We start from the raw sequence: 55,237 nt of genomic DNA, 5'->3' as shown, positions 1-55,237 counted from the left end.
GACCGCCACCCCGTACGGCACGTTCGTGGTCGCCACCGACCTGACCGAGGTCAATGAGATCACCCGGCGGCTCGTCTTCATCGAGCTGCTGGGCGGCGGCGGCATCGTGCTCATCCTGGCCGTGGTGGGCGTCACCATCGTGCGGCGCAGCATGCGGCCGCTGGTCGAGATCGAGCGGACCGCCGGCACCATCGCCGCGGGCGAGCTGGGCCGCCGGGTGCCCGACGGCGACTCGCGCACCGAGGTCGGGCGGCTGGCCACGGCGCTCAACGGGATGCTCGCGCAGATCGAGAGCGCGTTCGCGGCGCGCTCGGCCTCGGAGGAGGCCGCCAGGCGCTCCGAGGACCGGATGCGGCAGTTCGTCACCGACGCCTCGCACGAGCTGCGCACCCCGCTCACCTCGATCCGCGGCTTCGCCGAGTACGCCCGCCAGAACCCCGGCGCCGACCCGGCCGAGCTGATGCAGCGGGTGGAGAACGCGGCCGGCCGGATGACCCTGCTCGTGGACGACCTGCTGCTGCTCGCCCAGGTGGACCAGCACCGCCCGCTCAAGATGCGCCCGGTGGACATGCTGGCGCTGGCAGCCGACGCGGTGCAGGAGGCGCGCATCCTCGCCCCCGACCGGCAGATCGACCTGGACGTCGTCGGCGGCGCCGCGCTCATCGTCTCCGGCGACGAGGTGCGGCTGCGCCAGGTGGTCGGCAACCTGACCTCCAACGCGCTCATCCACACCGAGGAGGGCACCCCGATCACCGTGCGGGTCGGCGCCGGCGACGGGACGGTCTTCCTGGAAGTGGCCGACAAGGGGCCCGGACTCAGCCCCGACCAGGTGGACCGGGTCTTCGAACGCTTCTACCGGGCCGACTCTGCCAGGTCCAGGCGGCGTTCCGGCGAGGACCGGGGCAGCGGGCTCGGCCTGGCCATCGTGCAGGCGCTCGTGCAGGCGCACGGCGGCACGGTCGTGGCGCGGAGCGCGCCCGGCGAGGGCGCCACGTTCCGCGTCGAACTCCCACTCGCCTTGGAGTGAGCCTTCAGCGTTTCCTCAGGTCACTGGGCCACCCTGAGAGGGTGAGCAAACCCGAGGCGCTGATCATGGTGGTGGACGACGAGCCCAGCATCAGGGACCTGCTCTCGGCGAGCCTGCGTTTCTCCGGGTTCGAGGTGGTCACCGCCGCCGACGGCAACGAGGCCGTCGAGGTCGCCAAGCGGACCGGCCCCGACCTGGTGGTGCTCGACGTCATGCTGCCGGACCTCGACGGGTTCGAGGTGGCCAGGCGGATCGACGCGCCGGTGCTGTTCCTGACCGCCCGCGACGCCACCGAAGACAAGATCGCCGGGCTGCGGGTGGGCGACGACTACGTGACCAAGCCGTTCAGCCTGGAGGAGGTCCAGGCGCGCATCCGCGCGGTGCTGCGCCGCACCCGGGGCGAGGGCGCGCCCGCGAGCCGGCTCAAGGTGGCCGACCTGGAGCTGGACGAGGAGGCGCGCGAGGTGTGGCGGGCCGGCCGGCAGGTGCGGCTGTCGCCGACCGAGTTCAAGCTGCTGCACTACTTCATGGCCAACGCCGGCCGGGTGGTGTCGAAGGCGCAGATCCTCGACCACGTGTGGAACTACGACTTCGGCGGCGACGCCGGGGTGGTCGAATCGTACGTGTCCTATCTCCGGCGCAAGGTCGACGACGTGGAGCCGCGGCTCATCCACACGCTGCGCAGCGTCGGATACGTGTTAAGGGAGCCGCCCTCGGGCTAGCTTGACGGTATGGACCTGTTGAGCGCGCTCCAGCGACTGCGCGGGACGCTGGACCGGGAGCTGTTCCCGCTGGCGATCGGCGAGGCGGCGGGCGACCGGCGCGCGCTCAAGGAGCTGACCGGCCAGCTCGACGACTACCTGCTGCCGCGGCTGCGGGCGATCGACGCCCCGCTGCTCGCCGTGGTCGGCGGCTCCACCGGGGCGGGCAAGTCCACGCTGGTCAACTCGCTGGTCGGGGCCGACGTGGCCGAGCCGGGGGTGCTGCGGCCGACCACGCTGGTGCCGACCCTGGTCGCCAACCCGGCCGACCGCGACTGGTTCATGGGCCAGAACGTGCTGCCCGGCATGTCCCGCGCCACCGGCTCCGGCCCCGGCGCGCTCCGGGTGGTGACGTCCGAGGCGCTCGGCGCCGGGCTGGCGCTGCTGGACGCGCCCGACATCGACTCCGTGGTGACCGCCAACCGCGAGCTGGCCGCGCAGCTCCTGGCCGCCGCGGACCTGTGGCTGTTCGTCACCACCGCCGCCCGCTACGCCGACGAGGTGCCGTGGAGCTTCCTGCGCACCGCCCGCGAGCGCAGCACCGCGCTCGCCGTCGTGCTCGACCGGGTGCCTGCCGAGGCCGCGGGGCCGGTCGCCCGCGACCTGGAGCGCCTGCTGACCGAGAACGGGCTCGACGGCACCCGCCTGTTCACCGTGCCCGAGGCGCCGCTGCCCTCCGAGAAGGCCCGACTGCCCGCCGACGCCGTCGCCCCGATCGCCGCCTGGCTCTCCGGGCTCGCCGCCGACGCCGCCGAACGCGCCCGCGTCGTACGGCAGACGCTGTCGGGCGCGCTCGACAGCCTCGCCGTCCGCGTCCCCGCGCTGGCCGGCGCGGTCGAGCGGCAGGAGGCCGGCTTCGGCACGCTGCGTGACGTGGTCGAGGGCGCCTACGCGGGCGGAATGGCGGACTTCGACGAGGGCATGCGCGACGGGTCGCTGCTCCGCGGCGAGGTGCTGGCCCGCTGGCAGGACTTCATCGGCACCGGCGACTTCATGCGCTCCCTGGAGAGCCGGGTGGGGTGGCTGCGCGACCGGATCGTCGGCTTCTTCACCGGCCAGGTGCCCGAGAACCGGCTCAGGGACGCGCTGGAGAGCGGCGTCGAGGCGCTCATCAGGGGATCCGCCGACGCCGCCGCCGAGCGGGCGCTCGAAGGCTGGTCGGCCGCGCCCGGCGGCGCGGGGCTGCTCGACCGGCTCGGCGCGATCGAGTCGGCCCGGCTCGGCCGCGCCGCCCCCGACCTGGGCAAGCGGACCGAGCTGGCGGTGCGCGGCTGGCAGGAGTTCGTGCTCGACCTCGTACGGGAGGAAGGCGCGGAGAGGCGGACCACGGCGCGCGCGGCGTCGTTCGGCGTGAACGGGGCGGGGCTGCTGCTGATGCTGGCCGTGTTCGCCTCGACGGGCGGGCTGACCGGGATCGAGGTGGGGATCGCGGGCGGCACCACCGTGCTGTCGCAGAAGCTGCTGGAGGCGATCTTCGGCGACCAGGCGGTGCGCACGCTCACCATCCGCGCCCGGGAGGACCTGCGGGAGCGGGTGCGGGGGCTGATGGACGAGGAGGCGGCCCGCTTCCTGTCCGTCCTGGAGCCGCTGGAGCCGTCGCGCGGCACGGCCACCGCCCTGCTGGACGCGGCCCGTACGATCCGCGACCACCGGACGGAGCTCCCATCTGGTCGGCGGGACCGTGACCTGGAGGGCCCGCCCTCCGAGAAGGCCCGCCCCGCGGCCGGCCCGTCCGGGACGGGACTCCCTCCCGAGGGTGGCCCCGGCCCGTCCGGGACGGGACCCCGGGAGTCTCCCGGCGGTGGTTCTGAGGCGGGCGGCGCGGAATTCCGGGAGTCTCCCGGCGGTGGTTCTGAGGCGGGCGGCGCGGGACTCCGGGAGTCTCCCGGTGGTGGTTCTGATCCTGGCGGGTCGCCGCGGGCGCGGACGTCCGAGGGAGGGGACGCGCGGTGAAGCTGCTGCGCCGCAAGGAGCGGCCTTCGCTGGACTCGCGGCTGGCCGCGCTGCTGGAGGCGGCCGAGCTGGGCGAGGGGCGGCTGCCGGCGGAGGCCGTCGCGGCGGCGCGCGCGGTGGCCGAGCGGGCGGGGGCGCGGCGCCGGCTGTCCGTCGAGCACACGGTGGCCGCGCTCGCCGGGGCGACCGGCAGCGGCAAGTCGTCACTGTTCAACGCCATGACCGGCACGGACCTGGCCGCCGTCGGCGTCACCCGGCCCACCACGTCGACCGCCCAGGCGGCGCTGTGGGACGGCGCGGGAGCCGGGCCGCTGCTCGACTGGCTCGACGTCCCGCACCGCCACTCCGCGTCCGCCGTCGACGACCTGTCCGGCCTGGTCCTGCTCGACCTGCCCGACCACGACTCGATCCGGCTGTCCCACCGGCTGGAGGTGGACCGGCTGGTGGAGCTGGTCGACCTGCTGGTGTGGGTGCTGGATCCGCAGAAGTACGCCGACGCCGCCATCCACGAGCGCTACCTGCGACCGCTGGCGGGGCACCGGGACGTCATGGTGGTGGTACTCAACCAGATCGACCGCCTCCCGCCCGGCGCGGCGGACCGCTGCCTCAAGGACCTGCGCCGCCTCCTCGACGCCGACGGCCTCACCGGCGTCCCGGTCCTCGGCGTGTCGGCCCGGACGGGCGCCGGCCTGGCCGAACTGCGCACCCTCCTGTCCACCCGGGTCGCGGACCGCGCCTCCTGGTCCGCCCGCCTCGCCGCCGACGTCACCACCGCCGCCACCCACCTGACCACCGCCTCGTCGGCCCTTCCCCGTACGAGCGGTCACACTTCCGGCAGCCCGCGCGGACGGACCGAAGGGTCTGCCGGAGAAGGGACGCTCGCCCTTGACACGGGACCGGCCGACGGCGCCGTACCCCCGGACGCACCGCACCATCAGGCCGAGACCGGCTCCTGGGCCGGGATCGAGGCCCGAGGCGGTGGCGGGCCGCTGAGAAGCGCGCCGGACGGGCAGGCGGCGTTGCCGGCGGTGTCCGGAGACGTCACGGGGCTGGAAGGGCGCCTGGTGGCCGCGCTGTCGCGGGCCGCCGGGGTGCCGGTCGTGGTGGAGGCCGTGGCGAAGGGGCACCGGCACCGGGCCGTGGTCGCCACCGGGTGGCCCGTCACCCGGTGGGTGCGGCGGTTCCGGCCCGACCCGTTGCGGCGGCTGCGGATCGGTGTGGCCGCGCCCGCGTCCTCCCCGGACCGCGAGTTGGTGGGCCGCACCTCCGTACCCGAGGCGTCCGCCGTGCAGCGGGCGCAGGTCGAGACCGCGATCAGGGACGTCGGCGAGTCGGCCGCCGCCGGGCTGCCGGGCGCGTGGGCGGCGTCGGTGCGGCAGGCGGCGCGCTCGCGCTCGGCGGAGCTGGCCGACGCCGTGGACAAGGCCGTCGGCCGCACCTCCCTGGGAGCGACCCGGCGGCCCCGCTGGTGGCGGGCGGTGAACGCGTTGCAGTGGCTCGTGTTCGCGGCCCTGCTGGCCGGGGCGCTCTGGCTGGGCGGGCTGTTCGCGCTGGGCTACCTGCGCCTGCCCGAGCCGCCCCTGCCGACCGCCGGCGAGGTGCCGTGGCCGACCGTGCTGCTGCTCGGCGGCGCGCTGGCCGGGGTGCTCATCGCCCTGCTGTCCAGGGTGGCCGCCTGGCTCGGCGGCCGTCGCCGCGCCCGCAAGGCTTCCAAGGCGCTGCGCGAGGCCATCGGCAGGGTGGGGCAGGAGTACGTGCTCCAGCCCGTCGAAGAGGAACGCGACCGCTACACCCGCTTCGCCGACGCCGTCACCCGGGCGGGCTGAGGATGTCACATTTGCGGCGCCTTTTCCTTCTCATGATGTGAGGAAAGGGGAGGAATGTGACGAAGAAGATCGTGGTGGTCGGCGGCGGGCTGGCCGGGCTGGTGGCGGCCGTCGTCTGCGCGGAGGCGGGGGCGGAGGTGACGCTGCACGAGGCGCACAGGACGCTCGGCGGGCGGGGGCGGGCGATCGCCGGGCCGTACCTGGTTCACGAGGGCGCTCACGTCTTCTACGCCGACGGGCCGCACTGGGCGTGGTTGCGGGAGCGGGGCCTGGTCGACGGGCTGGGCAGACCGGCGGTGCGTGATTACCGGATGGGGTTCGTACGGGACGGCCGGATGCGGCTGCTGCCCCCGGCGGGGTTCCTGCGGATGATGGCGACGGGGCCCAGGACGGCACCGGTCGAGATGGACTTCCACACCTGGGCGTCCAGGTCGTACGGCGAGCGCACGGCCCGGGTGGCCGCCAACGCGATCAGCGTGGTGACGTACGACGCCGACACGGGGCGGTTGTCGGCGGCGTTCGTGTGGGATCTGCTGCGCCGGGTGTTCGCCCCGCGCCCGCCGGCGGTCCGGTGGGTGGTCGGCGGCTGGCAGGCGGTGATCGACCGGCTCGCCGCCCGCGCCCGCGACCTCGGCGTACGCGTCGAGCTGGGCTCTCGCGTGACCGAGCTGCCGGGCGAGCCGACGATCGTCGCGACCGAGCTGTCGTCGGCGCGGCTCCTGCTCGGCGACGACACGCTGCGCTGGGAGAGCGGCGACTGCGTGATGCTGGACCTGGCCGTGCGCTCGGCGCGGGGCGACCGCTTCATCTGCTGGGACCTGGACGACGGCGGCTTCCACGAGAGCTACTCCATGCAGGACCCCACGGCCGCGCCCCAGGGGGAGACGCTGTTCCAGATCGACATGCCGATCCGCCGCGGCGAGACCAGGGCGGAGGCGACCCGGCGGGTGGAGGCGCTGGCCGATCTGGCGGTGCCCGGCTGGCGCGGGCGCGTGACCTGGCGGCGCTCCGGGGCGGCCAGGCACCGTACGGGCGCGCTCGACCTGCCCGGCATGACCTGGCGCGACCGTCCCGCGATCGACCGGGGCCACGGCGTGTTCCTGGCGGGCGACATGGTGGCGGCGCCCGGGATGCGCGGCGAGATCTCCGTCAACAGCGCGATCACGGCGGCCAGGCACGCCCTGCGCGTCGGCGAGCACGCCGCCCGATGACCGGCGACCCCTTCCACACGCACCGCAACCTGCTGTTCAGCATCGCCTTCGACATCCTGGGCAGCGCCGGCGACGCCGAGGACGTGGTGCAGGAGACCTGGCTGCGCTGGCATGGCGTGGACCACGCCCGGGTGGACAACCCCCGCGCCTACCTCGTCCGCGTCGTCACCCGCCTGGCCCTGGACGAACGCGACCGCCTCCACCACGAGTACGTCGGCCCCTGGCTGCCGGAGCCCGGCCCGGACCCGGTGGAGGACGTGGCCCGCGCCCAGGAGGTCACCTACGGGCTGATGGTGGTGCTGGAGACGCTGTCGCCGCTGGAGCGGGCGGCGTTCATCCTGTACGAGGCGTTCGGCTTCCGGCACGCCGAGGTCGCCCGTATCCTCGGCCGCTCTCCCGCCGCCGTCCGCCAGCTCGTCCACCGGGCCCGCGAACACGTCGAGGCCCGCCGTCCGCGGTTCCCCGAGGAGCGGGCCGCCGCCCAGGCCGTCGCGGAGCGCTTCCTCGACGCCGCGCTGGGCGGGAGCATCGCCGGCCTGATGGAGGTGCTGGCTCCGGACGTGACACTGCGCACGGACGGCGGCGGACGCGTCAAGGCCGCCCTGCGTCCGGTCACCGGCAGCGATCGGGTGAGCAGGCTGCTGGCGGCGGTCGCGCCGGTCGGCCTGGAGACGACGGTGTACTGGTCCGCCCAGGACGGCCCGCCCACCGCGGCGCTCTTCTCCGACGGACTGCCGTACGCGGTGCTGGTCGTCGTCATGGCCGAGGACCGGAACCGGATCAGCGAGGTGTACGGCATCCTGAACCCCGACAAACTGGCCCGGCTAGCCCTGTGAGCGGTCGCTCCCGTCAGGGGTGAACGAGGTCGTGAGGTCGCGGAGGGTGGCAAGCAGCGGCCGGAGCAGGGGATGGGACTCGGCGCCGCGGCGGACGGCGGCGAAGACGCGGCGTTCCGGGCCGGGCACGTGGCGGATCGCGACGCCCGGCTGGGCCATGTCGCGCAGGGCCAGCCGGGGCACCAGGGCGACGCCGGCGCCGGCGGCCACCAGGGCGACCACGGCGCGGAAGTCGTCCGAGCAGTGGGCGAAGCGGGGAGTGAAACCGGCCTGCTCACAGGCGAAGGCGATCACGTCGTGCACCGGGTTCCCCGGGTACGGGCCGATCCAGGTCTCATCGGCGAGCGCGGCCAGCGAAGTGCCGGTCGGCGGGTGCGTCTCGGGCAGGACGAGGTCGAAGGGCTCGGCGTACAGCGGGACCCGGGACAGACGCCGGTCGTCGGGGGCGCCCCGGTACTCGACCGCGATCGCCACGTCGGCCTCGCTGTCGAGGAGCATCGTCAGGGACTGGTCGCCCTCCGCGTCGCGTACCCGTACCTGGAGGCCGGGCGCGGAGGCGCGCAGGGCCGTGATAGCGGGGGCGAGCACGGCGCTGATCGCGGTGGCGAAGCAGGCCACGGTCACCTCGCCCGCGGCGCCCGCGGTGTAGTCGGCGACCTCGGCGCGGGCGCGTTCGAGCTGGGCCAGGACCTCGTCGGCGTGTCCCAGCATGATCTTGCCGACGGCGGTGAGGTGGACGCCGCGGCCGTCGCGGATGAACAGCCGGTGGCCGACCTCGTGCTCCAGCGCGGCGAGCTGCTGCGACACGGCGGACGGCGTGAGGTGCAGGGCGGCGGCAGCGGCGGTGACCGTGCCGTGGTCGGCCACCGCCTGGAGCGTGCGCAACCGCCGCGTGTCTATCACGCCGCGAGGATACGCCCTCCGGCCAGGGAAGGGCCGAGCTCAGCCGCGGGCCTGGATGAACGCGTCCACCGCGCGGTCCACGTCCGCCTCGGAGTGGGCGGCCGAGAGCTGGACGCGGATGCGGGCCAGGCCGTGCGGCACCACCGGGTAGGAGAAGCCGATCACGTAGACGCCCAGCTCCAGCAGGCGCTCGGCCATCGCCCCGGCCTCGGCGGCGTCGCCGATCATCACCGGGACGATCGGGTGGTCGCCGGGCAGGATGTCGAACCCGGCCTCGGTCATCCGCCCCCGGAACCGCTCGGTGTTGGCCCGCAGCCGCTCGCGCGCCTCGCTGGTGGTCTCCAGCAGGTCGAGGATGCGCAGCGAGGTGGCGGCGATGGCCGGGGCGAGCGAGTTGGAGAACAGGTACGGGCGGGAGCGCTGGCGCAGCAGCTCGCAGATCTCCCGGCGGCCGGACACGTAGCCGCCGGACGCGCCGCCGAGCGCCTTGCCGAGCGTGCCGGTGATGATGTCGATCCGGTCGGTCACCCCGTGCAGCTCGGGGGTGCCGCGCCCGGTGGGGCCGACGAAGCCGACCGCGTGGGAGTCGTCGACCATGACCATGGCGTCGTAGCGTTCGGCGAGGTCGCAGATGTCGGCCAGCGGCGCGAGGTAGCCGTCCATGGAGAAGACGCCGTCGGTGACGATCAGCCGTCTGCGGGCGTCCGACGACTCCTTCAGCCTGGCCTCCAGCTCGGCCATGTCACGGTTGGCGTAGCGGTGGCGGCGGGCCTTGGACAGGCGGATGCCGTCGATGATGCTCGCGTGGTTGAGCGCGTCGGAGATGACCGCGTCCCGCTCGTCGAGCAGGGTCTCGAACACGCCGCCGTTGGCGTCGAAGCACGAGCTGTAGAGGACGGTGTCCTCCATGCCGAGGAAGTCCGACAGCCGGGCTTCGAGCTCCTTGTGCACCTCCTGGGTGCCGCAGATGAACCGCACCGAGGCCATGCCGAACCCCCACCGGTCCAGCGCCCGCTTGGCGGCCTCGATCACCTCGGGGTGGTCGGCCAGGCCGAGGTAGTTGTTGGCGCAGAAGTTCAGCACCTCCTGGCCCGCCACGCTCACCTGGGAGCTCTGCGGGGTGCTGATGACGCGCTCGGGCTTGTGCAGCCCGGCCTCGGCGATCTCGTCGAGCGTCGCACGCAGCTGGTCGCGTACGTTCGTGAACATCAAGCGCTCCAATCAAGAATGACCTTGCCCGTGCGGCCGCTCGCGGCCGTCTCGAAGGCGGTCTCGAACTCGTGGTACGGGAAGCGGTCGGTGATCACGGGGGAGAGGTCGAGGCCCTTCTCGATCAGGACCGACATGTTGTACCAGGTCTCGAACATCTCCCGGCCGTACACGCCCTTGATGGTCAGCATCGAGATGACCACGGTCGACCAGTCGACGGCGAACTCCTCGGCGGGCAGCCCGAGCATGGCGATCTTGCCGCCGTGGGTCATGCTGGCGATCATCTCGCGCAGCGCCGCCGGGCTGCCGGACATCTCCAGGCCCACGTCGAAGCCCTCTTTCATGCCGAGCTGGCGCATGCCGTCGGCCAGGGAGGCGCGGGAGACGTTCACCGCCAGCGAGACCCCCAGCTTGCCGGCCAGGTCGAGCCGCTCGTCGCTGACGTCGGTGATGACCACGTTGCGGGCGCCGACGTGGGTGGCGACGGCCGCGGCCATCAGGCCGATCGGGCCCGCGCCGGTGATCAGCACGTCCTCGCCGACCAGCGGGAACGACAGGGCGGTGTGCACGGCGTTGCCGAACGGGTCGAAGATGGCGGCCACGTCGGGATGGACGGGCACCCGGTGCACCCACACGTTCGTGGCGGGCAGCGTCACGTACTCGGCGAACGCGCCGTCGCGGTTGACGCCCAGGCCGACGGTGTTGCGGCACAGGTGGCGGCGGCCGGCCATGCAGTTGCGGCACTTGCCGCAGACGATGTGGCCCTCGCCGCTGACCAGGTCGCCGACGGCGATGTCCTCGACGCCCGGCGCGATCTCGACGACGTGACCGGAGAACTCGTGTCCCACGATGAGCGGAAGCTCCAGCGTGTGCCTCGCCCAATCATCGAATTTCTGTATGTGCAGGTCGGTGCCGCAGATGCCGGTTCTCAGCACCCTGATCTTCACCTCACCCGGCCCCACCTCGGGCTCGGGTACCTCGACCAGCGACAGGCCCGGCTCGGCCTTCTCCTTGACCAGTGCTTTCATGGCGAACATCCCCCCAGTCGAACGTTACGCACTGTGCCCGCTCTCCGCCGGACGTGTCCATCGAGGAGTTCTTAAGTGCCCCCACAGCTCCGCTTCACGCCGCAGGTCAGCGGCGATCACTATTACGCAAGAGGGTTGGTTAAGTAGGATGTCGGCTCCCCGGCCGACTCATGTGGAGGAACTCCGGTGCGACAGCAGAGCGGCGACGCCTCCGTCCTCCGCAGGCTCAACTCCGCCGCCATCCTGCGCCAGTTGCGTGCGGCGCGGGTGGCGACGCTGCAGGAACTGGCCAGGGGCGCCCGGGTGTCCAGGCCGACGGCCGAGGTCATCGTCGAGGACCTGATCGCCGCGGGCTGGGCGGAGGAGTGCGGCGAGGAGTCCGGTGAGCGCCAGCGGGGCCGCCCGGCCAGGCGGTTCAGGTTCCGGGCCTCGTCCGGCCACGTGGCGGGCGTGGGCATCGGCGCGTCGCTGCTGCGCGCCATGGTGTCCGATCTGGGCGGGTCAATCGTCGCGTCGCGCCGGGTGCCCAACCATGCGGCGATGTCCGCCCGCGAGCGGCTCGACGCCGTCGCGGAGCTGGTCCACGCCGTCTGCGCCGAGGCGGGGCTGCCCGTGGCTGAGCTGGCCGCGGTGGGCGTCGGCACGACCGGCGTGGTCGACGCCGCCGGGCGGGTGACCAAGAGCGTGGTGCTGCCCGGCTGGAGCGACGTCGACCTGCAGGGCGAGCTGGGCCGCCGGCTGCCCGCGCCGGTGCTGGTGGAGAACGACATGCGGCTGGCGGTGCTCGCCGAGCACTGGCGCGGGGAGGCGCGGGGCCGCAGCGACGTGGTCTACCTGTTCGCCGGCGACCGGCTCGGCCTGGGGCTGCTGATCGGAGGCCGGACGCACCGGGGCGCGCACGCCGCCTCCGGCGAGATCGGGCGTCAGTCGGGCGACCACTGGCGGGCGTTCCGGCATCTGGCCGACTACGCGATGGCCGTCGAGCCGGGCGAGCTGCGCACCCACCGGCAGGCCGCCGAGTTCGCCGTGGCCAGGGCGGAGGAGGGCGACGAGCGCGCGAGAGCCGCCGTCAGGGCCTTCGCCGTCCACCTGGCGGAGGGCCTGCTCACGCTCGTCAACCCGCTCGACCCGGAGCTGGTGGTGATCGGCGGCAGCCTGGCGAGGGCCGGCGCGCTGCTGGTCGAGCCGATCCAGGACTACTTCGACGACCGGTGCCTCTACCCGCCCGAGGTGGCCGCCTCCGGCCTGGGCGGCGAGTGCGTGACGCTGGGCGCCGTCAGGATGGCGCTCGACCACGCGGACCAGGTGCTCTTTTCGTAAAAAGGTTGGATAATTCTTCCCGGCCGGCTCGTCGTCCCAGAGGAAGGGCGCCCGTGAAGGACCTGCGTTTCGGAGTCGTCGGCCTCGGCCTGCGCGTCAACCTGGCCGAGGCCGCCCACCGGCCGGGCCGGGGTTCGGTGGTGGCCGCGGTCTGCGACACGGACCCGGCGACCCTCAAGAGGGAGGCCGCCCGCTTCGGCGACCCGGTGACCAGTCCCGACCACCGGGACCTGCTCGGCCGCGACGACCTCGACGCGATCATCTTGCTGACCCCCGACGACACCCACGAGAGCATCGCCGTCGAGTGTCTCCAGGCGGGCAAGCCGCTCTACCTGGAGAAGCCGCTGGCCATCACCGTCGAGGGCTGCGACGCCGTCCTGCGCGCCGCCCGCGACACCGGCACCCGGCTGTACGTCGGCCACAACATGCGCCACATGGGCGTCGTCAGGCTGATGCGCGACATCATCCGCCGGGGCGACATCGGCGAGCCGAAGACGGTGTGGGTGCGCCACTTCGTCGGCTACGGCGGCGACTACTACTTCAAGGACTGGCACGCCGACCGCACCCGCACCACCGGGCTCCTGCTGCAGAAGGCCGCCCACGACCTGGACGTCGTCCACTGGCTCGCGGGCGGCTACACGACCCGGGTCAACGCCTTCGGCGACCTCATGGTGTACGGCGGGCTGCCGCGCAGGGAGCCCGGCACGCCCCGCCCCGACGGCTGGCCGCGTGACCACACCTGGCCGCCCACCGCCCACCGGGACCTCCACCACGTGGTGGACGTCGAGGACGTCTCGGTCATGAACATGGTGCTCGACAACGGCGTCATCGCCGCCTACCAGCAGTGTCACTTCACGCCCGACTACGTGCGCAACTACACGGTCATCGGCACCGAGGGCCGCCTGGAGAACTTCGGCGACGGGCCGGGCGCCACCGTCAAGGTCTGGAACACCGGCCCCACCGGCTACCGGCCCGACGCCGACATCACGTACCGGGTGCCCGACGCCACCGGCTCCCACGGCGGCGCCGACACGCGCATCATCGAGGAGTTCGCCCGCTTCGCCAGGGAGGGCGGGCCGGTCGACACCTCCCCGGTGGCGGCCCGCATGAGCGTCGCGGCCGGCTACATGGCCACCCGGTCGCTCCGCGACGGGGGCACCCCCTACGACGTCCCGTCCCTGGATCCGTCACTCGTGGCGTACTTCGCCGACGACCGGCGCTGACCGCCCGGCGCGGGCGCGGCGGGCGGTCGGGCCGGGAAGGGTCAGCGCTCGGCTTCGTCGCGCTGCTTGTCGAGGTCGGGGAACGGGGACGGCTGCCGGGCACCCTCCATGAGCTGCCGGGGGCCGGTCGGCCGCTCGGCGCTCCGGGCGTCGGCGACCGCCTCCGCCGCGGCCTTCTCGGCGTTGGCGATCTCGGCGTCCATCTCCGACGGCTTCGGGACCTCGCGGGTGGCCGCCGAGGGCGGGAGCGACTCGGTGAAGGCCTTGGAGACGCCCTGCAGGGCCGAGGTGACCTCGCTGGGGATCACCCAGAACGTGTTGCCCTCGCCCTGGGCGAGCTGCGGCAGCACCTGGAGATACTGGTAGGCGAGCAGCTTCGGGTCGGGGTCGTTGCGGTGGACCGCCTGGAACACCTGGTCGATGGCCCTCGACTGACCCTCGGCCTCCAGGATGGCGGCGGAGCGGGTGCCCTCGGCGCGCAGGATGCGGCTCTGCTTCTCGCCTTCGGCGGTGAGGATCTGCGACTGGCGCTGGCCCTCGGCGGTGAGGATCGCCGCGCGCTTGTCACGCTCGGCCCGCATCTGCTTCTCCATCGCGTCCTTGATGGTCTTGGGCGGGTCGATCGCCTTGATCTCCACCCGGTTGACCCTGATGCCCCACTTGCCGGTGGCCTCGTCGAGGACGCCGCGCAGCTGGCTGTTGATGGTGTCGCGGGAGGTGAGCGTGCTCTCCAGGTCCATCGAGCCGACGACGTTACGCAAGGTGGTCACCGTGAGCTGCTCGACCGCCTGGATGTAGTTGGCGATCTCGTAAGCGGCCGCGCGCGGGTCGGTGACCTGGAAGTAGAGCACGGTGTCGATCTCGACGACCAGGTTGTCCTCGGTGATGACCGGCTGCGGGCGGAACGAGACGACCTGCTCACGCAGGTCGATCACCGGGTAGACGCGGTCGATGTACGGGATGACGAAGTTGAGGCCCGGCTTGAGCGTACGGCTGTAGCGGCCGAGCCGCTCGACGTTGCGCGCTCTGGCCTGGGGCACGATGCGCACCGCTTTCAGCACGGTGAACACCGCGAACAGGATGACGAACAGCCCTACCAGCAGCAGCGGATCCATATCTCACTCCCGGGGATATACGAGGGCGGTGGCGCCGTCGATTTCGATGACGTCGACAGTGGCACCGGTCGGGATCACGAGTGTCTCGTCATACGCCCGCGCTGACCACTCCTCACCGGCCAGGCGGATCCGGCCGTCGTGACCCGTCACCTCCGCGAGAACGTACGCGGGCTTGCCGACGAGCGCCTCCACACCGAACCTGGTCAGCTGCGGCTGGCGGATGTTGTGACGCTTGACGAGGGGCCGGATCACGACCAGCCCGGCCGTCGACGTCAGGGCGAAGACGAGGAACTGCAGCGGAACCGGCAGGCCGACGGCCGCGGCTCCGGCGGTCAACAGGGAGGCGACACCGAGGAGGCCGAGCGCGGCGGTGAGCGTGAAGATCTCGGCAAGACCGAGGACGACTGCGAGAATTACCCAGATGATCCATTCATCCATACTCCGGCCCTCCTATAGGAATAACGGGACCGTCGGCGCCATCGTTCCCTCTCACCACCGTAATCCGGGATTTCCGCTTACGGCAGAGGCCCGGGTGCGAGAAGAGCGCTGCCGGCGCGCCATTTCTCCCAGGAGAGCTGCCAGAACCCCCATCCGTTGTCCCATTCGAGCTCGCGGTCGGTGCCCGTGATCACGACGGGGTCGCCGCGGAGGGAGTGGGCGTAGAACCAGGCGGCCTGGTCGGGGCGGGCGTTGACGCAGCCGTGGCTGACGTTGCGGCGGCCCTGGGCCCACACGTTGTCCTTGGCGTGCACGTACTCGCCGCTGTCGGAGATGCGGACGGCGTGGTCGATCATCACGTCGTAGTAGCCGGGGTCGCCCTCGTCGCGGCCGGGGGAGATCATGCGGACCGGGTGGCCCTTGTCCATGGTCAGGTGGACGCCGCTGGTCGTGGTGTATTCGCGGGTGGTGGCCATGCCGGCGCTGATCGCCATGTGCCGCACGGCGCGGCCGTCGCGGCGGACGACCATGCGGTGGGTCCGGGCGTCGATCTCGGTGGCCTGGTGGCGGCCCACGGTGAAGGCGAACGTCCGGTCGGCGGTGCCGTGGAGGCCGGGGGCTGCCCGGACGCCGGCCAGGTGGGCGGTGACCGTGACGGTCTGCCCGGCGGGCCAGAACCGCCGGGTGCGGTAGACCGCCCGGGTGTCGCCGATCCACCGCCAGGCGCCCTCGACCGGCCGGCCGGCCGTGATCTCCAGGGCGCGCTCCACGGCGGCCTTGTCGCGTACGGGGGAGCCGAAGTCGAGGATGACCGGCATGCCGACGCCCACGGTCTCGCCGGGGAGCGGCGCGGTGGCGGTGAGCTGGAGCGCGCGTCCGGCGGGGCGGGTGCGGAAGCGGCCGGCGGCGACGGTGCGGCCCGCCGCGGTCACGGTGACCGCGTATTCGGCGCCGGGCTTCAGCGTCCAGCGGGAGCGCCAGGTGGTGCCCGCCGCGTCGAGGTCGCCGCGTACCGGGACACCGCCGGAGTGGGCGACGACCCGCTGGAGCGGGCCGCCCTGGGCGCGCACCACGAGCCCCTGGTCGGGACGGGCGCGCGCGGCGCCGAGCGGCGGGGAGACCTGCACCACGGTCGGGGGCGGAGGCTCCGCTCGCACGGCTCCGCAGCCCCCCGCGAGGACGAGGAAGGCGGCCAGGCGGATCGTCGCGGCACGCCGCAGCATGTCACTCCTGATGTTCCTGGGGAAGGGTTCCCCAAGATTAGCGAGGAGTCACGATGCAAGCACACCGAGTCACTTAACCGACTTTTCCGTAGACCTCCCCGAGGCTGACGTCACCCGCCGTCGCGCGGATCGTCACCGCGTCCCCGTCCTGCAGGAACGTCCTGGTCTCGCCGCTGCGCAGCTTGACGGGGTCGGTCCCGTTCCAGGTGAGCTCGATGAGCGACCCGCGCTCCTCGCGCGCCTCCCCGGAGACGGTGCCGCTCGCGAACAGGTCGCCGGTACGCAGTGAGGCGCCGTTCACGGTGAGGTGGGCGAGCATCTGGTCCGGCGTCCAGTACATGTCCCGGTACGGCGGACGGGAGATCACCTCACCGTTGAGCTCGACCTCCAGCGTGATGTCGAGCCCCCAGTCGTCCTTCCTGCGCAGGTAGTCGATCGGCTCCGGGTCCTGCGTCCGCCCCGGCACCCTGGGCAGCGCCTCCAGCGGCGTCACCCAGGGCGAGATCGAGGTCGCGAACGACTTGCCCAGGAACGGCCCGAGCGGCACGTACTCGAACGCCTGGATGTCGCGCGCGCTCCAGTCGTTGACCAGCGTCACCCCGAACACGTGGTCCTCGAAGGCCCCGGCCGGTGAGCCCAGCTCGGACGGCACGCCCACCACGAACCCCAGCTCGGCCTCGACGTCGAGCTTGGCCGTCGGCCCGTACACCCCCGCCCGGAGCTGCCCGTGCGGGCGCCGGACCGGCGTGCCGGACGGCACGACCGTGCCGGCCCTGCCGTGGTAGCCGACCGGCAGGTGGCGCCAGTTCGGCTTGAGCGGCTCGGCGTCGGGCCGGAAGATCCGCCCGACGTTGCTCGCGTGCTCCAGCGAGCAGTAGAAGTCGACGTAGTCGGCCACCTCGAACGGCATGTGCAGCCGCACCTGCTCCAGCGGGACCAGGTGCGGCTCGGTCACCGCGAGGTCGCCGGACAGCTTGTTCCTGATCAGGCGGCGCGTGTCGTGCCAGGCCGAGCGGCCGCGCGCCATGAACGGGTTGAGCGAGGGGGCGGCGAACACCTCGTCGTGCAGCGCCGCTGCCAGGTCGAGCACCCGGTCGCCGTAACGGACGCCGACCCGGGGCGCCTCCCCCTGCCGGGAGAAGACCCCGTAGGGCAGGTTGTCCAGTCCCCAGCTCACTCGTCCTCCTCGATCAGGCCCAGCGCCTTCAGGTCGTCCATCGGCGTGGTCGTGCTGCAGGAGCCGTAGCTGACCAGGAGCTGCCTGGCCCGCTTCGCCGTCTCCTCGGGGATGGCCCGCGCGATGCGCGTGAGCTGGCCCACGTCGGTGATGCGCAGGGTGGGTGCCGGGTCGCGGCCCTCGACGGCCTCGCACACGGCCACCAGCAGGTTGAGGAAGCCGTGCCGGTCGACGCTGAGCGTCGGGTCGAAGTGGCGCACGGCGTGGTGCAGCCCGGCGGTGGCCTTGAACGGGATGTCGGCGGCCACGCAGAACCTGATGAAGGAGGCGAGGTGCTCCACCGGCGGGAACGCCTCGGCCCGGGCGCCGCCGCAGCGCACCTTCAGGCCCACGCCCTCGGGCACGTCGGGGACGAACTTCCCCGGCGGCACCTCGACGAACAGCCGCACCCCGCCGGGCAGCGCGCGGAGCAGCTCGCGGGCCAGCTCCTCCACCCCACGCTCGGGCGGCAGCTCGGCCTCCGCGATGTCGACGGGCAGGCCGGTCAGGTCCGGCAGTTCCGGGGTGTCGAGGATCAGCCCGACCCACCGCGGCCGGAACTGCTCGGCGCGCAGCCGGCCGAGCCTGCTGGCCGGGCAGAGGAAGCGGTGGGTCAGCACCCGGCTGCCCCGCTCCTGGTTGCGCCGGTGGCGGTCCAGCGCGTCGGACATGTGCAGTGACGTCGGCGGGAACAGTCCCGCGTCGTCGATCAGAGCGGTGTAGAGCGTCATCGTGACCAAGTCCAGGCGTATCCGGGGTCCTCGCAGGCGAGCGCGCCCTGCCCGAGGTCGAGCGGGCGGAAGGTGTCGACCATCACCGCCTTCTCACTGGTGGTGGTGACGCCCTTGGCGACGGCGTCGATCACCGCCTCGACCGCGCCGGGCTGCGGCCCGTGCGTGAAGCCGGCCGGGTGCAGCGAGATCGAGCCCACGTCGATGCCCGACCCCTTCCGCGCCGAGTAGTCGCCGCCTACGTAGAACATGAACTCGTCGGAGTCGACGTTGTGGTGGTTGTACGGGATCGGCACCGACTCCGGGTGGAAGTCGAGCGGCCGCGGGCAGAACGAGCAGATCACGAAGCCGGGCCCCTCGAACGTCTGATGGACGGGCGGGGGCGCGTGCGTCTTCTTCACGATCGGCTCGAAGTCGTCGATGTTGAACGCGTACGGGTAGAGGTAGCCGTCCCAGCCGACCACGTCGAACGGGTGGTGGCGGTAGACCAGCCGGGTCAGCCCGCCCCTGGTGCGCACCAGCACCGGCACCTCCTCGCCCTCGGCGAGCAGCGGCTCGGCGGGCGCCCGCAGATCGCGCTCGCAGTAGGGGGCGTGCTCCAGGAACTGCCCGTACTGCGACAGGTAGCGCTTGGGTGGCCTGATGTGCCCGGACGCCTCGACAGTCAGCACGCTGACCCGCCCCACCGGCACCCAGCGGTGGATGGTGCCCGTCGGGATGACCACGTAGTCGCCGGTGCCGGCCTCGATCACGCCGTACGTGGACTCGAAGCGGGCCGTGCCCTCCTGGACGTACACGCACTCGTCGCCCATCGAGTTGCGGTAGAGCTCGCTGGGCCGGTCGCTGGTGGCGTACGACAACCGGACGTCGCCGTTGCCCGCCAGCAGGATCCGCCCGGACACCAGGTCGCCCGCGCTGGAGAGCTGCGTGGTGCGGAAGTGGCGCGGCGACAGCGGCAGGTTGGGCTCCAGGCGCGTGTCGGCCGTGGGGGCGACGGCCTCGGCCTTGACGATCGCGGTCGGCAGGTGGCGGTGGTACAGCAGCGACGAGTCGGACGAGAATCCCTCCTCGCCCATCAGCTCCTCGGCGTACAGACCGCCGTCGGGCCGCCTGAACTGCACATGGCGCTTGCGGGGCACCTCGCCCACGGCGCGGTAGTACGGCATCCGCCCCTCCCAGATCGTCCGATTATCGGACGTATGTGTCCTCTATGCGTGACAACCGTCCGTCATCCCCGGACGGATGTCAACCGTCACCCCATGGCGGCGGCAAGCTCGGCGGCGGCCTCGACGACGCGAGGTCCGGTGGACTCCGCGAGCGGCCCGAACGTGACCACCCCGACCGAGGCCTCCAACCAGGGCAGCCCCAGAACGGGCGCCGCCACCCCCCGGGCTCCCTCCTCCAACTGCCCCTCGGTCACCAGATATGCGGACCCGCCCTCGCGACCTGCCAGGATCGCCCGCCCGGCCGCGCCTTTCGCCAGCGGATGGCGGGCGCCCTCCCGGTAGGCCACGTGCATGTCCGTCCACGACGGCTCGACCACCGCCACGGCCAGCGCGTCGTCGCCCTCGGCCACGGTGAGGTGCGCGGTCGCGCCCACCTGCTCGGCCAGCCGCCGCAGCGTCGGCAGGGCCGCCGCGCGCAGCAGCGGCTGCACGGCCCGCGCCAGTGCGAGCAGCCCGAACCCCAGATGCACCCGGCCCTCGTCGTCGCGGCGCACGAACCCCTCGTTGAGCAGGGTCGTCAGCAGCCGGTACACCACCGGGCGGCTCAGCGACAGCTCCGCGCTCAGTTCGGTCGGGGTCCGCCCGCCCTTCCCGTCGGAAAGCAGCCTGAGCAGGCGGAGCCCGCGTTCGAGCGTCTGAGCGGATTCAGCGGCCATGAAGCGATTATCCAGCCACGGTCATGGGGGAGCGGTGACTGTATGCGGTGAAAAGGGTACGTAGGGGAACAGAACACCGGGGGGTAAGGATGCGGCAAACGTGGATACTCCTGGTTGCCGGGCTGGCCATGTGCGCTTTCCTCCCCGCGCTTCCTTCCGTGGGATCACGGGCGCTCTACGCCACCAGGGCCGCGCCCGCGGCGACCCCGTTCGACCGGCTGGTGGAGGACACCTTCTACCTGACCGTGGGCATCGAGGTCGAGCAGCGCCTGATGCCCGTGGAGAAGGGGGCACGCATCCGTCCGGGCCCGCGCCTCGCGCCGGGGATCGGGGTGGACGCGACCGGCCGCGTGTACGGCAGGCCCGAGCGGGCCGGCACGTACGCGGCCCAGGTCCAGATCTGCCGCGATCAGGCGTGCGACGAGGAGCGGGTCACGTTCGTCGTGCTGCGCAACGTGCCGTGGGCGCCGGGCGCGCTCACCTTCCCCGGCAGGGCCGGGCAGCGGCTGGACGGGAACATCCAGATCAGGGGCGGGCCCACGGGGGTGCCGCCGACGTTCACCGTGACCCGCCAGGGCGCGCTGCCCCCGGGCGTCACCATCGGCCCGGACGGGCACGTCGGCGGCGTGCCCGTGGAGTCCGGGGTGTCCAGGGTGCCGGTGCGCATCTGCCTGGCGGGCAACTGCGCGGGCGTGGTGGTGACGTTGATCGTCATCTGACCCCTTGATCCGGCGGGGGTCTCCGGGTCACCGTGGTCCCATGAAATCGGTCATCGTGGTCGGATCGGGCATTTGGGGTTCATCGCTGGCGTTGCGGCTGGCCGAAACCGGATGGCGGGTGACGCTGGTCGAGCAGCACCAGGCGGGACACGTACGGCAGGCCAGCGCGGGCGAGACCCGGCTGATGCGCTGCTCGCACGGCGGCGAGGAGTGGTACGCGCGCATGGCGTGGCGGGCGCGCGACGGCTGGCGGCGGCTCGGCGAGCGCGCCGGGGAGGAGTTGTACGCGGAAGCAGGCATGCTCTGGTTCGCCCGGACGCCGGACGGGTGGGAGCACGCCAGCGCCCAGGTCCTGAAAAATCTGGATATTCCGTGCGAGGTCCTCGACCCGGCCGACGGCGCCCGCTTCTTCCCCGACTACAGCCCCGCCGGCCTCAGCCACCTGCTGTGGGAGCCGCACGCCGGCGTCATCAGAGCACGCCGCGCCACCCAGGTGACCGCCAGGCTGGCCGAGTCCGCCGGCGCCCGGATCGTCCGGACCCGCGCGACCCCGGCGCCCGGCGCCGCCGTCGAGGCCGGGGGCGAGGTGCTGACCGCCGACCGGGTGGTGTGGGCGTGCGGCGCCTGGCTGCCCGAGCTGTTCGAGGTGCCCGTGACCGTGACCAAGCAGGACACGCTGCACTTCGCGGTCCCCGCCGCGTGGACCACGCCCGGCACGCCCGCCTGGGTGGACCACGCCGCCGCCGCTTACGGCCACGGTGACGTGGACGGCGTGGGCATGAAGGCCACCTCCGACGTCGAAGGCCGCCCGTACGAGCCCGAGCACGGCGAGCGCGCCGTGGACGAGGCCGGCGTCGCGCGCGCCCGGTCCTACCTGGCGCGGCGGTTCCCGTCGCTGGCCTCGGCGCCGGTGCTGTTCAGCCAGGTCTGCCAGTACGCGCTCACTCCCGACGCCGAGTGGATCATCGCGGAGACCGAGCCCGGCGTGTGGCTGCTCGGCGGCGACTCCGGCCACGGCTTCAAACACGCCCCGGCGCTGGCCGAGTACGTGGCGGGGATCCTCGACGGCGAGTACGGGCCGGAGCCGAGGTTCGGGCTGCACGAGCGGGCACCGGCACGCGGGCTGCGGACCAGCGGGCGGGCCTCAGCTTGAGACGGCCTCCAGACGGGCCGGGGCGCGCAGGTTGCGCACGCCGGGGGAGAGCAGCGCCGCGCAGGTGGACAGCACCACCAGGCCGCCGCACGCCAGCAGCGCGTTCTGCACGCCCATCAGCGCCGCCGCCGGCGCCGCCAGCATGAGCCCGATCGGGCCGAACATCAGCGAGCCGAGCGCGTCGTACGAGCTCACCCGCGACAGCGACTCCGGCGGGACCTCCCGCTGCATGGTCGTCATCCACAGCACGCCGAACACGTCGAAACAGACGCCCAGCACGAACGCGCCCACTACCGTCACCCACAGCGGCGAACCCGTCCCCAGCAGGAAGTACGGCAGCGCCGCCGGCAGGCAGAGCAGCGTGCCGACCAGGATCGGCCGGCGCGGCCGCACCCGCAGCGACACCACCACGCCCGCGATCGTGCCGATCGCCTCGCCGGCCAGGAACGCCGACCACGCCGCCGGGCCGCCCAGGCTCTCCTTGGCCAGCAGCGGCCCGAGCACCCCGTGACCGGCCTGGATCGCCATCACCAGGATCGAGAACTGGGCGACCACCACCCAGATCCACTGCCGGGAGCTGAACTCGCGCCAGCCCTCGCGCAGATCCTTCAGCACCGAATGCCGCTCCTCGCGCTCGCGCACCAGAGGAGTGGGCCGCACCAGCGAGATCAGCACCCCCGCGGTGGCGAACAGGGCGCCGCTGACCGCCAGCGCCCACCCGCCGCCGACGAGCACCACCGTGGCGCCGCCGAGCACCGCGCCGCCCATCCTGGCGACGTTCGCGCCCAGGCCGAGCAGCGCGTTGCCGGCCTGCAGCCGCTCGGCCGGCACCACCTCGGGGATGATCCCGGTCAGCGCGGGATAGAGCGCGGCGACGGCTATCCCGCTGAAGGCGGCCGCGGCGACCAGGCCGACCAGGGGGGTCCAGCCGGACAGCAGCATCGCGCCCAGGGTGAAGAAGGCCAAGGCGTTCGCCCACTCGCCGAACTGCATCACCCGCTGCCGCGGGAACCGGTCGGCCAGCACCCCGGCGAACAGCATGAACAGCACCATCGGGAGCGCCTCCGCGGTCAGCACCACCGACAGCGTCGTGGCGGTGGCGCCGGGCAGGTCGAGGATGCCGAAAGCGAGGGCCACCGGGGCGAACGCGGCGCCGAGCATCGAGATGGTCCGGGCCGCGAAGAGCAGGGCGAAGCGCCTGTCCCGGAACAGCCCGAGATCGCCGAGGATTTCACGCACGCTCAAGTGTGACGGGTACGAAGCGATGGTGTCGTCCCATTTTCCACACGCCCGGACACAGGCGGTAGAGATCGACCGTTGATACCGATATCGTGCGAGATGCCAGCCGATCACTCCCCGGAAGTCAAGGTGCCATGCGACTGCGGCAGCTCTTCGTCATCGGTCTCGCGCTCTCCCTCCTCGGCATCGGCGTCCCCGCGTGGTCGCAGGACGATCCGCGCAGCTGCAACGACCTCATGGCGGAGGACACCCCCGCGTACGTCGTCTGCCGCTGGATGGCCACCCCCGAGGAAGCCGCCGAGATCGCCCGCTTCTGGCTTGACAACGACGGTCAGAACATGCGCGACACCGGCCCGATGGACCCGATCGTCATCGACTGCACCGAGAGCGACTGCCCCACCGACTCGGAAGGCGACGGTCAGTCGCACGACGTCGGCAGCCCCGACGTCGAGGGCGCCGAGGACGGCGGGCAGCCCGAGTGCCCGACCGCCGAGCCCTGCTTCGTCGACCCCGACGAGGTCACCGGCGCCGCCGTGAAGAAGGCCGCCGAGACCCCCGCCGGCCAGGCCGTCAAGACCTCCGCCACGAGCGGCATGCGCGTCTGGATCGACGCCGAGCTGGCCGACGACCACCAGGCCGGCAACCTCGCCGAGGCCGCCAAGAAGATCGCCGCCCTGGCCGCCCAGCCCGGCGTCGCGGGCATCCGCTTCAGCTCCGGCCTCGGCTACGACCGGACGTTCGCCACGGCCGACGAGCTGGACACGTTCGTCGCCTCGGCCTCCGCCGCGCTCCGCAAGCTCGCCCCCGGCAAGAAGCTCGCCGTCCACACCGCGGTGCCCGTCTTCGGCTGCGGCGCCGTCGCCGAGTGCACCGAGGCCCTCGCCAAGAAGCACCCGCTGCTCGACCCCGACCGCATCGGCGCCTGGCTCGCCAAGGGCCTCGTCGACCAGCTCTCCCTCGACGGCGGCCACCTCGCCACCGAGTACGCCACGTGGCGGATCGACGCCGCCACCGCCCAGCGCAACCAGTGGATCCAGGTCCGCGCCCGCGCCTGGGACGCCTACGCGCACATCGCCGCCGAGGACACCGGCTTCGCCGCCCCCGGCGGCTCCCGGCTGACCACCGAGCAGGCCACCCAGACCATCACCGACCGCATCGCCGCCCCGCTCCAGGACGCCGCCGCCGGCACCATCACCCTCTGGACCCGCTGGCAGGACGCCCAGGGCCAGGTCAGCCGCGTGTACGGAGAGAAGTGGGCCGCCAACCCCACCTGGGACCAGCTCAAGAAGCTCACCTCCATCCGCCCCCGCCTCGCCACCCTGTACGACCCGGCGACCCCGGAGGTGGACGTGGCCACAGACCTCCGCAACCTGTCCGAAGTCTTCGGCCAGCTCTACATCCGCACCGCCTGAACAGCGCGGTCTTCCCCCAGGGCGCTCCGCGCCCGAGAGCTCAGGGGCCGGCCCCCTCGCCGGGGGTGTGGGGCCCCGGGGGATGGGCCGTTTGGACTCTGTGAAGGCACCTGGAATCGATCAAGACCACAGGCGGACCCTTCGCGTTGACTGTGGCTGAGTTCGAGCCAGGAGGCCGGGCGGCGGCACGGGCGCATCGACTGCTTGGATCCTTTATCGCGCTCCTGTTTCAGCGCCTCTCATCGACATTTCTTACGTCAGAGACGGGTAGACAGGTACGCTGAGGCCGAGAAAGGGGTTTCGATGCTGCTCAGCTTCCGCATGGCGAACGTCCTGTCGTTCAGGCACGAGCAGCGTCTCTCCCTGGTTGCCACAGAGCTGAACTCCGGGGACGCACGGCCCACAGCGGTGCGTGAGGCCGGTCGCCCTGTGTCAGTGGTGCCGGTCGCGGGGATCTACGGGGCCAATGCCTCGGGGAAAAGCAACACGCTCGCCGGGCTGAGGTGGATGCGCCGGGCGGTGCTGCGTTCGGTGGGGTGGGTCAACGAGGAACACCCGGTGCGCCGAGTTCCCTTCGCTCTCCATCCGGCGTGCGCGGGTGAACCCTCGTTCTACGAAGTGGATCTGGAACTCGACGGAGTTCGCTACACCTACGGGTTCGAGGTCGATAACGAGAGAGTGCGGGCCGAGTGGCTGCACGCCTACCCCAAGGGGCGGCGGCAGGTCTGGTTCGACCGCGACGAGGATGACATTCACTTCGCGGGCGAGGGACTGCGGGGGGAGAAGCAGGATCTCGTACGGAAGACCAGGCCTGACTCCCTCTTCCTCAGCGTGGCCGCCGAGTGGAACAACGAGCAACTGCTTCCGGTGTTCGCGTGGTTCCGGGACAACCTTGGACTGGTCACCCCTGACAAGGATCGGCAGCGGCACGGGTTCACCAAGGCCAGGGTGGTTCGCGAGGAGCGGTTCCGGGAGCACATGGGCCGGTTGCTGGGGCAGGCGGACCTCGGTGTGGTCGGCTTCGACCAAGAGGCGCTGGAGAGGGGCGAGATCCGCCTCCTGCATCGTGCCGATGACCACACGGTCTCACTGGACTTCGCACAGGAGTCCATGGGGACGCGTGCCTGGTTCGCGCTGCTGGGCCCGCTGATCGAGGCGTTCCAACGCGGGACCACGGTGCTGGTGGACGAGTTGGACGCCAGTTTGCACCCGGCGCTGGTGGCCGAGGTGCTCTGGATGTTCCAGGATGCGGTGGTCAACGCGCGCGGCGCCCAGATGGTGTTCACCACGCATGACGCGTCGCTGCTGCGACCGCTGGCAGGTGGTGAGCGCATCCTGGATCGGGACATGGTGTGGATGTGCGAGAAGGGCTCCGACGGCGCCACCCAGCTCTATCCGCTGTCGAGCCTGCGACCGCCGCCGCGCCCGAACGAGAACCTCGAACGCGGCTGGCTGCTGGGCCGGTTCGGCGGTGCCCCTCGGATCGCGCCGGGAGAGTTGGTGCGCGAGGTAGGAGAGGCGCTCTCGTGAGCCCGGACAGGGTGAAGAAGAAGCGCGAGCGTGGGTCTTCCTTGAGAGCCCAGGCTCCACCACGTGTCGCCAATCGCATCTTCTACGTCGTAGCTGAGGGAGCGGTAACGGAGTACGACTACCTCACCATGGTGCAGAACGAGTTCTCTGTACCGTGTTCGTTCCGCATCGACATGCCGAAGGCCCGACCGGATGACATGAAGCCGTGCAAGGTCGCCGAGCACGTGCTGACGGTGGCGGACGAGGACGCCAGGCGTTCTCGTGGGGAGCGGTACGCCGAGATCTGGGCGCTCTTCGACCGGGATCAGCACAGGGACGTGGGCCAGGCCTTGGACGCGCTTTCCGGCCATCCGAAGATCCGGGTGGCCTTCTCCAGCCCTTCTTTCGACTTCTGGCTGTACCTGCACTACGGGATGTACGACGTGCCGCAGAGCGGGTGCAACGATCACGTCCACCGGTTACTCGCGCAGCGCCCGGCTTTCGCCGGTTTCGGCGGGAAGGACAAGAGGATCACCCGGTCGCGGGCAGAGGACCTGCTGCCCCGCGTCGGAAAGGCTTATGCCAACGCTCGGAATCTGGGCATGCGCTGCGCATCCGGCGCGTGCGCTCATCCGGGCGGGGCCGAACCCGGCTGTGATCTCCTCGATCAGGACCCGTCCAGCGGCATGTGGCGGCTTCTCGACAGTCTGGGAGTCTCGGCCCGTTTCGCCCGCGACGAGCCTACGGCTTCAGGAAGGCGCCGAACTCGTCCAGGTCGATGAGGCCGTCGCCGTCCTGGTCCAGGCGTCGCACGCCTGCCTGGGCGGCTTCCAGGGTCACCGGCTGGCCGAGGATCTCCATCAGGCGGACGAGCTCCTCGGCCGAGATGCGGCCGTCCTTGTCCGTGTCGATGAGGTCGAAGGTGATCGCGTGGTCGCTCATGATGGGCATCCTCCGGGAGATCCGTTTCGGGTCAGACTTTAGTGGCGGTTTGTCGTAGTGCGTGGATGAATGCCGCTAACCGGCAGTCGACGTCTGCGGATGCCCGGCAGAGGCGCGGTCATGCCTGCCGATCCCCGATCTCCCAGACTCGTTCTTTGCCGGAATTTGGGGGTAGCCCGACCCGCATGCGTATGACGTACACGAGCGACCTCTGGTGGAAGAACGCCGTCGTCTACTGCCTCGACGTGGAGACCTTCAAGGACGGGGACGGCGACGGGGTCGGCGACTTCCGCGGGCTCACCCAGGAGATCGACTATCTGGCCGACCTCGGGGTCACCTGCCTGTGGCTGATGCCGTTCTACCCCACGGCCAACCGGGACGACGGGTACGACGTCACCGACTTCTACAGTGTCGATCCGAGGCTCGGCACGCTCGGCGACTTCGTGGAGTTCATGCGCACCGCGCACGACCGGGGCATGCGGGTCATCGCCGACCTGGTCGTGAACCACACCTCCGACCGGCACCCGTGGTTCCTGGAGGCGCGCAAGGGCAAGGACGCGCCGATGCGCGACTGGTTCGTCTGGAAGGACGAGCCGGGACCGGAGCCGGAGCAGGTGGTCTTCCCCGACCAGGAGGACAGCGTCTGGGAGCGCGACGACCGCTCCGGCCAGTACTACCTGCACAGCTTCTACAAGCACCAGCCGGATCTGAACATGGGCAACCCGGAGGTGCGTGACGAGATCTCCCGCATCCTCGGGTTCTGGATGGAGCTGGGGCTGGCCGGGTTCAGGGTGGACGCGGTGCCGTTCCTGATCGAGAACGTCTCGCCGCAACTGGGGGAGCCGCACGAGCTCCTGGCCGGCCTGCGCGCGTTCATGACCCGCCGTAAGGGCAACTCGGTGCTGCTCGGCGAGGTGAACCTGCCGTACAAGGAGCTGGTCAGCTACTTCGGCGACGGGCTGGGCGACGAGCTCACCATGTGCTTCGACTTCACCGTCATGCAGCGGGCCTGGCTGGCGCTGGCCCGCCGGGAGGCGGCGCCGCTCGTGGCCGCGCTGCGCGAACGGCCGGACGCGCCTAGGGACGCCCAGTGGGCGACGTTCCTGCGCAACCACGACGAGCTGACGCTGGACCAGCTCAGCGACGAGGAGCGGCAGGAGGTGTTCCGGGCGTTCGGGCCTGAGGAGCGCATGCAGATCTTCGGCCGCGGCCTGCGCCGGCGGATGCCGGGCATGTTCGACGGCGACCTGCGCCGGATGAAGCTGGCCTACAGCCTGATGTTCTCGCTGCCCGGCACGCCGGTGATCTTCTACGGCGAGGAGATCGGGCTGGGCGAGAACCTGGACGTCGAGGGCCGGATGGCGGTGCGCACCCCCATGCAGTGGTCGAAGGACGGCGGCTTCAGCCCGGCCGAGCCGGTGCGTCCGATGCCCGGCGGGCGGTTCGGGCCCGAGCACGTCAACGTCGAGGACCAGAAGCGCGACACCGATTCGCTGCTGCGCTGGTTCCAGCTGCTCATCGAACGCTACCGGGAGTGCCCGGAGCTGGCCTGGGGCGAGTACGAACCGCTGGACGCCGGGCATCCCGCCGTCCACGCGCACCGCAGCGACGCCGACGGCGCCACGGTCGTGGCCGTGCACAACCTGGGCGACGAGGCGGTGGAGGCCGAGGTGGAGCTCGACGGGCTGGCCGGCTCCCTGCTGACCGACCTGCTGGTGGACGGCACCGTCGAGGTTCCGGAGTCGGGCCCGGTGCGGCTGCCGCTCGATCCGTACGGGACGCGCTGGCTGCGTGTGTCGGCCCGCGAGAGGCCCGTCGAGGACGTCTCCGTCAAGGCCCGCTGACTTGAAACCGGGCGATCCGATCATCAGGGGTGCGGTGGGGTGGTGGCGGGCCAGGAGCGCATCGCCAGGGCGGCGGTGCGCTCCAGTTCGTCACGGCTCGCGCCGTCGCGGGCCTGGGTGGACATGCCCTGGATGACCGCCGCGTAGTAGACGGCCAGCGCCGCCGCGTCGGTGGACGGCGGCAGCAGGCCGGCCGTCACGTCGCGCTCGATGCGCTCCCTGAGCGCGGCCTTGGCCGCCTCCCGCTTGACCCGCAGGCCCTCCTCGACCTCGGACGACTCCGGCCCGCAGTTCACCGCCGCGGAGATGATCATGCAGCCGTGCGGGTGGCCGGGGTCGGTGTACTCGTCCGCGGCCTCGTGCAGGATGCGCTCGATGGCCTCGCGGGCCGTCGGCTCCTCGGCGAGCGCGCGGGCGGTGAACGCGCCGTAGCTCTCCTGGTAGCGCCGGAGCGCCTCCTCGAACAGCCGCCGCTTGTCGCCGAAGGCCGCGTACAGGCTGGGTGGCCGGATGCCCATCGCGGCGGTCAGCTCCGCGATCGAGGTGGCTTCGTAGCCGTGGCGCCAGAACATGCGCAGCGCCCGGTCGAGTGCCTTGTCACGGTCGAAGGCTCGCTGTCTCGCCATGCGAACCATTCTATAGCGATCGCTATGCTATTTTGCTGTAGCGATCGCTACAGAAAAGGAGTCCGACTATGAAGACCGCTCTGGTGACAGGCGCGAGCAGGGGGATCGGCCGCGCGGCGGCGCTGCGGCTGGCCCGCGACGGGTTCCGTGTCGGGGTGCACTACGGGGTGAACGAGGCCGCGGCCGAGGACGTCGTCCGGCTGATCGAGACAGGCGGCGGCAGCGCGTTCGCGCTCCGGGCCGACCTGGGCGACACGGCCGAGGTGGAGTCCCTGGCCGCCCAGCTCCGGCAGGAGACCGACCGGCTGGACGTGCTGGTGAACAACGCGGCCATCGGTACGTCCGTACCGATGGAGCAGGAGACGGTGGAGGCGTTCGACCGGATCTTCGCGGTGAACGTGCGAGGCCTGTTCTTCCTCACCAAGCGCCTGCTGCCGCTCATCCCGGACGGCGGCCGGATCGTCAACGTCACCTCGGGCGTGACGCGCATCGCCTTCCCCCAGGCGATCGCGTACGCCATGACCAAGGGCGCGGTGCAGACGTTCACGCTCGCGCTGGCCAAGGAGGTCGGCCCGCGTGGGATCACGGTCAACAACGTCGCCCCCGGCATCATCGACACCGACGTGAACGCGGGCTGGTTGCGTACTCCCGAAGGAGAGGCGTACGCGACGAGCGTGCACGCGGTCAACCGGATCGGCCACGTCGACGAGATCGCCGACGTGATCGCCTTCGCCGCCTCCCCCGGGGCGAGCTTCATGACCGGCAGTACCCTCGACGCCACCGGCGGCGGCAACCTGTAGGTCAAAGGTAGGAGGGGCCGGTGACGCGGTGCCGGAACGTCCACCACACCCAGGCCTGGGCCGCCACCATCAGCGGCATCATGGCCAGGACGACCGGCCCCAGCACCGCCCCCGACGTGCCGGGCTCCAGCGGCAGCCGGAGCCCGGCCAGCACGCCCACCACCATCAGGGCCACCGCCGTCAGCGCGTAGGTGCGGCCCTCGCCGGCGCCGCCCGACAGCACCGCCGCGCGCCGCCGCAGCTCGCCCCGGAGCCGGAGCGCGGCGAACGCCAGCCCGTGCGTGCCGAACAGCGCGGCCAGCGCCGCCACGGGCAGCAGCGCGAGCGGCCCGGTCATGCCGAGCAGCACGTGGCCGAGCAGCCCGCCCAGGCTCAGCGCCAGCCCCCAGCTGCCGGCCACGATCGCGCCGTCCCACCAGCCCTGCCAGAGCCGGCCGTCGAGCCGCCCGCGCAGCCACAGCCCGGTGTCCCTGACCACCCAGGACAGCAGCAGCGCCACCACCAGCGGGTAGTTGCCGCTCAGCAGCTCGCCCTCCAGCTCGGGGAAGAGCCCGGCCAGCACGCCGGCGGTGACCACCAGCCACACCTCGTTGCCGAGGAAGAACGGGGCGATCGCGGCGATCGCCTCGCGCCGCTCGGCGGGCGTGCGCCCCAGGTACGGCAGCGCCATGCCGACGCCGATGTCCGCCCCGGCCAGCACCAGATAGCCGAGCGCGAAGAACGCCAGAATGAAGATCTCCATAATCGCTCCTCAGAACGCCGGGACGGGTTCGGGCTTCTCGGCGGGCCGCGCGCCGAGGCCGACGGCGGCGGGCCCGCGCCGCGCGGTCCTGGCCAGCAGCCAGGAGTTGATCACGGTCAGCGCGGCGAACACCGCCGTGAACGCGATCAGGGAGAAGCGCATCACCCCGTCGCCCACCGGCGACATCGCGTCCTCCGTGGTCAGCAGCCCGTAGACCGCCCACGGCTGCCGCCCGACCTCCCGGAAGACCCATCCGCCGATCATGGCCCCGAACGGCAGCGGGATCGCCGCGATCAGCACCACGTGCCAGACGCGGAAGCCGTGCACCACCGGCCGGATGAGCATGAGCACGAAGTTCAGCCCCGACAGGAAGAACATGATCCCGAACAGGATCAGCATGGTCAGCGCCCCGGCCTGCACCCACTCCACGGGCGGCAGGTAGTCGCCGGGCCCGTGCAGCGCCGTCATCTCCACCTGGACCGCGGCGGCGCGGTCGGCGTCGCCCGTCCAGGCGGCGATCTTGCCCGGCTGCAGCGTGGCGAACCCGACCCCGCCGAACGCGGCCGTGACCATCGTGGCGGGCAGCGCCACGCCCGCCCCGATCCGCAGCGACTTGCGGAAGAAATCCTGCTCAGGGGTACGCCTGAGCAGGTGGTAGGCGCTCACCCCGGCCATGAAGAAGCCGCCGACCATCATCGCCCCGCCCAGGACGTGCCCGAGCGCCACCATCGCCGCCGGGTTGGCCACCATCGCGCCGAAGTCGGTGATGTGCAGCGTGTGGCCGTCTGACCGGTAGCCGACCGGGTTCTGCAGGAAGCCGTTGGCCACCAGGATCCAGAACGCGGACGCGTACGCGGTGAGCGCGACGATCCAGATCAGCGCCAGGTGCGCCCACCGGTTCAGCTTGTCCCAGCCGAAGATCCACAGGCCGAGGAACGTCGACTCGATGAAGAAGGCGACCATCGTCTCCAGCGCCAGGGCGGAGCCGAACACGTTCCCCGCGAACTCCGCCAGCCCGCTCCACGCCATGCCGAGCTGGAACTCCATGACGAGCCCGGTGACGATGCCCATCGCGTAGTTGATGATGTAGAGCTGGCCCCAGAACCTGGTCATGCCCAGGTGGACCGGGCTGCGGCTGATCGTGGCCCGGGTCTGGATGACGGCCACCAGCGTGACCAGGCCGAGCGTCAGCGCGACGAAGAGGAAGTGCGCGCCCGCGGTCAGGGCGAACTGCAGGCGCGCGAGGTCGACGGTGTCCATGCGAGCCACGATCCCGTCATGGTCTCGCCCGCGGCGTCCGCCCCCGGCGGGCATTCACCGTACGTCCAGGGTCACAGACGTGCCCCGGGATGTACTCCTCAGGAGGTAAGCCAGCCCGGCGTGATGACACCGGCCTCGTAGGCGAGCACCACGAGCTGGGCGCGGTCGCGCACCCTGAGCTTGGTCATGATGCGGCTGACGTGGGTCTTCGCGGTGGCCGGGCTGAGCACCAGCTTGGCCGCGATCTCGTCGTTGGACAGCCCTCCGGCGACCAGCGCCAGCACCTCGCGCTCCCGCTCGGTGAGTGCGTTGAGCTCGGGGCCGGGCTCGGGCCGCTTGACCCGGCCGGCGAACTCGGAGATCAGCCGCCGGGTGACGGACGGCGCGATGAGCGCGTCGCCTCTGGCCACCACGCGGACGGCGTGGATCAGCTCGGCCGGCTCGGTGTCCTTGACCAGGAACCCGCCGGCGCCCGCGCGCAGCGCGCCGTAGACGTAGTCGTCGAGGTCGAACGTGGTCAGGATGATCACCTTGACCGTGTCGAGCCGCGGGTCGCCGGCGATCCGGCGGGTGGCCTCCAGGCCGTCGAGCTCGGGCATCCGGATGTCCATCAGCACCACGTCCGGCCGCAGCTCGCGGGCCAGGGTCACGGCCTCGGCGCCGTTGCCCGCCTCCGCCACCACCTCCAGGTCGTCCTCGTCGCTGAGGATGGACCGGAACCCGGCTCGTACCAGGTTCTGGTCGTCGGCCAGCAGCACGCGGATCATGGGGCTCCGTCCAGCGGTAGTGAGGCGAGGACGCGGAAACCGCCCTCCGGTCGTGGCCCGGCCTCCAGGCTGCCGCCGAGCGCGGCGGCGCGCTCGTGCATGCCGCGCAGACCGAAGCCGCTGCCCTCGGTGAACGTGACTCCCGGGCCGTCATCGTCCACGCGGATCAGGATATGCCGGTCATCTGAGGAGACGCTGAGCGTGGCCTCGCCGGCGCCGGAATGGCGGGCGACATTGGTCAGCGCCTCGCGGATGATCCGGACGGCGGCCAGGTCGACCTCGACGGGCACCCGGTCGAGCGGCCCGGACAGCTCGGTGTGGACCTTCAGCCCGGACGCCCCGACCAGCTCGTCCAGCCGGGACAGGCTGTCGGCGGGCGCGGTCGGCGCGTCCTCGTCGACCTGGCGCAGCACGCCCAGCGTGGTGCGCAGCTCGCGCAGCGTCTCCTTGCTCGTCTCCTTGATCGTGCGCAGCGCCAGCTCGGCGTCTTCAGGCCGCTTCCTCATGCCGTGGAGCGCCGCCGACGCCTGCACGTTGATCAGGGAGATGTTGTGACCGAGCACGTCGTGCAGCTCCCTGGCGATGCGCAGGCGCTCCTCGCCGGCCCGCCGCCTGGCCTCCTCCTCCTTGCCGCGCTCGGCCTCGTGCGCCCGCTGCTCGGCCTCCCGCAGGTAGGCGCGGCGGTTGCGGGCCACGCTGCCGCCCGCGATGGCCGCCACCACCCAGCCGGCGATCATGACGAACGTGCTGTCGTCCACGTGGCGGACCTCGCCGCTCTCGCCCAGCCCCATGGCCAGCAGCGCGACCGAGCCGGTGGCGATGGCGGCGATGAGATGGCCGCGATCGGCCGCAGTGTAGAGCACCAGGAACGGCAGGAAGATGATCGGCGCGTCCAGCGAGGTGAAGGGATAGTAGGCCACGGTCGCCCCCATCACGGCGACCAGGGCCCCCACCGGGCAGCGCTCGCGGAACAGCACGCCGGCCATGGCGACGACGGGCAGCACCACGTCGAGCACGCCGGGATGCCGGTCGGCGCGGACCACCCAGGTGACGGCGAGCGCCACCACGGCCACCGCCACGACGGCGAGTGACATGACCGTGCTTCCCGGCAGCCTGCGCATGCCCCCCATTCTCCCGGTCCGCGCAGCGTACGGGCCATACACCGGAAGTCGTAAGCGGGCCGCTCGCGGGTACAGCCCCGGGATGAGCAACGAAGAGGAACTGCGCCGGCTCGACGAGGACATTGCGCGGCTGAAGCAGGAGAACCGCGAGCAGCGCGAGCAGATCAGGGACATGGGGGCGACCGACCAGACGGAGATCGCCTCCCTGATCACCCAGGCCGACGAGCAGGCGGGACTCATCTCCGAGTTGGAGGAACGCCGAGAGAGCCTGCGTCGTCGGCAGGGCTGAGGACAAGGCGGACGGGACGGGTCAGCGCAGCGCGGCCCCCACGTCGTGCAGGTGCCGCAGGGCCTGACCGTACGAGCGGAACAACCCGGTCTCCAGGTAGCTGACGCCGATCTCCTCGCAGTAGCGCCGCACGATCGGCTGGGCCTTACGGAGGTTGGGCGCCGGCATGTTCGGGAACAGGTGATGCTCGATCTGGTAATTGAGCTGGCCGAGGGCGATGTCGGTGACGACGCCGCCCCTGACGTTGCGCGAGGTGAGCACCTGCTTGCGCAGGAAGTCCAGCTTGTCTTCGGCGGTGAGCACCGGCATGCCCTTGTGGTTGGGCGCGAACGAGCAGCCCAGGTACACGCCGAACACCCCTTGGTGCACGATCAGGAACAGCAGCGCCTTCCCGAACGGCAGCACGGCGAAGACCGCGCCGAAGTAGAGCACGAAGTGCGCCAGCAGCAGCACGCCCTCGGTGCGGCGGCGCCTGGCTCCGGGCTGGAACAGCGCCTTCACGCTGGCCACGTGCAGGTGCCAGGCTTCCAGCGTGAGCAGCGGGAAGAACCAGAGCGCCTGCCGCTTGGCGATGAACCGGGGCAGGCCGCGGCTCCTGGACACCTGGTCCTCCGACCAGACGATCACCGCGGGGGAGACGTCCGGGTCGTGGTCCTCGTGGTTGGGGTTGGCGTGGTGCTTGTTGTGCTTGGTGTTCCACCAGCCCCAGCCGAGGCCGATGCCGAGGTTGCCGACCAGCATGCCGACGAGGTCGCTGGTGCGGCGCGTCCTGAAGACCTGGCGGTGGCCGAGGTCGTGGGCGATGAAGCCGACCTGGGTGAAGACCACGGCGAGCACGACGGCCACGAGCAGCTGCAGCCACGAGTCGCCCACCCAGACGAACAGCGCCCAGCCGCCCACGAAGGAGGCCGCGACGATGGCGCCTCGGACGGCGTAATAAACGGGACGCCGGTCGAGCAGACCGGCCTCATTGATCTTGGTGGCGAGTCTGGCGAAGTCACTGCCTCTGGTCGCCAGGCTGGCGGGTTCGGCCACAGGTCTCCCTCGGTGTCGCGATGGACGGATGCCCCCAGACTGACGCATCCGCTGCCCTCGTGAAAGATCCGGAAGCGCGGGTCGGCCCGCGAACCCCTTGCCTGCCGGTCAAACTTGCTCAAAATTGGGCAAGCTTCCCCTGCAGTGCCTCGAACGGGAGCTGCGGCACAGTCGCCTCGCTGAACTCCGGCAGCCCCACCACCAACTCCTCGCCCACCACCCGCAACCCCCGTGCCGCCGCGCGGGCGTCCATGCCGCGCCGCTCCATGGCGTAGAAGGAGCCGCGGCCGTAGTCGATGCGGATGCTCTCCAGCCCCGGCCGCTCCCGCGCCAGGCAGGCGCCCATGGGCTTGCCCAGCGCGTCCGGCGTGACGCCGGTGTGGGCGCTGCCCGCGACCACCAGCGTGGGGGCGGCCACCGTGTCCAGCACCCGCCGGGCCATGGCGGAGTCCCTGTCCGGCCGGTCGGCGCCATCGAACAGCGTGAGCGTGATCGGGGACAGCCGCCGCAGCACCGCGAGGTGCCCCGCGGTCACCCGGCCGTCGCCCACCCACCAGTGCGCGCTCTCCAGCGGCGTGCCGTGTCTCAGGTACGTGTAGAGCTCCATGGTCAGGCCACCGTGCCAGTCGAGCGCCAGGCTGCCGAGCCCGAGCGCGTCCATCAGCCGCAGGATGACCAGCGGGTTCTCCCGTACTCCTGGCATCTCGCCGAGCAGCAGCAGGCCGGTCTCCATGAGCGACCGGCGCGCTCTCGCCAGGGCGGCCTCCTCCATCGGCAGCTCGAACCCGCTCGTGTCGAAGTCGGCCACGGCCCGCGTCAGGCCGTCGATGGTGTCAACGCCCGGCATGCCCTCAGGGTGATCGGGAACGTGGAGCGGTGCAACGGCCGTGTCGCCCAACGGTCGTGCGCGTTCGCCCAGCGGTCAGGTCACCGCGCGGACAGCCGGTCGAACAGGGCCAGCGCCGCCTCCCGCACCTCCTCGGGCGAGAGCCCGTCCAGCGTCCGCCTGGCCTGCGCGATGTCGCGGGTCGTCGCCAGCGTGATGGCCACGGACGACGCCGCCGCCCGGTCGACGGATCCGGCGGGCGCGGCGTCGGCCAGCTCCTGGGCGTTGGCGGCGAGGTCGAGGTTGTCGTTCAACGGGGCTCCTCAGTTGGTCGATCGGGCCATTGCATCATTCTGCGGCGTATTGTTTCCATCACTCGTTGAATGACGACTTGAGCGGGTCGTGGGCCGTCACGCACCCGGGACGGCCAGCCCCGACTCGTAGGCGGCGATCACGGCCTGGACCCTGTCGCGCAGGCCCAGCTTGGCCAGCAGGTTGCTGACGTGCGTTTTCACCGTGTGCTCGCTGACCACCATGGCCTCGGCGATCTCCGCGTTGGACAGTCCGCGGGCGATCAGCTGCAGCGTCTCCCGCTCCCTGGCCGTCAGCACGTCCAGCGCCCCGGGCCTCGGCCTGGCCGGCCGGGACGTGAACTCGCGGATCAGCCGCGTCGTCACCGACGGAGCCAGCAGCGACTCGCCGGCCGCCACCACCCGCACCGCGTTCACCAGGTCGTCGCGGCGCACGTCCTTCAGCAGGAACCCGCTGGCGCCGGCCCGCAGCGCGTCGTACACATAGTCGTCCAGGTCGAACGTGGTCAGCATGAGCACCCTGCACCCCGTCTCCGCGCACACGATCCCGGCGGCCTCGATGCCGTCCATCCGGGGCATGCGGATGTCGAGCAGCAACACGTCCGGCCGGTGCTCCCGCGCCGCGGCCACCGCCGCCAGCCCGTCCCCCGCCTCGGCCACCACCCGGATGTCCGGCTGAGCGTCCAGGATCATCGCGAACCCGCTCCGCACCAACTCCTGATCATCCGCCACCACCACCCGAATCCCATTCCCCGCCTCCCCTTGACGTGCGGTGCCGACGCGAAGAGGCGGCTCTTCAGACGGCCCCCCGCCCGGGTGTCCCGTTGGTGGGAGGTTTGCGCGGAGAGGTGCGTCGTGCGGGGGAAGTTCTTCAGGCTGCCCGCCGAGGGTGAGGGCGGGGGTTGGGGGTGAGGGGGTCATGAGAGGGGGAGGCGGGCGGAGACGTGGAAGCCGGGGGCGTCGGTGCGGGGGCCGGCGGTGGCGGTGCCGCCGCAGGCGGTGGCGCGTTCGCGGATGCCGATGAGCCCGTGGCCGCCGGAGGGCAGGGCGCGGCCGGCGCCGCGGCCGTCGTCGGTGACGTCGATCATGAGGGTGTAGTCCTCCCAGGTGAGCCGGATGCCGGCACGGGTGGCGCCGGCGTGCTTGACGATGTTGGTGAGCGCCTCCTGGACGATCCGGTACGCGGCCACGGCGCTCGCGGCCGTCACCGGCCTGGGCTCGCCCGCGACCTCGAACGTCACCTCCAGCCCCGCGCCGGAGACCTGCGCGGCCAGCTCAGGCAGGTCGTCGACGGTGGGCTGGGGCGCGCGCGGCGCGCCGCCGTCCTCCTTCAGCACCCCCAGCATGCGCCGGATCTGCTCCATCGCGTCACGCCCGGCCCCCGCGATGGCGTCGAACGCCGCCTCCGCCCGCGCCGGGTCCTTCCTGACCGCGACCGGACCGGCCTCGGCCTGCACCACCATGAGGCTGACCGCGTGGGCGAGTATGTCGTGCATCTCCCGGGCGATCCTGGCGCGCTCACGCTCCGCGGCGCGCTGGGCCTCCAGCTGGCGTTCCCTCTCCAGCCTGGCGGCCCGTTCCTCCAGCGCCGCCGCCTGGGCCCGGGAGCCGGCCGCCGCCCTGCCCATCGCGTACGCCGCCACCAGCAGGATGCCGCTGCGCAGCGCCGTGTCCGGAGAGCCGGGCAGGAAGAACGACCCCACCACGGTGCAGGCGAGCAGCAGCATCCGGACCGGCCGGGACGACAGCGCGGCCACCGTGTAGTAGGCGACCAACTGGCCGTACCAGACGGGCTGCTCGGCGACGGGGGCGGCCAGGTCGTACAGCAGGCTCGTGGTCAGCGACACGATCAGCACGGCCAGCGGGGCCCGGCGGCGCCAGACCAGGGGCAGCGAGGAGGCGACCGCGACCACGTACCCCCACCAGTGCCACGGCAGGCCCTCGTACTGCCGGGTGGTCAGCAGCGGCCAGAGCTGCGCGCCGGTGACCAGGAGAGCGAGCGCGCCGTCCACCAGCAGGGGCGGCAGCGCTCGCGCGCGCCGCCGCAGCACGGTGACAAGCGGGGGCTCCTGCACGGCTCCCCATCCTCCCGCACCGTACGGCGAATCCCGAAATATCGCCCCCGTACGAGGGACGGCCCGATCAGACATGAGCCGGGACGGACCGGCTCCTGGCCCGCAGCGCCAGCGGAAGGAACGCGACCACGGCCAGCGCGGAACCCACCGGGATGAGGTCGAGCGAGATCACCGGAAGCACGGTCTGGGCCAGGACGAGCAGCGGCATCCAGGGCCGCACGTGACGCCCGGCGGCGAGCTGCGCCGAGAGGGCCACCAGAGCGGCGTAGAACAGGACGGGCCCGGCCTGGTAGACCAGCAGCGACACCCCCGGCACCGCCTGGACCTGGTCGAACAGCGGCCCCATGGCCTCGTGGTCGGCGGCCATGAACCCGACCACCACGTCCACGGCGAACTGGACGAACGCGAACCCGATCCCCGCGAGACCGGCGGCGAACGTGACGGTGGCCATCCGGGTGCGCCCGAGCAGCGCCCGCATGTCGTGGAGCATCACCGCGAACAGCACCAGCGCCGCCATGAACGCCAGGTGGCCGAGTGTCCAGGCCGCCCCGGGTCCTCTGCTCCCGTCGAACCCGTCGACGATCCTGAGCACCCCGTAGACCAGGGCGAGCAGCGGCGCGGCCAGGTACGAGCAGGCCGCGAGGGTGGTGGGCGGTGTGGCGGGGGGAACGTGCCGGACGGACATGGTGGCTCCTTCGAAGCGGTCGAGGTTGCCCACCCATCCTGAGATTTCCGGCGCCTCGGCGGATCGCCGCCAGGGGCGATCCTCGGGCTCACTCTCACGAGGGATGTCAGGCCTCGCCCGCGGCGAGCCTGGTGACCGCGTCGGCCACCCGCCGCTGCCTGGTCTCGGCCTTCTTGGCGCCCTCGACCTGCAGCACGACGCGCCGCTGCCGGGAGTACGACAGGCCGTCGAAGAACGCCTTGGCCGGGGGCGCCCGGTCGAGCGCCTCGGCCAGGTCGGGCGGCACGGTGACCGTGCGGGGCTCGGTGTCGAGCTCCAGGCCGACCTCGATCTCGTTGCCGGCGGCCACGCCCGCGCCCTCGCGGTTCTCGGCGGCGAGCGGCAGCATGGAGCGGCCGCCCATCGGCGCCACCGTGCTGCGGTAGACATATCCGTTGATCGTGACGCGGACGGGCGGGCGTCTGCCCGCTCCCAGCCCGGCCACCACCTCGGGCGGCACCTCGATCCCTGTCGCGGTCCTGCCGCTCAGCTCGACAGTGGCACGGAAGATCATCGGAAGAACCCCTTGAGTACGGGCGCGAGAGCGGCGGGCTTGACGATGTGGGTCTGGCCGTCGAGCGTGCGGTGCTCGGCGTCGGGGAGCACCCGGGCCAGGTCGCGGGTGCCGTTGCGGATCCAGGCGGGGCTCTTGCTGCCTTCGATGGTCAGGGCCGGCATCTTGACGCCGTCCCACCGGCCTTCGGGCAGCGGCCTGCCGTGCTCGAAGTCGGTCACGAACGCGGCGTCGTACGGCAGCGTACGGGCGACCTTCTTCATCGCCGACCAGCCGGGCATGAGGGTCATCATGGCCACCACGGGGGCGGGCAGGTTGACGCCCCGGCGCATGAAGTAGCGGATCGCCGCGCCCGGCCTGCCCTGGGCCAGCATGGTCTCGATGCTCGCCGTGTAGTCGGCGGGGATGGGCGGGCGGGTGCCGTCGACGATGAAGGGCGGCTCGTACACGGCGATCTTGCTGACGGGCAGCCCGCTCGCGGCGGCGGCCAGGGCCAGCGCGGCGCCGGAGGAGATGCCGTACAGGAAGACCGGCTCGCCGATCATCTCGATGAGGGCGGCGATGTCCTCGATCTCCCGCTCGGGGGCGAACGGCGTGGTGTCGCCGCTCTCGCCGCGTCCGCGCCGGTCGTAGGTGTAGACCGTGTGGGTGTCGGCCATCTCCTGGGCGAGCGGGGTGTTGGGGCCCGAGGCGCGGTAGCACATCGCGCCGTCGACGAGCAGCAGCGCGGGGCCCTGGCCGGTGCGCGTGTAGGCGATGGTGGTGCCGTCGCGGGAAATCACGGTGTTCATGTCCTGCCTCTTCCGTTCGGGGTACCTTGAGGGTTCCACCGACAAATATATTTGTCAAGGGCGCCATCGTGGAGGATCGGTCAGGGCGGGAACGGGTCCGGCATCGGAGGGTTGCGCATGGCTGACGAGAAGATGGCTCGCAAGGCGTACGAGAAGGAGTTGTACCGGCTGCAGGGCGAGCTGGTGAAGATGCAGGAGTGGGTGCGGGTCGCGGGCGAGCGGGTGGTGGTGGTCTTCGAGGGGCGTGACGCGGCCGGGAAGGGCGGCGCGATCAAGCGGGTGGCGGAGTATCTCAACCCGCGCGTCACCCAGATCGTCGCCCTGCCGGCCCCCACCGAGCGCGAGCGCACGCAGTGGTACTTCCAGCGCTACGTCGAGCACCTGCCCGCGGCCGGCACCATCGTGCTGTTCGACCGGAGCTGGTACAACCGGGCGGGCGTGGAGCGGGTGATGGGTTTCTGCACCGAGGAGGAGCACTCCCGGTTCCTCCACCAGTGCCCGATCTTCGAGCGGCTGCTGGTCGAAGACGGGATCCTGTTGCGCAAGTACTGGTTCTCGGTGAGCGACGCCGAGCAGGAGCGGCGCTTCCGCAAGCGGCTGGAGGACCCGATGCGCCGCTGGAAGCTGTCGGCCGTCGACCTCGAGTCCATCACCCGCTGGGAGGACTACTCGCGGGCCAAGGACGAGATGCTGGTCCACACCCACATCCCCGAGGCGCCCTGGCGCGAGGTGGAGAGCGAGGACAAGCGGCGGGCCAGGATCAACATGATCAGCCACCTGCTGTCGACGATCCCGTACGAGGACGTGCCCCGCCCGGAGATCCAGATCCCGGAACGCCCGCCGGGCACCGGTTACCGCCGTCCGCCGCGGCTGGAGAACCATGTGCCGGACGTGACCCGCCCTTGACTTCTTATTTAGAGGATGCGCATCCTCTAAATATGACTTATGTGATCGCTGAGCCCTGCGTGGACGTGATCGACCGGGCCTGCGTGGAGGAGTGCCCGGTCGACTGCATCTACGAGGGCGCGCGGGCGCTCTACATCCAGCCGCTCGAATGCGTCGACTGCGGGGCGTGCGAGCCGGTCTGCCCGGTGGAGGCCATCTACTACGAGGACGACCTGCCCGAGCGGTGGCAGGTGTTCGCGGGCGACAACGCCGCGTTCTTCGCCGAGACGCTGCCCGGCAGGGACGCGCCCCTGGACTCGCCCGGGGGAGCGTCGAAGCTGGGCAGGCTCGGCGTCGACACCCCGCTGGTGGCCGGCCATCCGGTGACGTCATGACCGGGCTGGACCGGGCGCGGGCCCACGAGGTGCTGTCCGTGCCCAGCCGGGTCACCCTTCTGGACCTGCTGCGCGAACGCGCCGAACCGCTCGACGCCCGCGAGCTCGCCGCCGGGACCGGCCTGCACGTCACCACCGTCAGGTTCCACCTGTCGGCGCTGCTCGAAGCCGGGCTGGTCGTCGAACGGGCCGAGCGCAGCGGCGGCCGGGGCCGGCCGCGTGCGGTGTACTCGGCCTCCTGGGCGGCGGAGCCGGAGCACGGGCCCTACCAGGAGCTCGCCGAGCTGCTGGCCCGCCACTTCGCCGACACCCCCGCCCAGCGGGCCCGCCGGGCGGAGCGCGCCGGCGAGGAGTGGGCGGTGCGGCGGCTGAGCCCCGCCGCGACCCCGGCGGTGAAGAGGGACGGCCGGTCGGCGGAGGACGCCCGGTCGGCGGTGAAAGGGGACGGCCGGTCGGTGGAGGACGCCCGGTCCGAAGTGAAGGGAGATGCTCGGTCGGCGGTGACGGCGATGTTCGCCGAGATGGGGTTCGACCCCGAGCCGACCGGCGACGGGCGCATCCTGCTGCACGGCTGCCCGTTCCGCGCCACCGCCCGGTCGCATCCCGAGGTGGTCTGCGCCGCGCATCGCGGGCTGCTGCGCTCGGCTGTCGAACTCCTCGACCCGGGCGCGCCCGGCCTCGAACTGCACGCGTTCGTCCGTCCCGAGCTCTGCGTGATCACGGCCGGCGGCGAGGCCCCCGAGCCGCACGGGACGTCACGATGAGCCGCGCCCGCTTCCGGAGCCCGACGTGGTGCTGACTCCCGCGCCGGCCCGCGACCGGGTCGAACGGCCCGCGCGGCGCCCCCTGACGTCCTGGCTGTCGTCCACGGACCACAAGGTCATCGGCTACCTCTACCTGATCACGTCGTTCGGGTTCTTCCTGGTCGCCGGGGTCATGGCCCTCGTCGTCCGGGCCGAGCTGGCCCAGCCGGGCCTGCAACTGGTCAGCAACGAGCAGTACAACCAGCTGTTCACCATGCACGGCGCGATCATGCTGCTGCTGTTCGCCACGCCGCTGTTCGCCGGGTTCGCCAACGTCATCATGCCGTTGCAGATCGGGTCGCCGGACGTGGCCTTCCCCCGGCTCAACATGGTCAGCTACTGGCTGTTCCTGTTCGGCGGGCTGATCGCCGTCAGCGGCTTCCTCACCCCCGGCGGCGCCGCCGCGTTCGGCTGGTTCGCCTACACGCCGCTGTCCAGCGTGATCAGCTCGCCGGGCGTCGGCGGCGATCTGTGGATCATGGGCTTCGCGCTGAGCGGGCTCGGGACGATCCTCGGCGCGGTCAACTTCGTCACCACGGTCATCGGCATGCGGGCGCCCGGCATGACCATGTTCCGGATGCCGATCTTCACCTGGAACGTGCTGCTGACCAGCATGCTCGTGCTGATGGCGTTCCCCGTGCTGGCCGCCGCGCTGCTGGCGCTGGAGTCGGACCGCGCGTTCGGCACCCAGATCTTCGCGCCGGAGAACGGCGGGGCGATGCTGTGGCAGCACCTGTTCTGGTTCTTCGGCCATCCCGAGGTCTACATCATCGCGCTGCCGTTCTTCGGCATCATCACCGAGGTCATCCCGGTCTTCTCACGTAAGCCGATCTTCGGTTACCTCGGCCTGGTCGGCGCGACCATCGCCATCGCCGGGCTGTCGATGACCGTGTGGGCCCATCACATGTTCGGCACGGGCCAGGTGCTGCTGCCGTTCTTCTCGTTCATGAGTTTTCTGATCGCGGTGCCGACCGGGGTGAAGTTCTTCAACTGGATCGGCACGATGTGGCGCGGGCACCTGTCCTTCGAGACCCCGATGCTGTTCTCGATCGGCTTTCTGGTCACCTTTCTCTTCGGCGGGCTCACCGGCGTCATCCTGGCCTCGCCGCCGCTCGACTTCCACGTCACCGACACCTATTTCGTGGTGGCCCACTTCCATTACGTGGTGTTCGGCACGGTGGTGTTCGCGATGTTCGCCGGATTCTTTTTCTGGTGGCCGAAGATGACCGGGCGGATGCTCGGCGAGAGGCTCGGGAAGATCCAGTTCTGGCTGTTGTTCGTCGGTTTCCACACCACGTTCCTGGTGCAGCACTGGCTGGGCATGCTCGGGTTCCCGCGCCGCTACGCCGATTACGGCGCGGGTGACGGGTTCACCCTGCTCAACCAGATCTCGTCCGTCGGCGCGCTGATCCTCGGGCTGTCCACGGTGCCGTTCCTCTACAACGTGTGGAAGACCTCGCGCGGGCCGCGCCGGGTGACGCTGGACGACCCGTGGGGGTTCGGCGGCTCGCTGGAATGGGCCACGAGCTGCCCGCCGCCCCGGCACAACTTCTCCTTCATCCCGCCGATCCGCTCCGAACGGCCCGCGTTCGACCTCCACCACCCCCGGGAGTGATTCACTCCCCGCTGACGACGTCGTACACCAGCAGCCCGTCCTCCCGCAGCCGGGCGCCCGCGCTCGGCTGATGCTCGGCCGTCGCGCCCGAATGGCTCAGGTGCAGCACGGGCACGCCCCTGGCCAGCACGGCGAAGTCGGCGATGAGCCGCCGGTGGCAGCGCCACCACAGGGCCTCGGCGCACATCACGGCCGTGCGGCCGGCCGCGGCCTGTGCCAGCAGCTCGTCCATGGCGGCCAGGAAGCCGGGGTCGCGGGTGTGGCCGGCGTAGCCGCGGAAGGACTCGTTCTCCCAGAAGGTGTCGGGGGAGTCGGGCGCGGGCCTGCGGAAGCCGCCCAGCCGCCGGTCCCAGCGGTAGCCGATGCCGGCCTCCGGGAGCCAGACGGCCAGCTCCTCGCGGCGCGCGTCGGGGTTGCGCCTGCTGCCCGGCGCCGTCCGTACGTCCACCACCGCCTCGACGCCGGCGCCGCGCAGCAGGCCCGACAGCTCCGCGCGGCCGGCCGTGCCGTGACCGAAGGTCAGCAGCGGTTCGGTCACCGTGTCTTGGCGACGGTGAGCAGGCAGGCGGCGTCTTCCAGGGCGTCCAGGCTGTGCCGCGCCGGAGGGATGATCAGGAGGTCGCCCGCCATGCCGTCCCAGGAGTCCCCGCCGCTGTGCAGCCGCACCCGGCCGCGCAGCACCTGCAGGGTGGCCTCGCCGGGGTTCTCGTGCTCGGCGAGCGACTGGCCGGCCTTGAGCGCGATGAGCGTCTGCCGGAGCACGTGCTCGTGGCCGCCGTACAGGGTCTCGGCGCTGCGGCCCGTCGAGGCGTCGCCGGCGCGCTTGAGGTGCTCGCGTACGAGGGCTTCCAGAGATGTCTTCTGCATGCCTTCGAGTCTGGCATCAGGGGTGACCGGCAATCACCGCAAGGGTCAGGGATAACGGCACGGCCACAAGGGGCGATATATAACCATAAAGACGTCATAATCCTGTCCAGCTTCCGGCAGTGCCGGAACAGGAAGGCGGAGACAGGATGGTCGGGTTCGCGGTGTTCGCGGGGAAGACCGGGAAGGCCACGTTAACAGGCCCACGGATTCTGGCCGTCGCCATCGCGGTGGTCGCGCCGCTTCTGGAGATCGCCGCTCTCGTGCAGTGGGCCGGGCTGCCCGAGGCGTGGACGCCCCAGCTCACCGTCACCCCGCAGTCCGCCGTGGTGCTCACCTTCCCCGCGGTCGGCGCCTACCTCATCGCGCACCGGCCCCGGCTGAACATGGCCTGGATGATGTGCGCCGGCGGACTCGCCGCCGGGCTCAGCGACTTCTTCCAGTCGCTCATGCTCCGGGTCGCCGCCGACGGTCACCTGATGCTCGCGGGCTACCTGCGTCACACGTACATCGTCTTCTGGGCGGTGTGCGGGCTGACGCTGACCGCGCTGCTGCCGCTGTACTCGCCCGACGGGCGGCTGCCCTCGCCGCGCTGGCGCTGGGCGCTCGCGCTGAGCGCGGTCTCGCTCGGCACCGAGATGCTGCGCAACATCACCCGCCCGGACCCGTCGCCGATCGGCTACCGGTTCCCCGAGGTCGTCCCGAACCCGCTGCAGATCCGCGCGCTCGCCCCGTACCAGGAGATCATCTCGGAGACCGCCTGGGCCGGCATCTACCTCTCGCTGGCGCTGGCCGCCCTGTCGATGGCGCTGCGGCTGCGCCGGGCCGACCCGGTGGGCCGGCGGCAGATCGGGTGGCCGCTCTTCGCGTTCACCGGATACATCGTCTTCCTGGTCGTCGGGACGGCCGTGCCCGGCCTGGTGTGGGTGGCGGTGCTGTGGTCCGCGCTCATCCCGGTCGCGGTCGCGTTCTCGGTGATGCGCTACCGGCTGTACGGGATCGACACCGTCATCAGCCGCACCTTCGTGGCCGCCGGGCTGCTCGTCGTCATCAGCGCGGTCTACTTCGGCGCCGGCGCCGTGGCCAGCCTGGGCGTCTCCGGGTACGACAGGGTCGCCGGGCTGGCGTCCGCCCTGTTCGCCGGGGCGTTCTTCCAGCCGCTGCGGCGCGTGCTGCAGCGGGCCGTCGACCAGATGCTCTACGGCAAGGTCGGCGACCCCCGGCTGCTGGCCGCCCGGCTCACCCAGGCGATCCGGCGCGGCGACCCGGCCGAGGCGCTGACCGCGGTCGTCGGCGTGCTGCGCGACGGGCTCGCGGTCGAGGGGGTGGCCGTGGAGGTGGCCGACGGCGAGCCCCGGTACGTGGAGAACGGCCGGGTCGGCGACCGGCCGCGCGAGGTGCCGCTGGTCTGGCACGGCGAGCGGGTCGGCCGCCTGCTGGTGGGCGCTCCCGGGCCGCGCCGCTTCCCGGCCGCGCACAACGAGCGGGTGCTCGCCACCCTCACCCCGTACGCGGCCGACGTCGCGCACGCCGTGCGCATGGCGGCGGACTTGCAACGTTCCAGGGAGCGCATCCTGACCACGCGCGAGGAGGAACGGCGCCGGCTCCGCCGCGACCTGCACGACGGGCTGGGGCAGAGCCTGGCGGGCATGGCCATGCTCATCAACATCGCCCGAGGCCGCCTGAAGGAGGCGCCGGACTCGGCCGACGCCCTGCTGCGCGAGCTGCGTACCGGGATGGACGCCGTCGCCGGCGACATCCGCGAACTGGTGTACGGGCTGCGCCCGCCGGCCCTGGACGACCTGGGGCTGGCGCGGGCGGTGCGCGAGCTGGCCGAGCAGGCCTCGCCGGAGATCGAGATCGAGGTGTCGGCCGAGGGCGACCTGTCGGAGCTCCCGGCGGCGGTGGAGGTGGCCGTCTACCGCATCGTCCAGGAGGCCCTGACCAACGTCCGGCGGCACGCGCGCGCCGAGCGGGCGCGCATCCACCTCCAGCGGGAACGCGAGGTGCTGCGGGTGACCGTCGCCGACGACGGCCGCGGCCTGCCGGAGAGCCGCCGGGCGGGGGTCGGCCTCAGCTCGATGCGCGAGCGCGCGGCCGAGCTGGGCGGGATCTGCGTGATCAGCGGCGGGCCCGGCGAGGGCACCCGGGTGGAGGTCATGCTCCCTCTCCTGCCCCAGCCGGCCCCGTCACCGAACAGCGTCTCCTGACGCGGGCGCCTGACGACTCCGGGCCGCGAGGCCGCCGTGGCAACGGCGCTCAGCGCCTCCGGCCCCGCGCCGCCCGCCTCCGGCCGAGCGGACTCCGCCTCCGCTCCTGCTCTTCCTGCTTGCGTCTGCGTTGCCGTCCGAGGAACCAGCCGGCGCCCAGGATGGCCAGTCCGATGGGGGTACGCGCGAGCCACCGCGCCAGCGCGACTTTGAAAAGACCCTTCATGACGGGACCCCCTGCCCCACAGGGGCCGTGCCACACGACGGGCTTTCAGCGAGCTGAAACCGGAGTGTCAGCGGGGCTGCCTAAGATCCGCATCATGACATCCAGCGAGGGGACTCCCGGCAACGGCCGGCAGGGCACCGCGCACTTCGTCCATGTCGATCTCCACGTCCACTATCGCCAGGCCTACCTCGTCGACGACGAGGCGACGGGGCCCCACGGCCTGCCGGCGGACGACCCGGCCCATCCGGTCGGCATCATCAGGGTCGAGGAGGGAGCCGCGTTCCTGATCACCGGGGTCGACACCGGGACGGTCGGGTTCACGGTGGCGGTGGCCGACCGCGATCCCGGGCCCGAGCTGGAGGAGTTCGAAGACATCGTGGAGGTGGGGTTCAGGTCCGCGGTGGGGCGGGTGGCGCTGCACGAATGGGGCGGCCCCGCTTATGAGCTGCCGCCGCTGCCCGCCGGGCCCGGGTGGTACCGGTTGCGTTACCACGCCCGGGGGATGGACGGCCCGGTCGACGACGACTACCTGTTGCAGATCTGGCCCCAGGAGTCGGCCGAGCCCCGCGTCGTCAAGAGCAGCAGCGCCACGCTGCAGTACTGGCTGCATCCCGGCTGACGCCGTTGCGTACGCCCCGCGGACGTCGATGTCATCGTCCCGTCCGCCCGCCTGCGGGCCCGAACCGACCTTCCCGATCAGAATGGCCGCTCCGGCTCGGCAGGCTGAGCTGGGAGCCGGCCCGCCGTCCCTGGGCGGGCGGCTCCCTCTGGTGGGGCTGAGCTGGAAGCTGGCCCGCCGTACCTGGGCGGCCGGTTTCGGCCCGCAGGGGCTCGTTTTGTCAGAGCCAGCTGGCCCGGACGCTGTCGCCCGCGTTCTCCGGCGGGTTGCCGAGTTCGCCTGCGCGTACGGCGGCGAGGGTGCGTTCGACGCAGGCGATGATCTCGGGGGCGCGCTCGCGGAGGGCGAGGGCGTCCTGGGGGTACGACTCCTCCACGTTCCCCTGCTTGAGCACCACGTCCAGGTCGCCCAGGCGGTCGGCCAGCCAGCCGAGCGGGTCGGCCGACAGTTCCCTGGCGAAGACCCGGGGGCCCGGGTCCCAGCCGGTGAAGACCGGGTGGTGGTGGGTCCGGTCGAAGCTGCCCGGCCGCCCGTCGACGGACTCCAGCAGGTCCACTCGCCAGATCGGCCGGCCGAGGCTGATCGGGCGGGCCGAGTAGACCGTGCCCCGCAGCTCGCCCTCGTCGAGCATCCGCACTTCGAGCCGGACGCCGTGCTCGGCGCCCTCCTGGCCCTTGTTGGGTTGCGGGTCGACGAAGTAGATGTCGCTGACGGCCACGCCGATCCGCTCGAAGCCGAAGACGTACAGCACGAGGTACCCCTCTCCGTTCGGTTCCTCCTCCTCGGAGTATGAGCAGTGCTCGCCCAGGAGAAAAGCGTTGGGAAACTGTCGGTGGCGGCTGGTAGAAAACAGGGTCGAAACGTCGACGGGGTCAGGGGGCCGTTCCCGTGAGCAGCAGTTCGGAGTTCTCTGTTTCCGGGCCGGTCTACGACCGGCGCGGCCCGCTGCGCTGGCTCTGGTCCCATGTGCGCCGCCATCCGCTCCATCTGACCGGGTTCCTCGGCGGGTCGCTGGTCATGGTGGTGCTCAACGCCATGGTCCCGCAGCTCACCGGCTCGGCCTTCGACGCGGTGCTGGGCGACGGGTCCGCGCTCGGCGCGATCGTGCTGGTCATGCTGGCGGTCGTGGTGGCCCGCGGCATCATCGACCTGGTGGCGCGGCTGTCGTCCGAGGTGCTGGCCAAGCGGCTGGAGCGCGACGCCCGCGACGAGCTCTACGTGAGCCTGCTCGGCAAGAGCCAGACCTTCCACAACCGCCAGCGGGTCGGCGATCTGATGGCCAGGGCCGCCAACGACATCCGGCAGCTCTCCATCATGATCTCCCCGGGCTTCGACCTGATCGTCGACTCCGGGCTGTCCGGCCTGGTTCCGCTGTTCTTCATCGCCACCATCGACCCGCGGCTGCTGCTCGTGCCCGGCGTGTTCGCGGTCGTCTTCGTGATCGCGCTCTGGCACTACATGCGCCAGCTCAACCCCGTCGCGACCCGGATGCGCGAGCAGTTCGGCGATCTCAACGCCGGACTCAACGAGGCCGTGCGCGGCATCGAGGTCATCAAGGTGACCGCCCAGGAGGCGCAGGAGCGCCGCCGGTTCCGCGCCCGCGCCCGGCTCTACCGCGACTCCTTCGTACGCAACGGCCTGGTGCAGGCCCGCTACCTGCCCACGCTGCTCTTCGCGGCCGCGATGGCGGGCGCGCTCTGGCACGCGCTCGCGCTGCAGGCGGCGGGCCAGATCACGATCGGCGACGTGGTGGCCTTCATGGGGCTCATGGGCATGCTCGGCTTCCCCACCCAGATGTCGATCTTCACGTTCTCGCTGGTCCAGCTCGGCGTCGTGGCCTCCCGCCGGATCCTCGCCATCGTCAACGCCGAGACCGAGCTCGACCAGCCGGCCGACGGCCACGCCGCGGCCGTCACCGGCGAGATCGTCTTCGACGACGTGACGTTCGGCTACGAGGGCGGCGACCCGGTGCTGCGCGGCGTGTCGTTCACCGTGCGGCCGGGCGAGACGGTCGCCGTCGTCGGCGAGACCGGCTCGGGCAAGAGCACGCTGACCAAGCTCGTGCCGCGCATCTACGACGTCACCTCCGGCCGCGTCCTCGTCGACGGCGTCGACGTGCGCGCCTGGGACCTCGACTCGCTGCGCTCCCAGATCTCCACCATCGAGCAGGACATCGTGCTGTTCTCCCGCTCCGTCGCGGAGAACATCGCCTTCGGCCTGGGCCAGAAGGCCGGCCGCGACGACGTGGTGCGGGCAGCCGAGGACGCGCAGGCGGCCGAGTTCATCGGCGAGCTCGACGACGGCTACGACACGGTCATCGGCGAGCGCGGCATCACCCTCTCCGGCGGCCAGCGGCAGCGGCTGGCCATCGCGCGGGCCCTGCTGACCGACCCGGCGATCCTCGTGCTCGACGACTCCACCAGCGCCGTCGACTCGGCCACCGAAGACCTGATCCAGCAGGCGATCGGCCGCGTGCTCGAAGGCCGCACCACGCTGCTGATCACCCACCGGCTGTCCCAGATTCGTTGGGCCGACAAGGTGCTGCTGCTCAAACGGGGCGAGCTGGTCGACTTCGGCACCCACGACGAGCTGCTCGGGCGCAGCCGTCTCTACCGCCGCATCTTCGCCCACTACGACGAGGTCCTGCCGGCCGGGGGCGACGCGCCCGTGCTGGCCGGCGAGCAGGGAAGGGCCGGCTGATGGGCTTCCTGATGGACGGCCTGGAGGCCGAAGACTACGACCGCACCTACAGCGACCGCGAGCTGCTGCGCCGGATCCTGTCCTACTTCCGGCCCAAGCTCGGGGCGATGGTGCTGGTCGCCGCCATGATCGTGCTCGTGTCGCTGGGGCAGGCGGCGGTGCCGCTGCTGGTCAGCTGGGGTGTCGACGCGGTCCAGGCGGGCACGATCGGCGACGTCGCCTGGCCGCTGACCGGCGCGCTGCTGCTCACCGGCGTCCTCGGCTGGGTGTTCAACTTCTTCCGGCAGTGGTACAGCGCGCGGGTGACCGGCGACGTCGTGCTCCACCTGCGCGAAGACGCCTTCGACGCGGTGCTCCAGCGCGACCTGTCCTTCTACGACGAGACGCCGTCCGGCCGCATCGTCAGCCGGGTGACGTCCGACACCGACGACTTCGCCACCGTGTCCACGCTCACCATGGACCTGATCAGCCAGGTGCTGATGGTCGGGTTCGTCACCGTGCTGCTGTTCCTGCGCAGCGTCGAGCTGGCCCTGCTGACGCTTCTGGTGGTGCCCGTCGTCGTGGGCCTGGCCCTGCTGTTCCGGCGGCTCGCCCGCGCCACCACCCGCAAGGCCCAGCGCTCGCTCAGCCGGGTCAACGCCAACCTGCAGGAGACGATGGGCGGCATCGCGGTGGCCAAGAGCTTCCGCCAGGAGCGGCAGGTCTACGACGAGTTCCTGCCGATCAACCGGCAGAGCTACCAGGTGACGCTGCGGCAGGGGTTCGTCTTCTCGGCGATCTTCCCGGTGCTGTTCCTGGTGGCCGGGCTCGCCACGGTCGCCCTGGTGCAGTTCGGCGGCACGGCCGTGCTCGGCGACCGTTTGACGGCCGGTGACTGGTACCTGTTCCTCCAGGGTGTGGCGCTGTTCTGGTTCCCGCTGACGTCGATCGCGGCGTTCTGGTCGCAGTTCCAGCAGGGCCTGTCGGCGTCGGAGCGGGTCTTCGCGCTGATCGACGCGCCGCCGCGGGTGGTGCAGACCGGCGCGCAGCCGGTCGGCAGGCTGGCCGGGCGCATCGAGTTCCAGGGCGTCACCTTCGGCTACGACCCGGCCAGCCCGGTGCTGCGCGACTTCGACCTGCGCATCGAGGCCGGCGAGACGGTCGCGCTGGTCGGCCACACCGGCGCGGGCAAGTCCACGCTGAGCAAGCTGATCACCCGGTTCTACGAGTTCCAGGAAGGCCGGCTGCTCATCGACGGCCGCGACATCCGCGAGCTCGACCTGGGCGAATACCGCCGCCAGATCGGCGCGGTGCCGCAGGCGCCGTTCCTGTTCAGCGGCACCGTCGCCGACAACATCCGCTACCCCAGGCCGGATGCGACCGACGACGAGGTGCGGGCCGCGGCCGAGGCGGTCGGCGGCGGCGACTGGATCGACGCCCTGCCCCACGGCCTCGACACCGACGTGGGCGAGCACGGCCGGGCCCTGTCGATGGGGCAGCGCCAGCTCGTCGCGCTGGCCCGCCTGCTCGTCCAGGACCCGGCGATCGTGGTGCTCGACGAGGCCACGGCCAGCGTCGATCCGCTCACCGAGGCGCAGATCCAGGAGGGTCTCGACGTGGTGCTGGCCGAGCGCACCTCGATCGTCATCGCCCACCGGCTGTCCACCATCGAGCACGTCGACCGCATCATCGTGCTCGACCACGGCCGCATCGTGGAGGAGGGCGACCATCCGACGCTGCTGGCGCGGGGCGGCCGCTACTGCCAGGTCTACAACACCTACTTCCGTCACCAGTCGCCCAACTACCGGGCGGGCAGCGGGTTTGTGCCCATCGGCTCGTCCTGACCGCAACACCCGAGCCGGGGTCACAGCGTGGTGAGCACCTCCTGCATCCTGGTCTTGCCCGTGCCGAACCGGCCGGCCTCCCGGCGGGGCTCGCCCTCGGCCGGACGGCCTCTGAGCGCGTCCAGCTCGCGCTGCCGGGCGTCCCGGAACGCCGCGCCCAGCTCGGCCAGCTCTTCGCCGCTCATGCTGCGGGCCAGCATCGGGAGGATCGTCGTCTCCTCGTCGCAGAAGTGGGCCATCACCGACACGACGAGCTGGTGCAGCGCCTCGGTGAGCTCGGGCGTCCCGGCGTCGGCCCGCCGCAGCGTGTCCAGGTGGACCTCGGCCTCCTTGTGCTGGGCGAAGCCGTGGTGGGCGTCCAGGAGCGGGTAGACCACGTCCTCCTCGGCGCGGGTGTGCGCGGTCAGCAGGGCGTGCAGGGCGCTGACGGCGGGCCCGGGGTCCTTCTGGTTCAGCAGCAGACGCTTGAACAGGACTTCGATCCGGCGATGGTCGGCCTGGACGAGGGCGATGACGTCGTTCCGCACGGTCATGGGATCGTGGCTACCCGGGCGGCGAGCCCCCAACCGTGCCGCCCGGTGCGGGACCCTTCCCATGCCCGGTGCGCCGGAGTATGAACGAATCACCCGCACCCCCCGATCAGCCTGCCCGGAGGTGACGGCTGATGCGCCGTCCGAGCCTGGTTCTCTGCGCCCTCACCCTGGCCGCCGCGTTACTCGTGCCCGGCACGGGCGCCGCGGCGGACGCGCGCACCGTCGTGCCCGGCGACCAGCCGCTGCCCGGCTACACCGTCGACAACCCGCCGCTCCCGCCCGCGCTCGTGGACGGCAGGCCGGCCAGGGTGCTGCAGGGCGTGCACGAGCACGCGGCGTACGTGATCGAGGTGCCGCCGCGCTGGAACGGCGGCCTGGCGATGTGGGCCCACGGCTTCCGCGGCGCCACGCGGGTGCTCTCCGTGGACCCGCCAGGCTACGGGCTCCGGCAGCGGCTCCTGGACCAGGGGTACGCGTGGGCCGCGTCCTCGTACTACGCCAACGACTACGACGTGCGGGCCGGCGTGGTCAGCACCCGCGCGCTGGCCGGTCACTTCGCGCGGGTGGTCGGCAAGCCGAAGCGCACGTTCATCGCCGGGGTGTCGATGGGCGGGCACATCACGGCCCGCTCCATCGAGCAGTACCCGGGCTTCTACGACGCCGCGATGCCGATGTGCGGGGTGCTCGGCGACCACGAGCTGTTCGACTTCTTCCTCGACTTCCACCTCGTCGCCCAGGACCTGGCGGACGTGCCCGCGTACCCGTTCCCGGCCGACTACGCCACCTCGGCCGTACCGAAGATGCTGGAGCGGCTGGACCCGGGCAGCGCGGTCGGCGCGCAGTTCCGCGACATCGTGATCAACCAGGGCGGCGGCGAGCGGCCGGGCGCGGACGCCGCGTTCGCGTACTGGAAGGACTTCCTGTTCGGGCTGGCCGGGCCGGACGAAGGCGGCTCGCTGGCGCAGCAGCCCGGCCGGGTGGGCACGAACGTCGGCACCCGCTACGCGCCCTCCTCGCCGGTGAACGTCAACGCGACCGTCCGGCGGGTGGCCCCCGAGGACCCGGTGGCCCGGTTCACCCGCGGGCTGACGGCCGTGGCGAGCGTGTCGGGCCGGATCGACGTGCCCGTGCTGTCGCTGCACGACCTGGGCGACAACTTCGTGCCGTTCTCGATGGAGCAGCACTACTTCAAGGACGTGGCCCGGCACGGCAGGACGAAGCACCTGGTACAGCGGGCGATCAGGGCCGTGGGCCACTGCGAGTTCAGCGACGCCGAGGCCGGGGCCGCCTGGGACGACCTCGTCCGGTGGCAGCGCGGCGGCCCCCGGCCCGCGGGCGACGACGTGGTCACCCGCTCGGTGGTGGCCGACCCGCGCTACGGGTGCCGGTTCACCGACCCGTCGGCCTACTCGACCGGCACCCGTCCGCTGTTCCCCGCCTGCCCCTGACGGATCAGTCGGCGACCAGGCGGGCCCGCGGGCCTTCCTGCTCGCGCTGCCGGCGGATCACGTACGTGCCCGGGGCGCAGCCCGTCGCCCCGTGCTCCGGGTGCAGCAGGTAGGCCGGGGCGGTGGTCTCGAACACGCCGATGGCCAGCCGTTCGGAGTCGTGGAGCCGCCGCGTCCACCGGCAGGTGTACGGTTCGGCGACGAGGGTGTGCGTGTTGCCGCCGGCCTCGCCGCGCAGCAGGTCGACGCCTTCCACCGGCACGTCGATCCACTCCCACGCCACGGCGGTCGGCGGGATCCTGACGGACGCGGCGATCATCGCCAGCGGGATGACGATCAGGTCGCCCTGGGCCTGGGGCCCGTCGACGACGGGGATGCGCACCGACCGCTCCAGGTGGTCGAGCGCGGTCAGTCCGGTCTGCTCTTCGAGGGTGGCGAGAGTCACTTTCATGGCATTCACCTCAGGTTCGGCGGAGAAGGCTCGCGTACTGGCCGGCGGACAGCCCGTAGGTCCA

57 protein-coding genes (2 of these 57 only partly in view) are annotated in these 55,237 nt (G+C 71.9%); 25 read left to right on the top strand and 32 right to left on the bottom strand.

Translation table 11 applies throughout. The annotated features are described in order from the left end of the window. The 6 genes from FR742_RS32230 to FR742_RS32205 all read left to right on the top strand — a co-directional run. Positions 1-1,027, top strand: partial view of a HAMP domain-containing sensor histidine kinase gene (locus tag FR742_RS32230; RefSeq protein ID WP_148035100.1) — the 3' portion only. It extends 404 nt beyond the left edge of the window; only the last 1,027 of its 1,431 coding nucleotides appear in the window; the start codon falls outside the window, past its left edge; its stop codon occupies positions 1,025-1,027. Between the two features lie 65 nt (positions 1,028-1,092). Beyond that, positions 1,093-1,749, top strand: coding sequence for a response regulator transcription factor (locus FR742_RS32225; RefSeq protein ID WP_148037095.1), 657 nt, complete (start codon positions 1,093-1,095; stop codon positions 1,747-1,749). 9 nt (positions 1,750-1,758) lie between these two features. Next, on the top strand, positions 1,759-3,741 hold the full coding sequence (locus FR742_RS32220) for an ABC transporter (RefSeq protein ID WP_261808913.1): 1,983 nt from the start codon (positions 1,759-1,761) through the stop codon (positions 3,739-3,741). After that, positions 3,738-5,567: a YfjP family GTPase gene (locus FR742_RS32215; protein WP_148035099.1), complete on the top strand. Its 1,830-nt coding sequence runs from the start codon at positions 3,738-3,740 to the stop codon at positions 5,565-5,567. Before FR742_RS32220 ends, FR742_RS32215 begins: the two co-directional genes overlap by 4 nt. Positions 5,568-5,623: 56 nt before the next feature. Continuing rightward, positions 5,624-6,778, top strand: coding sequence for an FAD-dependent oxidoreductase (locus FR742_RS32210; RefSeq protein WP_148035098.1), 1,155 nt, complete (start codon positions 5,624-5,626; stop codon positions 6,776-6,778). After that, on the top strand, positions 6,775-7,614 hold the full coding sequence (locus tag FR742_RS32205; protein WP_148035097.1) for a sigma-70 family RNA polymerase sigma factor: 840 nt from the start codon (positions 6,775-6,777) through the stop codon (positions 7,612-7,614). The genes FR742_RS32210 and FR742_RS32205 overlap by 4 nt, the downstream gene beginning before the upstream one ends. Here FR742_RS32205 and FR742_RS32200 read toward each other — a convergent pair. The 3 genes from FR742_RS32200 to tdh are packed head-to-tail and all read right to left on the bottom strand — an operon-like array spanning position 7,603 to position 10,754. Continuing rightward, positions 7,603-8,517, bottom strand: a complete 915-nt coding sequence (locus tag FR742_RS32200) for a LysR family transcriptional regulator (RefSeq protein WP_148035096.1) — start codon at positions 8,515-8,517, stop codon at positions 7,603-7,605. The two genes, FR742_RS32205 and FR742_RS32200, sit on opposite strands and share 12 nt — an antisense overlap. Before the next feature lie 39 nt (positions 8,518-8,556). Then, positions 8,557-9,726 (bottom strand): glycine C-acetyltransferase, encoded by a 1,170-nt coding sequence (locus FR742_RS32195; protein ID WP_148035095.1) that lies wholly within the window; start codon positions 9,724-9,726, stop codon positions 8,557-8,559. Continuing rightward, a complete protein-coding gene (tdh, locus tag FR742_RS32190) occupies positions 9,726-10,754 on the bottom strand; it encodes an L-threonine 3-dehydrogenase (protein ID WP_148035094.1) in 1,029 nt (342 codons plus the stop codon). The genes FR742_RS32195 and tdh overlap by 1 nt, the downstream gene beginning before the upstream one ends. A 186-nt stretch (positions 10,755-10,940) precedes the next feature. Here tdh and FR742_RS32185 point away from each other — a divergent pair, with 186 nt between their 5' ends. Together FR742_RS32185 and FR742_RS32180 are read left to right on the top strand one after the other, a co-directional pair. Then, on the top strand, positions 10,941-12,074 hold the full coding sequence (locus FR742_RS32185) for an ROK family protein (protein ID WP_148035093.1): 1,134 nt from the start codon (positions 10,941-10,943) through the stop codon (positions 12,072-12,074). A 53-nt stretch (positions 12,075-12,127) separates the two neighbouring features. Then, a complete protein-coding gene (locus tag FR742_RS32180; RefSeq protein WP_148035092.1) occupies positions 12,128-13,297 on the top strand; it encodes a Gfo/Idh/MocA family protein in 1,170 nt (389 codons plus the stop codon). Positions 13,298-13,338: 41 nt separating this feature from the next. Here FR742_RS32180 and FR742_RS32175 read toward each other — a convergent pair whose 3' ends face one another. The 7 genes from FR742_RS32175 to FR742_RS32145 form a co-directional block, all read right to left on the bottom strand. Continuing rightward, a complete protein-coding gene (locus tag FR742_RS32175) occupies positions 13,339-14,412 on the bottom strand; it encodes an SPFH domain-containing protein (protein WP_148035091.1) in 1,074 nt (357 codons plus the stop codon). 3 nt (positions 14,413-14,415) lie between these two features. Then, positions 14,416-14,850 carry an NfeD family protein gene (locus tag FR742_RS32170; protein WP_148035090.1) on the bottom strand — a complete coding sequence of 145 codons (435 nt, stop codon included), beginning with the start codon at positions 14,848-14,850 and terminating at the stop codon, positions 14,416-14,418. A 77-nt stretch (positions 14,851-14,927) separates the two neighbouring features. Then, the gene (locus FR742_RS32165) at positions 14,928-16,073 is read right to left on the bottom strand and encodes an Ig-like domain-containing protein (protein ID WP_261808912.1); all 1,146 of its coding nucleotides are present in this window, start codon (positions 16,071-16,073) and stop codon (positions 14,928-14,930) included. 73 nt (positions 16,074-16,146) lie between these two features. Beyond that, positions 16,147-17,250, bottom strand: a complete 1,104-nt coding sequence (fahA, locus tag FR742_RS32160; protein ID WP_148035089.1) for a fumarylacetoacetase — start codon at positions 17,248-17,250, stop codon at positions 16,147-16,149. After that, a complete protein-coding gene (locus FR742_RS32155; RefSeq protein ID WP_187281471.1) occupies positions 17,247-18,020 on the bottom strand; it encodes a hypothetical protein in 774 nt (257 codons plus the stop codon). The genes fahA and FR742_RS32155 overlap by 4 nt, the downstream gene beginning before the upstream one ends. Further along, positions 18,017-19,186, bottom strand: a complete 1,170-nt coding sequence (locus FR742_RS32150; protein ID WP_148035087.1) for a homogentisate 1,2-dioxygenase — start codon at positions 19,184-19,186, stop codon at positions 18,017-18,019. The genes FR742_RS32155 and FR742_RS32150 overlap by 4 nt, the downstream gene beginning before the upstream one ends. Before the next feature lie 86 nt (positions 19,187-19,272). After that, complete coding sequence (locus tag FR742_RS32145) at positions 19,273-19,902, bottom strand: helix-turn-helix domain-containing protein (RefSeq protein ID WP_148035086.1); 630 nt, start codon at positions 19,900-19,902, stop codon at positions 19,273-19,275. Positions 19,903-20,060: 158 nt separating this feature from the next. Between FR742_RS32145 and FR742_RS32140 the strand changes: the two genes are divergently transcribed. Both FR742_RS32140 and FR742_RS32135 read left to right on the top strand, forming a co-directional pair. Next, positions 20,061-20,621 (top strand): hypothetical protein, encoded by a 561-nt coding sequence (locus FR742_RS32140; RefSeq protein ID WP_148035085.1) that lies wholly within the window; start codon positions 20,061-20,063, stop codon positions 20,619-20,621. A gap of 40 nt (positions 20,622-20,661) precedes the next feature. Then, on the top strand, positions 20,662-21,774 hold the full coding sequence (locus FR742_RS32135; RefSeq protein WP_148035084.1) for an FAD-binding oxidoreductase: 1,113 nt from the start codon (positions 20,662-20,664) through the stop codon (positions 21,772-21,774). Here FR742_RS32135 and FR742_RS32130 read toward each other — a convergent pair. Beyond that, complete coding sequence (locus FR742_RS32130; RefSeq protein ID WP_222709311.1) at positions 21,766-23,013, bottom strand: MFS transporter; 1,248 nt, start codon at positions 23,011-23,013, stop codon at positions 21,766-21,768. The genes FR742_RS32135 and FR742_RS32130 overlap by 9 nt on opposite strands. A 134-nt stretch (positions 23,014-23,147) precedes the next feature. Here FR742_RS32130 and FR742_RS32125 point away from each other — a divergent pair, with 134 nt between their 5' ends. The 3 genes from FR742_RS32125 (at position 23,148) to FR742_RS32115 (ending at position 26,716) form a co-directional block, all read left to right on the top strand. After that, on the top strand, positions 23,148-24,425 hold the full coding sequence (locus FR742_RS32125) for a hypothetical protein (protein ID WP_148035082.1): 1,278 nt from the start codon (positions 23,148-23,150) through the stop codon (positions 24,423-24,425). Between the two features lie 303 nt (positions 24,426-24,728). After that, a complete protein-coding gene (locus tag FR742_RS32120) occupies positions 24,729-25,955 on the top strand; it encodes an ATP/GTP-binding protein (RefSeq protein WP_148035081.1) in 1,227 nt (408 codons plus the stop codon). Beyond that, the gene (locus FR742_RS32115; protein ID WP_187281470.1) at positions 25,952-26,716 is read left to right on the top strand and encodes an RloB family protein; all 765 of its coding nucleotides are present in this window, start codon (positions 25,952-25,954) and stop codon (positions 26,714-26,716) included. The genes FR742_RS32120 and FR742_RS32115 overlap by 4 nt, the downstream gene beginning before the upstream one ends. Here FR742_RS32115 and FR742_RS32110 read toward each other — a convergent pair. Beyond that, the gene (locus tag FR742_RS32110) at positions 26,676-26,876 is read right to left on the bottom strand and encodes an EF-hand domain-containing protein (RefSeq protein WP_308249192.1); all 201 of its coding nucleotides are present in this window, start codon (positions 26,874-26,876) and stop codon (positions 26,676-26,678) included. The two genes, FR742_RS32115 and FR742_RS32110, sit on opposite strands and share 41 nt — an antisense overlap. A gap of 185 nt (positions 26,877-27,061) precedes the next feature. Here FR742_RS32110 and FR742_RS32105 point away from each other — a divergent pair, with 185 nt between their 5' ends. Beyond that, positions 27,062-28,720 (top strand): alpha-amylase family protein, encoded by a 1,659-nt coding sequence (locus FR742_RS32105; RefSeq protein WP_148035078.1) that lies wholly within the window; start codon positions 27,062-27,064, stop codon positions 28,718-28,720. A 23-nt stretch (positions 28,721-28,743) separates the two neighbouring features. Here the strand turns inward: FR742_RS32105 and FR742_RS32100 are convergent, their stop codons facing one another. Next, positions 28,744-29,346 carry a TetR/AcrR family transcriptional regulator gene (locus FR742_RS32100; protein WP_148035077.1) on the bottom strand — a complete coding sequence of 201 codons (603 nt, stop codon included), beginning with the start codon at positions 29,344-29,346 and terminating at the stop codon, positions 28,744-28,746. A 68-nt stretch (positions 29,347-29,414) separates the two neighbouring features. Between FR742_RS32100 and FR742_RS32095 the strand changes: the two genes are divergently transcribed. Then, a complete protein-coding gene (locus tag FR742_RS32095; protein WP_148035076.1) occupies positions 29,415-30,146 on the top strand; it encodes an SDR family NAD(P)-dependent oxidoreductase in 732 nt (243 codons plus the stop codon). A gap of 1 nt (position 30,147) precedes the next feature. Here FR742_RS32095 and FR742_RS32090 read toward each other — a convergent pair whose 3' ends face one another. The 4 genes from FR742_RS32090 to FR742_RS32075 all read right to left on the bottom strand — a co-directional run bounded on the left by FR742_RS32090 (position 30,148) and on the right by FR742_RS32075 (position 34,036). After that, the gene (locus FR742_RS32090; RefSeq protein WP_148035075.1) at positions 30,148-30,888 is read right to left on the bottom strand and encodes a cytochrome d ubiquinol oxidase subunit II; all 741 of its coding nucleotides are present in this window, start codon (positions 30,886-30,888) and stop codon (positions 30,148-30,150) included. Positions 30,889-30,897: 9 nt separating this feature from the next. Further along, positions 30,898-32,148 carry a cytochrome ubiquinol oxidase subunit I gene (locus FR742_RS32085; protein WP_148035074.1) on the bottom strand — a complete coding sequence of 417 codons (1,251 nt, stop codon included), beginning with the start codon at positions 32,146-32,148 and terminating at the stop codon, positions 30,898-30,900. Between the two features lie 98 nt (positions 32,149-32,246). Continuing rightward, a complete protein-coding gene (locus tag FR742_RS32080; protein ID WP_148035073.1) occupies positions 32,247-32,915 on the bottom strand; it encodes a response regulator transcription factor in 669 nt (222 codons plus the stop codon). Next, complete coding sequence (locus FR742_RS32075) at positions 32,912-34,036, bottom strand: sensor histidine kinase (RefSeq protein ID WP_261808911.1); 1,125 nt, start codon at positions 34,034-34,036, stop codon at positions 32,912-32,914. Before FR742_RS32075 ends, FR742_RS32080 begins: the two co-directional genes overlap by 4 nt. Before the next feature lie 82 nt (positions 34,037-34,118). Here FR742_RS32075 and FR742_RS32070 point away from each other — a divergent pair, with 82 nt between their 5' ends. Next, positions 34,119-34,325, top strand: coding sequence for a hypothetical protein (locus FR742_RS32070; protein ID WP_148035071.1), 207 nt, complete (start codon positions 34,119-34,121; stop codon positions 34,323-34,325). Between the two features lie 21 nt (positions 34,326-34,346). Here the strand turns inward: FR742_RS32070 and FR742_RS32065 are convergent, their stop codons facing one another. The 8 genes from FR742_RS32065 to FR742_RS32030 all read right to left on the bottom strand — a co-directional run bounded on the left by FR742_RS32065 (position 34,347) and on the right by FR742_RS32030 (position 40,601). Continuing rightward, positions 34,347-35,360: an acyl-CoA desaturase gene (locus tag FR742_RS32065; protein WP_261808910.1), complete on the bottom strand. Its 1,014-nt coding sequence runs from the start codon at positions 35,358-35,360 to the stop codon at positions 34,347-34,349. Between the two features lie 118 nt (positions 35,361-35,478). Then, the gene (locus FR742_RS32060; RefSeq protein WP_148035069.1) at positions 35,479-36,207 is read right to left on the bottom strand and encodes a hypothetical protein; all 729 of its coding nucleotides are present in this window, start codon (positions 36,205-36,207) and stop codon (positions 35,479-35,481) included. An 80-nt stretch (positions 36,208-36,287) separates the two neighbouring features. Further along, on the bottom strand, positions 36,288-36,500 hold the full coding sequence (locus FR742_RS32055) for a hypothetical protein (RefSeq protein WP_148035068.1): 213 nt from the start codon (positions 36,498-36,500) through the stop codon (positions 36,288-36,290). A 96-nt stretch (positions 36,501-36,596) separates the two neighbouring features. Then, entirely contained in the window at positions 36,597-37,241 is a 645-nt protein-coding gene (locus tag FR742_RS32050; protein WP_261809095.1) for a response regulator transcription factor, read from the bottom strand. 173 nt (positions 37,242-37,414) lie between these two features. Then, on the bottom strand, positions 37,415-38,572 hold the full coding sequence (locus FR742_RS32045; RefSeq protein ID WP_261808909.1) for a sensor histidine kinase: 1,158 nt from the start codon (positions 38,570-38,572) through the stop codon (positions 37,415-37,417). A 67-nt stretch (positions 38,573-38,639) separates the two neighbouring features. After that, positions 38,640-39,257 carry a hypothetical protein gene (locus FR742_RS32040; RefSeq protein WP_148035065.1) on the bottom strand — a complete coding sequence of 206 codons (618 nt, stop codon included), beginning with the start codon at positions 39,255-39,257 and terminating at the stop codon, positions 38,640-38,642. A 106-nt stretch (positions 39,258-39,363) separates the two neighbouring features. Further along, entirely contained in the window at positions 39,364-39,810 is a 447-nt protein-coding gene (locus FR742_RS32035; RefSeq protein ID WP_148035064.1) for a YdeI/OmpD-associated family protein, read from the bottom strand. Next, positions 39,807-40,601 carry an alpha/beta fold hydrolase gene (locus FR742_RS32030; protein ID WP_148035063.1) on the bottom strand — a complete coding sequence of 265 codons (795 nt, stop codon included), beginning with the start codon at positions 40,599-40,601 and terminating at the stop codon, positions 39,807-39,809. Before FR742_RS32030 ends, FR742_RS32035 begins: the two co-directional genes overlap by 4 nt. 117 nt (positions 40,602-40,718) lie before the next feature. Here FR742_RS32030 and ppk2 point away from each other — a divergent pair, with 117 nt between their 5' ends. The 4 genes from ppk2 to ctaD are packed head-to-tail and all read left to right on the top strand — an operon-like array spanning position 40,719 to position 44,299. Next, complete coding sequence (gene ppk2 / locus FR742_RS32025; protein WP_148035062.1) at positions 40,719-41,507, top strand: polyphosphate kinase 2; 789 nt, start codon at positions 40,719-40,721, stop codon at positions 41,505-41,507. Positions 41,508-41,539: 32 nt separating this feature from the next. Next, on the top strand, positions 41,540-41,881 hold the full coding sequence (gene fdxA, locus FR742_RS32020) for a ferredoxin (RefSeq protein WP_148035061.1): 342 nt from the start codon (positions 41,540-41,542) through the stop codon (positions 41,879-41,881). Beyond that, the gene (locus FR742_RS32015; protein ID WP_148035060.1) at positions 41,878-42,645 is read left to right on the top strand and encodes a metalloregulator ArsR/SmtB family transcription factor; all 768 of its coding nucleotides are present in this window, start codon (positions 41,878-41,880) and stop codon (positions 42,643-42,645) included. The genes fdxA and FR742_RS32015 overlap by 4 nt, the downstream gene beginning before the upstream one ends. Before the next feature lie 31 nt (positions 42,646-42,676). Then, positions 42,677-44,299 carry a cytochrome c oxidase subunit I gene (gene ctaD / locus FR742_RS32010; protein WP_261809094.1) on the top strand — a complete coding sequence of 541 codons (1,623 nt, stop codon included), beginning with the start codon at positions 42,677-42,679 and terminating at the stop codon, positions 44,297-44,299. 1 nt (position 44,300) lies between these two features. Here the strand turns inward: ctaD and FR742_RS32005 are convergent, their stop codons facing one another. Together FR742_RS32005 and FR742_RS32000 are read right to left on the bottom strand one after the other, a co-directional pair. Then, on the bottom strand, positions 44,301-44,837 hold the full coding sequence (locus FR742_RS32005) for a DUF488 family protein (protein ID WP_148035059.1): 537 nt from the start codon (positions 44,835-44,837) through the stop codon (positions 44,301-44,303). Beyond that, on the bottom strand, positions 44,834-45,166 hold the full coding sequence (locus tag FR742_RS32000) for a cupin domain-containing protein (RefSeq protein ID WP_148035058.1): 333 nt from the start codon (positions 45,164-45,166) through the stop codon (positions 44,834-44,836). Before FR742_RS32000 ends, FR742_RS32005 begins: the two co-directional genes overlap by 4 nt. 146 nt (positions 45,167-45,312) lie before the next feature. Between FR742_RS32000 and FR742_RS31995 the strand changes: the two genes are divergently transcribed. After that, complete coding sequence (locus tag FR742_RS31995; RefSeq protein WP_148035057.1) at positions 45,313-47,373, top strand: sensor histidine kinase; 2,061 nt, start codon at positions 45,313-45,315, stop codon at positions 47,371-47,373. A gap of 49 nt (positions 47,374-47,422) precedes the next feature. Here the strand turns inward: FR742_RS31995 and FR742_RS46640 are convergent, their stop codons facing one another. Beyond that, positions 47,423-47,599, bottom strand: a complete 177-nt coding sequence (locus FR742_RS46640) for a DUF6203 family protein (protein ID WP_219546034.1) — start codon at positions 47,597-47,599, stop codon at positions 47,423-47,425. A 94-nt stretch (positions 47,600-47,693) separates the two neighbouring features. Here FR742_RS46640 and FR742_RS31990 point away from each other — a divergent pair, with 94 nt between their 5' ends. Then, positions 47,694-48,218 carry a hypothetical protein gene (locus FR742_RS31990; RefSeq protein ID WP_148035056.1) on the top strand — a complete coding sequence of 175 codons (525 nt, stop codon included), beginning with the start codon at positions 47,694-47,696 and terminating at the stop codon, positions 48,216-48,218. Positions 48,219-48,438: 220 nt separating this feature from the next. On the opposite strand, the gene FR742_RS31985 is transcribed toward FR742_RS31990, so the two are convergent. Beyond that, positions 48,439-48,969, bottom strand: a complete 531-nt coding sequence (locus FR742_RS31985; protein ID WP_148035055.1) for a hypothetical protein — start codon at positions 48,967-48,969, stop codon at positions 48,439-48,441. A gap of 137 nt (positions 48,970-49,106) precedes the next feature. On the opposite strand from FR742_RS31985, the gene FR742_RS31980 reads away from it, so the two are divergent. After that, complete coding sequence (locus FR742_RS31980) at positions 49,107-50,918, top strand: ABC transporter ATP-binding protein (RefSeq protein WP_261808908.1); 1,812 nt, start codon at positions 49,107-49,109, stop codon at positions 50,916-50,918. Continuing rightward, positions 50,918-52,741, top strand: coding sequence for an ABC transporter ATP-binding protein (locus tag FR742_RS31975; protein WP_148035054.1), 1,824 nt, complete (start codon positions 50,918-50,920; stop codon positions 52,739-52,741). Before FR742_RS31980 ends, FR742_RS31975 begins: the two co-directional genes overlap by 1 nt. 20 nt (positions 52,742-52,761) lie before the next feature. On the opposite strand, the gene FR742_RS31970 is transcribed toward FR742_RS31975, so the two are convergent. Further along, on the bottom strand, positions 52,762-53,274 hold the full coding sequence (locus tag FR742_RS31970) for a hemerythrin domain-containing protein (RefSeq protein ID WP_187281469.1): 513 nt from the start codon (positions 53,272-53,274) through the stop codon (positions 52,762-52,764). A gap of 131 nt (positions 53,275-53,405) precedes the next feature. On the opposite strand from FR742_RS31970, the gene FR742_RS31965 reads away from it, so the two are divergent. After that, on the top strand, positions 53,406-54,722 hold the full coding sequence (locus FR742_RS31965; RefSeq protein WP_148035052.1) for a S9 family peptidase: 1,317 nt from the start codon (positions 53,406-53,408) through the stop codon (positions 54,720-54,722). A 4-nt stretch (positions 54,723-54,726) separates the two neighbouring features. Here the strand turns inward: FR742_RS31965 and FR742_RS31960 are convergent, their stop codons facing one another. Both FR742_RS31960 and FR742_RS31955 read right to left on the bottom strand, forming a co-directional pair. Beyond that, positions 54,727-55,173: a hypothetical protein gene (locus FR742_RS31960; protein ID WP_148035051.1), complete on the bottom strand. Its 447-nt coding sequence runs from the start codon at positions 55,171-55,173 to the stop codon at positions 54,727-54,729. A 10-nt stretch (positions 55,174-55,183) separates the two neighbouring features. Next, positions 55,184-55,237, bottom strand: partial view of a DUF6745 domain-containing protein gene (locus tag FR742_RS31955; RefSeq protein WP_148035050.1) — the 3' end only. It continues 1,029 nt past the right edge of the window; only the last 54 of its 1,083 coding nucleotides appear in the window; its start codon lies off the right edge, out of view; its stop codon occupies positions 55,184-55,186.

Origin of the sequence: Nonomuraea sp. C10, from assembly GCF_008017515.1 — a bacterium.
GTDB classification, from domain to species: Bacteria; Actinomycetota; Actinomycetes; order Streptosporangiales; family Streptosporangiaceae; genus Nonomuraea; species Nonomuraea ferruginea.
Note: the sequence above shows the minus strand (reverse complement) of the source record. Positions and strands in the feature narration are given on the sequence as shown.

Excerpts from the sequence above, each read along its gene's own strand:
- FR742_RS32225 (WP_148037095.1), top strand. The coding sequence starts at position 1,093 with ATGGTGGTGGACGACGAGCCCAGCATCAGGGACCTGCTCTCGGCGAGC.
- FR742_RS32220 (WP_261808913.1), top strand. The coding sequence starts at position 1,759 with ATGGACCTGTTGAGCGCGCTCCAGCGACTGCGCGGGACGCTGGACCGG.
- FR742_RS32205 (WP_148035097.1), top strand. The coding sequence starts at position 6,775 with ATGACCGGCGACCCCTTCCACACGCACCGCAACCTGCTGTTCAGCATC.
- FR742_RS32195 (WP_148035095.1), bottom strand. The coding sequence starts at position 9,726 with ATGTTCACGAACGTACGCGACCAGCTGCGTGCGACGCTCGACGAGATC.
- tdh (WP_148035094.1), bottom strand. The coding sequence starts at position 10,754 with ATGAAAGCACTGGTCAAGGAGAAGGCCGAGCCGGGCCTGTCGCTGGTC.
- FR742_RS32175 (WP_148035091.1), bottom strand. The coding sequence starts at position 14,412 with ATGGATCCGCTGCTGCTGGTAGGGCTGTTCGTCATCCTGTTCGCGGTG.
- FR742_RS32170 (WP_148035090.1), bottom strand. The coding sequence starts at position 14,850 with ATGGATGAATGGATCATCTGGGTAATTCTCGCAGTCGTCCTCGGTCTT.
- FR742_RS32165 (WP_261808912.1), bottom strand. The coding sequence starts at position 16,073 with ATGCTGCGGCGTGCCGCGACGATCCGCCTGGCCGCCTTCCTCGTCCTC.
- FR742_RS32155 (WP_187281471.1), bottom strand. The coding sequence starts at position 18,020 with ATGACGCTCTACACCGCTCTGATCGACGACGCGGGACTGTTCCCGCCG.
- FR742_RS32150 (WP_148035087.1), bottom strand. The coding sequence starts at position 19,186 with ATGCCGTACTACCGCGCCGTGGGCGAGGTGCCCCGCAAGCGCCATGTG.
- FR742_RS32145 (WP_148035086.1), bottom strand. The coding sequence starts at position 19,902 with ATGGCCGCTGAATCCGCTCAGACGCTCGAACGCGGGCTCCGCCTGCTC.
- FR742_RS32135 (WP_148035084.1), top strand. The coding sequence starts at position 20,662 with ATGAAATCGGTCATCGTGGTCGGATCGGGCATTTGGGGTTCATCGCTG.
- FR742_RS32125 (WP_148035082.1), top strand. The coding sequence starts at position 23,148 with ATGCGACTGCGGCAGCTCTTCGTCATCGGTCTCGCGCTCTCCCTCCTC.
- FR742_RS32120 (WP_148035081.1), top strand. The coding sequence starts at position 24,729 with ATGCTGCTCAGCTTCCGCATGGCGAACGTCCTGTCGTTCAGGCACGAG.
- FR742_RS32110 (WP_308249192.1), bottom strand. The coding sequence starts at position 26,876 with ATGAGCGACCACGCGATCACCTTCGACCTCATCGACACGGACAAGGAC.
- FR742_RS32105 (WP_148035078.1), top strand. The coding sequence starts at position 27,062 with ATGCGTATGACGTACACGAGCGACCTCTGGTGGAAGAACGCCGTCGTC.
- FR742_RS32100 (WP_148035077.1), bottom strand. The coding sequence starts at position 29,346 with ATGGCGAGACAGCGAGCCTTCGACCGTGACAAGGCACTCGACCGGGCG.
- FR742_RS32095 (WP_148035076.1), top strand. The coding sequence starts at position 29,415 with ATGAAGACCGCTCTGGTGACAGGCGCGAGCAGGGGGATCGGCCGCGCG.
- FR742_RS32090 (WP_148035075.1), bottom strand. The coding sequence starts at position 30,888 with ATGGAGATCTTCATTCTGGCGTTCTTCGCGCTCGGCTATCTGGTGCTG.
- FR742_RS32085 (WP_148035074.1), bottom strand. The coding sequence starts at position 32,148 with ATGGACACCGTCGACCTCGCGCGCCTGCAGTTCGCCCTGACCGCGGGC.
- FR742_RS32080 (WP_148035073.1), bottom strand. The coding sequence starts at position 32,915 with ATGATCCGCGTGCTGCTGGCCGACGACCAGAACCTGGTACGAGCCGGG.
- FR742_RS32075 (WP_261808911.1), bottom strand. The coding sequence starts at position 34,036 with ATGCGCAGGCTGCCGGGAAGCACGGTCATGTCACTCGCCGTCGTGGCG.
- FR742_RS32070 (WP_148035071.1), top strand. The coding sequence starts at position 34,119 with ATGAGCAACGAAGAGGAACTGCGCCGGCTCGACGAGGACATTGCGCGG.
- FR742_RS32060 (WP_148035069.1), bottom strand. The coding sequence starts at position 36,207 with ATGCCGGGCGTTGACACCATCGACGGCCTGACGCGGGCCGTGGCCGAC.
- FR742_RS32040 (WP_148035065.1), bottom strand. The coding sequence starts at position 39,257 with ATGTCCGTCCGGCACGTTCCCCCCGCCACACCGCCCACCACCCTCGCG.
- FR742_RS32035 (WP_148035064.1), bottom strand. The coding sequence starts at position 39,810 with ATGATCTTCCGTGCCACTGTCGAGCTGAGCGGCAGGACCGCGACAGGG.
- FR742_RS32030 (WP_148035063.1), bottom strand. The coding sequence starts at position 40,601 with ATGAACACCGTGATTTCCCGCGACGGCACCACCATCGCCTACACGCGC.
- ppk2 (WP_148035062.1), top strand. The coding sequence starts at position 40,719 with ATGGCTGACGAGAAGATGGCTCGCAAGGCGTACGAGAAGGAGTTGTAC.
- fdxA (WP_148035061.1), top strand. The coding sequence starts at position 41,540 with ATGACTTATGTGATCGCTGAGCCCTGCGTGGACGTGATCGACCGGGCC.
- FR742_RS32015 (WP_148035060.1), top strand. The coding sequence starts at position 41,878 with ATGACCGGGCTGGACCGGGCGCGGGCCCACGAGGTGCTGTCCGTGCCC.
- FR742_RS32000 (WP_148035058.1), bottom strand. The coding sequence starts at position 45,166 with ATGCAGAAGACATCTCTGGAAGCCCTCGTACGCGAGCACCTCAAGCGC.
- FR742_RS31995 (WP_148035057.1), top strand. The coding sequence starts at position 45,313 with ATGGTCGGGTTCGCGGTGTTCGCGGGGAAGACCGGGAAGGCCACGTTA.
- FR742_RS46640 (WP_219546034.1), bottom strand. The coding sequence starts at position 47,599 with ATGAAGGGTCTTTTCAAAGTCGCGCTGGCGCGGTGGCTCGCGCGTACC.
- FR742_RS31990 (WP_148035056.1), top strand. The coding sequence starts at position 47,694 with ATGACATCCAGCGAGGGGACTCCCGGCAACGGCCGGCAGGGCACCGCG.
- FR742_RS31975 (WP_148035054.1), top strand. The coding sequence starts at position 50,918 with ATGGGCTTCCTGATGGACGGCCTGGAGGCCGAAGACTACGACCGCACC.
- FR742_RS31970 (WP_187281469.1), bottom strand. The coding sequence starts at position 53,274 with ATGACCGTGCGGAACGACGTCATCGCCCTCGTCCAGGCCGACCATCGC.
- FR742_RS31965 (WP_148035052.1), top strand. The coding sequence starts at position 53,406 with ATGCGCCGTCCGAGCCTGGTTCTCTGCGCCCTCACCCTGGCCGCCGCG.
- FR742_RS31960 (WP_148035051.1), bottom strand. The coding sequence starts at position 55,173 with ATGAAAGTGACTCTCGCCACCCTCGAAGAGCAGACCGGACTGACCGCG.